This window comes from Vibrio owensii CAIM 1854 = LMG 25443 (genome assembly GCF_000817815.1).
Lineage (GTDB): Bacteria > Pseudomonadota > Gammaproteobacteria > Enterobacterales > Vibrionaceae > Vibrio > Vibrio owensii.
This window is the reverse complement of sequence record NZ_JPRD01000020.1, coordinates 114,742-172,412: the sequence shown is the minus strand read 5'-3', so window position 1 is coordinate 172,412 and position 57,671 is coordinate 114,742. Positions and strand designations below refer to the sequence as shown.

The window sequence follows — 57,671 nt, the reverse complement described above, 5'->3', positions numbered from 1 at the left end:
AAAACGTTAGAAAAGTTTTTCACTGCTGTTGTGAGCGTATTCTGAGTGGTAGGTTGAGTGAGGGCGTGTTGCAAAACCCACTGTCGAGGCTGCCCACGCTCATTGATAAAAACATCACCATGAAAGTACTCTGAGTACAAAGTGTCTAGCTCTTGAGGTGTAACTATTTTTGCCCCAAGGCCAACTCTAAATCCTTTGTAAGCCGAATGTTCGAGTAGGTCTAGTTGCCCAAAAAGCTGAAACAATAATTCATCTTTTACTTGCTCTTCAGTACAAGACAGCATTGGCTTTTGATACAAAAGCCCAAGTGCATCATCAAGCTTAGTCGCGGTTACCGATAAGCACGTCACCTCACCTCGAGATGTGTTTCTGGTGGTCACGTGATAGCTCAATCCCCAGGGAGAATCGAGGACTAAGCCAACCGTTCTATTTTTGAGTTCAGCAGGGATACGAGAAAAATAAAACTGAAAACCGTGGCTCAAGACGTAATCATAACTTAATGCTGAACTGGTTTCTGAAAGTAAAGAGTGAATAACATGAGCCGGAAGCGCAAAGACATAATAATCGGCGAGAACGGTACAGTCATTGTGTAGTCGCACACCATCCACTCGGGTCCGTGCTTTGTTTGGATAGATGGCCTTCGCTTTGTAGCCTAAGTAAAACTGAACACCCTGCTTTTGGAGATGGTGAGTCAACGGGTTAATAAGCGCGTCACTAATGGGTTTGCGCATTCCCAAGCTGTAGGCGTCTGGTGCCAAAGTATGCAACTCGCCTTCTTTATTGTTGAGTAAATCCAAAATCGCCAATGCTGGCGTATCATCAGTCGCTCCAATCCAACCTAGCAAGACTGAACGAAGGAAAGCGGCAAGGTGTGGCCTTGAGTCGTAGCAGAAGAAATCTCTAACGGAAACACCGAGTAACTCCTCTGTAGAATACGTTTGCTGCAATCGTTGCTTAAACCAAAACGTATCAGTTAGAGGAACTTGAGCATAATGCATTGAATAGGCGGACTTTGCGTCATCCCACAGTTTTTCTAAACGCGTAAAATAACCACGCTGAAACTGTATGGTTTTGCTACTTTGTGCCCAAGAAAATTGCACGATATTCTGAGGGTAAAGCGAGTCTAAACAAGAGCCAGCCCCTGAAGGAATTTCTTTAAGAAAATTAATGAGGTTGTGGTTTTTTGCGAAGAACTGCCGATGAGTAAGTTCATGAACCCTCCCCCCTTCATCTACCGTTCCGATACACTTTCCTCCGGTGTATAGCTCCTTGTCGTAAACAGAAACCTCAAAATCTCGTTTTATGCAGTTATGAGCCACAGTTAAGCCAGAAATTCCAGCACCGAAAATCGCCACTTTGGGACGCGAAGAGCCCGTGCAAGCACAGGCCTTCTCCCCCCTTTTATTCGAAGAGTAAAAAGTCATGTTCTCTCCTCGAACTATCGATGAAAGTTGACATGATTCGCGATCTCTAATCGATATAGATCGTAGTTCGGAAGTTGATTCAATACCGTACTGATGTCGAGCTCAAATGGACTATTCGCCAGGGAACGACACATAATCAGATCGTCACCCACAATCATCACTTTAGGTGTCGCACCTTCCCACACAAGCTGGGCTGAGAGGTTTAAGTCATTGATATTAATCCCACAGTCGTAAGTGCGAGAACGCAAAACACCATTTTCTACTTCGTACCCACCAACCAACACAATGGGATTCTGCACAGTAGGAAAGACAATCGCGTCATTTCCTCCAGCAGCTTGCTCGGTTGGGAAAGTAATCGCGTCTTCAGCGTGAACAAAAGAAGCAGCAAGAAGGGTCACGAAGCCAAGAACGTTTTTCATTATAATTTCTCCATTTTTATATTTATAGCGGGAATATTCCCAAATGAGAATTTATATCAAATCCGCACTTACGACCATTGGCTTAAGGATTTTAATTTTGTAAGAAATGCGCCATAGTCCAAAAATGCCGAACAAAAGATAAACCTGATAATTATCAGCATCTTGAATAAACAAAATGAATACTAAACAGAAAATTTTAGAAGCTAATACAACAAATATAGAAAGCCAGATATTGGAAAGGTTTTCGAAGGTTGGACAAAAACAAAAATAAACCCGATTAATTACATAAACTTTAAATAATAAAAGACACAAATAGTTTTTCAATGAGTTTACTTAGTAACACATTGAACATTAAAATTTTATAAAACAGGCTAATCTCTCACTTAAACTTACGACAAGGTAACTTGACCTAAACTTTCGAAGTAGTTTTTACGAAGAAGAAAAGAGGGTGCTAGAGGCGGATTTGTTCGATGTGGATTGACCCAGAAAGGGAAGCTGCAACCGTATTGCCACAGAAAGCATATGACCACCATACAAAGCGTGAAAACAAAAAGGCTTGGTATCAACCAAGCCTTTTGAATTTCACGATTACTTCGTCACGCGACATGCACTTTGGGATATCTCGTTGACGATCAAAATCGCTTCGTCACCTTTGGTGTGCAGAACTAACATTTGGTCATCAGACATATATTTTGCGCCAGATGCAGAGCGAACTTGTTTGAGTTCAATCTCTCTCTCGTCATCAACGGTGATCATCGCTTTTTCCTGATCAAAGCTAGCTGCAAACTGATGACCATCATCACACTGGTATTGATACTCTGGCGCGGTAGAGGCACAGCCACCAAGCGCAAGCAAACCACCTAATGTCAGTGCGATTTTTGCCTGCTTAGCGATCATTCTTCAGGTGCCCAAACGCGAATGTTCACGTCCAAATCCGCCGGCGCGTAAACCACAACAGGAAGCTTGCTGTTGTAACGGTAAAGGTCGCGTGTTGGCATTTGAATGAAAGTCTCTACCTTCTCCATGTCTTCAGGACAAGCCATTAGTGTAGAGATTCCGCCTGCTGGAGAAGCGTCAACTTGGTAGTAAGTGTAACCCCAACCTTCTAGCGAATGCTCACTCACACTGCCGCCCAGAGAAACGCGGTTACAGTCTGTTTCCATCATTTTACCTACCACAAGCTCAACGCGCTTATCTGCCTCGTTGCTTGCTGGGTCTACATAGAAAACGTGCTTCGTCATGTTCTCCATCTCTGGGAACATCTCTGCCGATGGGCGAGATACGTCATTTGCTGAGTTCATTGTCGAACATCCGCTCAGTGCCAATGCACCTGCGGCCAACCAAACTGCTTTCATCGTTTTTTCCTTTTTCATATGGATGGGCATATTGTAATGGGGAACGCCAACTTATTGTGAAAGTACGGTTTAAATTGAGGTCTACTCTCACAATTACGACGTCAATGCGGAATCAGGCTCGAATGCCCAACTCAGCCATCAAAGATTCAATGGATTGATTCAGCCATTGTGTCATTGGTTCATTTCTTCTCTTGGTGCTGTAAACATAGCCAAAATTGCCTTCTAATGTTGGTAACTCCTGCGCAAAATCGAGACCAACAAACCGCGCATCCAATTGCTCAATAAGGTATTTGGAACATGGGAAAAGAATGTCGCTTTCAGATACTAGGTTAAGAATCGTATTGATATGGCTCGTTCTAAGCTGAATCCTAGGCACTACAGACAAGGGGTGAAGTAAACGGGAGATATGCACTTCTTTTTCGTTCCAATGGGGAATGATGTGTACAGCAAACGATGCCGCCTTGAGATCATCCAGTTGAACCCGCCTTCCCTCCAATGGATGCCCGATGCGGCCAGCCAGAGCGAAATGGTCTTTGCCGCCCTTCTTCTGCACTAGGAATTTAGGTAAATCCATCGGGAAATAGTTAATGCCAAAGGCAATCTCTCCAGCATCAATTTTCTCGGGCGTCGCTTCTGTCCAATCCTCAATCACCAAGTTCATTAGTGGAGCTTCCTTGGCAAGAAACTGAGTCAAAGGGGCAGAAAACCACTGAGCGATAGAAGCATTTATCGCAATGCGCAGGTTGGCTTTTTCGGTGCTTGGGTCGAAGCGCTCTTCTGTATTGACCAACGCTTCGATGTCATGGATGAGGCCAGAGAGCTGAGTTTTAAGCTCTTCTGCTTTTGGGGTGAGCTCCATCACCGCTCCCTTTCTCACCAAAATATCATCATTGAATAGCTCACGAATCTTTCTTAAGTTTCGGCTCACGGCGGGTTGGCTCGTACAGAGCCGCTCTGCTGCGACGGTGGTATTTTGCGTTTCGAGAATGACCGACAATACCTTCAACAAGTTGTAATCAAATCCAATCACGCTCAGCACCTTTTCTGCATTTTGACCAACTCTATAACAATAATGGTATGAGCTAAATACCACCAATTCATTTCTGTCATAGCGCGGACAAAATTTATAGTGAGTGCATTCACCACACACTATTTGGATGATGTCAGCTATGAAAAAGAAACTTCTTATCACCTTGTTGGGTTTGTCTGCACTCGGCGCTCAACCTGCCCTTGCCGATACGGCCAATAGCGAACTCGCGAAAGATGCCTACATTTATGGATACTCGATTGATGAGGCGTACAAATTCTTCTACCACACTGCGGTAGAAAATGATTACCCACTCAATCGCTTTCAAAACATTCGCGGCTTGGCCGATGACACCTATACCGCGCACCCGACCATCAACAACGACACACTCCACTTGATGGGCTGGTTAGACGTTGCTGCTGAACCCGTTATCGTCAGCGTTCCAGATATGGATGAAGGACGCTATTGGATATTGCACACCATGGACATGGGTCACTACACCAACGCGGCATTCAGCTCACGAACGCGTGGCACAGAAGGTGGCCAATTCATGTTTGCGGCCAACGATTGGCAAGGTGAGGTTCCGGATTCCGTCGATGAGGTGATTCGTGTCGACAGTAACCTAGTGAAGCTGATGGGACGAATCATGGCGCTGGGTGGCGAAGACACGAAAATCGCACTCGATTATATGGATCAATGGACTATCCGCACCTTGTCTGAGTACCTAGGTCAAAACGGACCGAAACCCGTGCAGCGCACCTACCCAGATCCGAAACATTCGACTTGGCTGGAGCGTGTTAACTTCGTCCTTTGCGATGGCACGATGGGTGATGCTGATAAACAATGGTTAGAAAAATACCAACCTATCGGTGTCGAAGCTTGTAAAACCGACTTCACGCCTGAGCAATTGAAGCTTGCCAAAGCAGCAGAAAAACAAGGCATGCAGCGTATTATCGAGTTGGCACCGAAAGTCACGGATGCCCGTCAGATACTAGGCACGCGCGACACCCTTGGCGATACCCCACGCGAAGTCTTTGCTGAGGGCACGTACCTTGGCCAATGGGGCTTGCCACCTATTGAAGCGTCTTACCGCAAGACGGATTTTGATACCAAAGGGGAAAAGCTGGATGGCTCTAAGCATGACTACGTGATGCGCTTTAAAGCCCCAAATGTCAGTGAGTTTTGGTCGGTAACCATTTACGGTAGTGATAACCGTTTGATGGCGAAAAACGCCTTAAACCGACACAGTCGTGGGGATCGCAGCATGAAGCCTGATGCAGATGGTTACTACACCATTCACATGAGCTCTGACACGAAAAGCAATGCGGATGACCCGAATTACTTGCCAGTACCAGAAAAACCGTTTTACGCCATCATGCGCTTCTACGGTGCGGACGAAGCGATTCAAAGTGGCGAATATCAGATGCCGGAGATCGCCCCAGTCGAGTAAGCGCTGCGATTAATCCGTGAAGCAAAGATTGAAACGTTACTCTTTGGAGTAGCGTTTCATGTTTCTCGGTCACGTCATTACGTGCTACTTGCTCCAGACCAATGACAAGGTTATGGTTTGAAGCCATATTTGGTCGACGTTCAAGGAAGAGAGAATGACCACCTACCTTGCTGGCTTTACGCTCGGCATATCACTGATTCTTGCTATCGGAGCGCAAAACGCCTTTGTGCTGAAACAAGGCATCAAACAGCATCATGTGTTTCTGGTGTGCTTTATTTGTGCACTCTCCGATGCGATTTTGATTTCCCTTGGAGTGGCGGGCTTTGGCTACTTGGTGAAGCAATTTCCCTTGATTGAAACCATCGCGCGTTACGCTGGTGCTGCGTTCCTAACTTGGTATGGTCTCAGCAGTTTACGCTCGGCATTGACGCAAAAACACGTGATGAATCCTGAAGGTGATGCCTCCAAAAGTGCATGGCAAACCGCTCTGTTCTGCTTGGCATTCACTTGGTTAAACCCGCATGTTTACCTTGATACCGTTGTGCTATTAGGATCGATTTCCACCCAGTATGAACCACACAAATGGCAGTTTGCAGTGGGTGCGGTATCGGCTTCCTTCGTGTTCTTTTTCAGCCTTGGCTATGGCGCTAAATTGCTGATCCCCATCTTTAAGCACGCTCGCTCTTGGCAGGTTCTTGAGTTCATTATTGGCTTTGTCATACTGGCTCTGGCGATCAGCTTGCTGGTTTAGTGCGTATACTTTTCTCAATGCTCGAAAAAGGAACACGTCATGGCAAACCAGCGTAACCCCATTGAAATCAAAGCCCTCGACCACGTGGTATTGAGAACGGATAATCTCGATGCGATGCTCCGTTTCTATCGAGATCTATTGGGGTGTCCTATCGAGCGGGAGTTACCCGACTTAGGGCTTACACAGTTACGTGCTGGCACAGCCATCATTGATTTGGTAACGGTTGAGAGTGAACTCGGAAAGTTAGGCGGTAAATCGCCAAGCCAAGATGGCCGCAACCTCGACCATTTCTGCCTGCAAATTGCGCCTTTTGAAGAGTCTGAGTTGCTTGAATATCTTCATCAACATAACGTCCACGTTGAAGAGTTTGCCGAACGATATGGTGCTCAGGGCTTCGGTCGCTCTGTGTATTTAGAAGATCCAGAAGGCAATGTGGTCGAGCTTAAACCACAGAAATAACTCGTTGCTATTCCTAACTTTATTTCCTCATTTTATCGGTTAAAAGCGGCTTCCAATTAAACCGTTTCGGCGTAGATTACGTATGTGTGTTCCTAAGCTTAAATAGGCAACTTTGATTAGGAACACACCATGACACTCAGCGACGACGCACTATCCAGAATCATAGAAATGGCATGGGAAGACCGAACCCCGTTTGAAGCCATTGAGCATCAATTCGGCCTGAACGAAAATGGCGTTATCAGCCTGATGCGTCGCCACCTCAAACCCCGCAGTTTCAAGCTTTGGCGTCAACGTGTATCTGGACGCAACACCAAACACTTAAAACTGCGCTCACCAGACGTGAACAGAGGCTATTGCCCAACGCAGTACAAACAACGTTGAGCCTCTCGGCCAAGCCTTTAAACTCAAGTGTTCTGTTCCTAGACCATAAAGTAAGGCGCACTGTCTCGCATGAACTCCGCCATGGAGGCAAGGTAGTCCCATGTTTCGCGGTAGGTGTGGTTCATGCATTGCGTGAAGGCTTGGCACAATGACGGATCTTCTTCCAACCACTGGCTAACGTGTTGCGCCGTGTAGGAAACCTGCCTCACCTCATCATCTAAAATCTGCTGAATGGTCGGTCGCATCTCTTTCAAATACGGAATATCCGATTGGTCAATAAAACTCAGTTGAGAAACTAATAGACACCAAGAACGAAGTTCGACGGAGTGAGCTCGGAAAAGATGGATTTTAATGTCGTCGTAAAAGTTGCTCACATTGCTGAAATCACTCGACTTTTCTTCTTGGTATACCTCGGTTTGGTAACCCGTTAATGGGATCAAACTGGCGTACATGGCCGAGTGGTTTCTGTCGTTTTGGCAGTGATGCATGATTTGCTGCTTCATTTCCCCTTGCGCATAACGATTGGCAATCATTTTGAGTCGCTCTGCGCCCTCTTCTTCGTTGATGGCATTGTGCAGCAAGTAATACGCCATGGTTTGTTTGCTCTGGAATATTTCTCCAGTGAGCTTGCCCATCGCTTGAGGTGTAAGTGAGGAATCGGAATGTAGGTAGCTTGCAATAGAGGCTTTGTACTCTTTAGAGGGTACAAAGTTATTGTCTTCTAGCAAGTTATAAAGGCTGGTCTGTAAACAGTTCATGTCACCTTCCTTGATGGTGCTGCGTCGCAACACGTCATGCTGACTACTAAGAAAGTGAGGTATTTATCAATACGCTCCTTAGAATGAGGTAGATTCAAGCGGAAGAGTAGAGTTTAGGAATGATTTCGGCTCGGAGCGGCTGGCCAGCGGCGAGGTTAGGACAACTCTTAATGCTTTCGTATGAATATTTAACGACCTCATTGATTTATGAAGGATATATTTTGTTACAAAACAGTTAAACGATCATTTTATAAATGTTATGTATCGAAAATAGACAGAACGAAATGCGGGGTGGTTAACTATTGGTTTTTAAAGGAAAGTGGCTTTGTAGCGCAATTTTTCTTGCCTACAAGTTTTTGAAAAGTGCCGAAAAGTAGTGTTTTAACTCTACAAAAACCGGACGGAGATCACCGTCCGGTTTGATCTTATTGAGCCTAATTTGAAGAGGATGAAGCGATTGCAGATGCTAGGGGGGTCATCTGCAACGCCCAAATCTTCTCGTTGTTAGTGACGAATGAGCCTTACTTACCCACAAAGCCGTTGTACAACATGTATAGGTGCGCAGCACTCCAAGAGAAGTTGTTTGCGCCCTGCACTGCACCCGTTTCAGGGTTGTAGTTTTCCTGAATTGGCGTCGTTTCCGTTAGGCCTTGTGCGTTCTTGAATAGCTTATCCACCATCTGACGCGCTTCTACACCGTAACCATAGTTGTCCATACCACGTACACCGAAATAGAACTGATCGAGCCACACACGACCACGCCAGTAAATGTCTGGGCCATAAGCCGGGTTATCCATCGACGCCGTACCAAGTGGGATCATTGGTGAGTTAAACTTGCTGGTATCAAGCATGTTCTTCACTACTTTATCTGCGTGCTCTTGCGTTGCCGCGTTGTTGAATAGTGGAGACCAACCTTCTGGACCCATGCCGCGTTTCACCAACATTGGACCTGCACATTGGTTGCTCAAGCCGCCAGGTACCACTTCGATGTCGTAGTAGAAACCGGTTGATTCATCGAACATACAGCGGTTGATGTACTCTTTGGTGTCTTCCGCTTTATCTTTAAACTCAGCCGCTTTATCTGCTTTGCCCAGAACTTCTGCAATTTGCGATAGGAACAGGTTATCTGAGTACCAGTAAGACGCTTGGTCTACCGATTCTTGCATCAGCGAGTAACCAGACAACTTGTTCGCGTCGTTGGTGTTCTCGTTGAACTTCACTTCCCAGTCTTTCTTCGCTAGAGCCAGTTTATCCATGTTCTCTGGCGAATCATCACGGTAAGTCACCACTGAGCCGTCTTCACCCATAACCATGTCGTAGGTGTTGTCGAATCCGTTGGTATCGTGTGCATAGCGACCCATTTGGTCGATCACTTTAGCTTCGTCTTGTGTCGGCAGTTCAGACATACCTTGTAGGTTGTCGATGGTGTCGATAAAGCCAAATACACCCGCGTTATCACGACCAGATTCCCAACCCGCAGCTACTTTTGCAGGGATACTCATCGCAGTGTAATCACCTGACGTTAGCAACTGGTTGTATTTCTCGATGCCAGTCTCTTTGATCCACTTGTCGCCGTTCGCTTCGTCTTTGTACTGGAACTTCATGTCGTCTACAGACGCATCTGATCCCCAAGAACCATCATTCACATCATCTTCAAATACAGTGTGAATTGGGTCTTTTGCTGCACCGTATTCAGGGATACCGTTTTTGTTTGTATCACGAGCACGCAGCCACCAATCGTGGAATGCCACCAGTTTCGGATACATCTCTTCTAGCCACTGCTTCGCTTCTTCCGGACGGTTATGCTCGTCTTTCAGTGCGGTGTACACTTCCCATACAGCCCATGCAGCTAGAGATGGTTTGGTGTTACGTTCGTTCCAGTTCAAACCGTCTGTCGCCAGTGGGAACACTTTTTTGTATTCCGCAGACATGCCTTCCCAACGCTCTGCTGGCAAGTTGTAAGTGACTACGTCAAGCAAGTAACCTTCGTCCCAAGGGCGAACAGGATCGTCTGACTGCACTTGGTATTGGAATACAGTACGAATGTTTTCCATCGCCACATCTGGGTTGAAGTGAGCCATTGCGTACGCTTGTTTCCATGTATCCCACGGCCAAGTCATGTTGCCAGAGAAGTAAGGAGCCGTTACCGATGGCGTTACTGTGTCGTGGTCAATGGCACCTGCAGCACCACGCCAGTTTGCACTCAGTGTTTCCATCGCTTTTACTGCTACGAATTCATGTTCTTTTGAAGCAGCACCGTTGGTTAGACCATTTTCTAGGTATTCTTCCCAACGCATTGCTGAATCATGCATGTAGCCTTTTGGATCGGCCATCACGTCATCTAACTTAGCAAACTCAGATGCCTGCTCTTCTGTGTTTTGCACGTGCGTGTAAGCCGTGTATAGCGTGATTTCTTCGCCATTACCTAGCTCTGCGGTTTGGACAAAGCCTTTCTTATCATCGTCGATGGTAGACGTTTCTGGCTTGATAGAGCGTGTTACTTCAAACTTTGAATCGCCTGAAGTCAGCAGAGACCAAGAGTCGCGAACCGCGCCAAAAGACACTTCTACGCCGTTTTCTGTCGCGGCGATTTCACGTGAGTAAGTAGGGTATGCATCTTCAACACTGCGCACTGTGCTGTCGCTGTTTTTGTATAGTTCACCATCGTCAGCACGGTAATCTTGCATCAACTCACCGTCCCATTCGCCTTGAATAGCCAGCTTGTTCGGGTTCTTGATGGTGGTTTTAACAAGAGACGTACGGTCGGTCACAAAGCGCATTTCAAGTTCGGCAGTGATGCCGTTATCGCCTGTGTACTCTTGAATCAGTGCGCCTGGTTGCGAGTAAGCTTCTGTTAGCTCAAGCGGCATCGCTTCACCGTCAACCATCAGTGTTAGACGGTCGAAACGTGCAGCCATGAATGACACGTATTCTTCCGTTAGCAACGCCGTACCACCTAGCGCAATTTCACCACCTTTGGTATCTAACGTGTGACCATGCCAAGAACCGTTATCGAACATAGGAATGTAGCGAAGGTGACCACCATGTAGATCACGCAGTGCCACTGGCACACCTGCACGGTCAATGGTGTTGTGGAATTCAGTCGCTTTCAGTGGCGCTTCCACATTCGAGTCATTATCACTACTGTTGCATCCACTAAGTGTTAGAGCAACCCCGACAGCAATCGCACATAAAGAAGTCTTAAAGTGCATGTTATATCCCTCATTTATTGGCTTTTGGTCCTGATCAGGCGAAAAAAGGTCGAGACGTGCCCTGCCGAGTTTCGATGATGAAGATTCAGCCTTATTTATTTCACTTTTGGATTTGAGAAGAGATCGGTTAATTTGTCTCTTCTTCGTTTGACCTATTTAAATAACAGGTCATTAATTTTGGATAATAGTGGGTCTTTGATGCATTCATTATCAAACACACCCACTTAATATAAATTCTTTATTTTGTGATTAAATAGTCACTATTTTTCATTCGCCATCGAGATGGCTTTTAATAATTCACCGTCAATATTCGGAATCGTATCCGAAAGGAATATCTGATTGCCCGGCGTGTAGGTCATCAAGACGTTTCTCAGTCGCTTACTGCCTTCTCCGCTCTTGTTTTGCACATCAAACTCTATCAGTTTGTTGTACACCTCATTCGCCAGTTTCTCTTCCTGCTCTTCAGTGATAGCAATGCGTCCCATGCAAATCGGTGGTCGCACATCATGGCTAAACACTTCATCTCGAAAGCGCTTAGCAAACAAAGTATCGAGCTTGGAGCCTTCTTCGAAAATAAAGCGACCTTGGTCTTTAAAGCGGTATTGGTCATCACCTTTTAGCTCGATGTAATCCATCATTTCCAATGCGCGGAAATAAAGGGTGATCGAGGTATGGGTCAATTGGTATTTGCTCGCAATATCTTGCGGAGACCATTCCTTCCGACGTAATAAATACAAGAAATCAAACAGGTACGGATACTGGTGAAATATGTCACTGTTAATGTCGGTGATAAATTGCTCGTTTTCTTGTTGCAGCTGTTTACCACGCATGGACAATTCGACTAAGTCAGTATCTAAATGAGTGGCATACGAGAGTATTTTGTCCAACCCTAAAGACGTATTGTGTAACTGTCTCTTAATGGTTGATAGAGGAATCCCCATTCCAGCAGAGAGATCGGAATAACAAATCCCTTTCTCTTTAATTTTTTCTCGTAAAGCAGCAAGTAAATACGTTGCAGAATTATTCATCTAACAATGCCTGTTTTAATTTCTTCAGCATCCCTGATGATATATTCAAGAGAATCCTACTCTTGTGATGCTGGTTCCAATTATTCCCAGCACTCTTTATCAATTAAATCGGTTTCAACGATGAGACTTTTACTAGTTGTTAACTGATCAAGTTTTACTCATTGCGTTCACACTTTGACCATCTATTTTAAGCCTTATCAGTATGGCGACGAGTATAATTGTTTTGATGCGTAAAATTAAGTTCACAAAGATTTTTAGTAAAAGTTTTCTCTCAGAAGGTTATTTTATTAGGTAAGAAGTATCAAAAAGTTGTACTCAGAGATTTATTATCGTGAGGGATCACAGAAAAATAGTGACTCACTGGTAATTTATTGAATCGATGACCAGTAAAATCCTTGTTATAAGGAGCAAGAAAGTTGATTAAATTAACCGAGGTATTATTGAAGCGCCGTCATATTATATCCGTATTTTTCTAGCTTGCTCACATAATTTATTGGCTTGCCACCAAGGCTTATTTTTATATTCTTTTGCCACGTAAAAACTCTCTCCCGCCATCGGAGTTATCAGCTCAATGTGATCAGCTTGGCAATGTTCAATCAAGTCCTCAATGGGCTCATCCCATTTGTGCGTAAACAGCTCATACGTTGCCCAGTGCACAGGTAGCAACTTCTTCGCTTGCAGGTCTTTGAATGCGCGTACGGTGTGATGCGCTTGCATGTGTCCCCAGTTCTCAACCGGATAACCTTGGTTGCCTTTCACATCTGCCGCGACTTCCAAACAGGCGATATCAATCGGGCCGCAACGCTGAGCAATTTGTGCAAAGTGGCTATCGTATGCACTGTCGCCGCTGAAATAGAGGGTCTCTTGCTGCCCTTTTACCACCCAAGATGCCCATAAGGTCGAATTCTTATCCAGATAAGTGCGCCCTGAGTTGTGATTGGCTGGCGTACATATCAACTCAACATTGGCATAATAAACGCTCTCCCACCAATCAAATTCCACCACGTTATCAGGTTTAACGCCCCAACGAATCAGATGCTTACCGACACCGAGTGGCACGTAAAATGTTACGGATTTATCAGAATAGTAACGTATGGTCGAGGCTTCGAGGTGATCGTAATGATCATGAGAGATCACGATGACATCCGGAATCGGCAAGCTATCACGTACAGCTGTATTGGGGATATTGCGCTCAAACCATGCCTTAGCAATCAAAGGCGACGCATAGTCGAATACAGGGTCAGTCAGAATGCGCACGCCATCTGTCTCAATCATCAAAGTGGAATGCCCGAGCCAAGTGACTCGCATCGCTTGTTGTCGCTGCTCAAACCGCGTCGGCTCTATCGATGAATAAGGCAACTGGTTATCGGGACTGAGCGGCGAACGTCCACCCATGTAGGCCCAGCACACTTGCCAAAAAGACTGAGGGCTTGGCACATTTGGCATCTTGTCTTTGACGCGTCCATGTTCAAATTGAGGTGAGTGGTTAATGCGATGCGCCAACTGCGCGTAGTAAGTGTGAGGAGTAATCAGTGATTGCGTTGCGCGCTCACGAGCCAAGTACGTGTTTTTAAGTGTCGTTTCAGACATGTCCTATCTACGTCTTGTTCACTAAACTATGGTTTTAGTTAAGCCTGCTTGTATGTCTTTTTCATGACCAAAATAGGGCGTAAGATGAAGATTAGGTTTCAGAGAAGTATTTCTGTCCTTTATCGGTCTTGATAAGGAAGAGAGAAGGAGAAAAGTTATGGTGACCTGCAGCCAATACGATTTTATTGAAATCGCCTGTATGTTTAATCTGCCCGTGGAGATCACCCTCAGAAACGGTGAGAAACATCAAGGCAGCGCATTTGATACAGGCTACGATATCGAGCGACAAGAGTGCTTATTTTTGGATATCGATGGCGAGCACATTTCGTTCCCAACCGAACAATTGATTGCGATGAAGGCACTCAAAGACAATCCGCATTTCAGTGAAGTAACCTTCGGTTAACTGCTCGAAAGCCGATAGAAAAGTTAGACATAAAAAAGCGCCCTTAACTGGCTGAGTTAAGGGCGCTTTTGTTTGGCTTTTGAGTTTTACCTTGAGCGGATAAATATCAGCATCGGCATCATGATAACGAACATCACCCCGACCAACTGGAAGGTATGCACAAAGGCCACCATTTGCGATTGCTGATGGAGCATGTTCTGGTATTGCTCCAATGCCGCAGGATCAGTAATTGATAATCCCTGTTTCGCAGCCCAGTCATGCAGCACTGGGTTATAAGGGTTAAAGCCTTCTCCCAAAGCGTGCCATTGCTGTTGGCTGTCACGGTATTGGTACGTAGTCGCAATCGAAATACCAAACGAACTACCAATGGTGCGGAACAAGTTAAAAATACTCGCCCCTGCCACCGACTGCTCTTTCGGCAATGTCATGTACGCCAGTGTCGATAAGGTCGAGAAGGTCAAACCTAAACCCGTGCCCTGAATCATACTTGGCATCACGATCCAGAAGGTATCGATTTCCATGGAGTACAAGGTCATGAGGTAACTACCAATACCGATACAGGTTAGGCCAAAGACAATCTTCAACCTTGGATCGAATTGTGGGTTAATCACAATCACCAATATCAGCATACAGGCAGACGCCAAACCCCGTGGTGCCATTAACATGCCTGTGGTGGACACTGGGTAGTTTAATAAGCTTTCAAGCAACATTGGTTGTTGAGTGGTCAAGCCGAACATGGCCATCGACACCACCGCCATCATTAAGGACGAGACCATGAGGTTTTTGTCCTTGAGGAGCCACAGAGGCGCAATGGGGCTCTTGGTCTTCCAACTGCGGTAGATCCACATGATTAAGCCCATGATCGCCAGCAAGACTGCGGTTTGGATAATGCGGGAGTTGAACCAGTCTTCGTCGTTACCTTTGTCGAGCACAAACTGCAACGCACCGACCCCTAGGGCCATATAACCAATGATCCACCAGTCGAAGTTCGGTTTGGATTTGTTACTGATGTGGATGTAGCGATAAATCAGCGCAGTACACACCAAGCCAAATGGCAAGTTGACGTAGAAGATCCAACGCCAATTGATGTTGTCAGTAATCACACCGCCCACTACCGGGCCTAAAATCGGACCAAGCAAGATACCGATGGAGAAGATCGCCATCGCCTTGCCTTTTTGTTCAGAAGGGTAAATCTGAACCAGTGTCGATTGCGCCAGTGGAATAACCGAGGCACCAAACGCACCTTGGATAATACGGAACACCACCATCTCTTCGAGTGAGCCCGCTTGTCCACAGAAAGCACTGGCAATCACAAAGCCGATGACCGCCACCAGCATGACTTTGCGCTCACCAAATCTCGATACCCAGAAACTGGTCATCGGAATGAAGATCGCCTCAGCCATGCTGTAGCCAGTTAGCACCCAAGTGATTTGGTCTGCCGTTGCGCCCAACGCGCCCATCATGTGTGAAAGCGACACGTTAGCAACGGTCATGTCTATCAGCACCATGATGGCCGAAAGCATCACGGCGACGGTGGCTATTCCCCGTTTGTCGGCCGTAATCTCATTACTCATTGTGCGTTACTTTTCAGATCAACTGTCACTTCAGAACTTGCACCCACACGTAATTGTGGCGCGCCTTCAGGCACTTCAAGTGTCAAACGCACAGGGAAACGTTGTTTAATTTTTACCCAGTTACCGGTTGCGTTTTCTGGTGGCATCAAAGAGAAAGAAGTACCACTTGCAGGCGACAGTTCTTCCACTTTCGCATCCCACACTACGTCTGGGTACATGTCGATCACGACTTCAGCGTGCATGCCTGCTTTGATATGTGTTAGGTCAGTTTCTTTAAAGTTTGCGCGTACCCAGTAACTGTCTTTTACAATCACAGGGAACAGTGTTTGGCCAATGCCGACAACAGAACCAGTATGTGTGTTGATTTCACCCGCGATGCCATCGACAGGAGAAGTGATGTCGGTGTAGCTAAGGTTCAATTCAGCTTGTGCAAGTTGCGCTGCCGCTTGTTGAACAACCGCTGCTTCTGCGCCTTCTTCACCACGGTTTGCAATTGCTTTTTCTACCGTTGCACGTGCTTGTTCTAAGCTTGCTTGAGCGTTAGCGAGTTTGTTTTTCGCAGTATCCAAATCTTGATCAGACGCTAATTTGCGTTTCACTAGCGAGTTAGTACGTTTGTACTCCAACTGCGCTTCGGTCAGGTTAGAACGCGCCGCATCCAATCCCGCCACCGCTTCAGTCACTTGCTTGTCGGCCACATCGTGTTGTTGGACCGCCAATTGATAAGCCGCTTTGGCTTGTTTGACTGCTAGCAGATAAGGACGAGAATCAATCTTTAATAGCAGATCGCCTTTGTTCACCACTTGGAAGTCTTTGGCTTCTACTGAGATCACTTGGCCTTGAACCTGAGGAGCGACTGACAGGATTTTAGCTCTTACATAGGCATCTTCCGTACTCGGATGACTGTCAGAATATTGCCAAGACCAGTACATCGCACCGAAGCCGATAGCACAAACGAGAAGGAAAAGGATTTTGGTCAGTTTGGATTTCGAAGAGGATTTCTTCGCGATATCGTCGCTCATTTATATTGTCCAAGTGTTTAATTATGTGATCAGTGTAGGATTTTTCCGCTTTCGAACAACAAGATGATCTGAAAGGTTAAGATCCGATTTTGAGCGTTGATAATTTGTTCAAATGATGCGCAAAGATATTCACACTCTTTGATGCCCAAGTAACCTCGAGATGCTGGTTCAGCGAGAATGACTTGGTTTGAAGGCGAGGCAACAATTTAAAGGTCTAGTGGTTCTAAATCGAAAATTGTTAACAAAGCATGCGAACCAAGGCAACTCGCCCTTCGGGAGCGTGTCACTGAAACAATTTCTTCGTCAAACAACTTGGAAAGAGCTAGCTATTCCGCTTCGTTGCTTTCCTTGCTTACTTTCGGTAAAGAGGGAATCAGTGACAACGCTCTGAATCCTGCCTCTTGAAGTCACTTGGGCATCGTGTGCATAAAGTATAGAAGACGCTAATCATTCCGCGACTTAGACAATCACATTGACGAATATTCCAGACATAAAAAAGCCCCGTTAGTCTTAACTCTAACGGGGCTTTATGGTTATTTATTTTTAACTATCAATGTGCTGTAGCAAGCTGCGCAGTTACTCTTCGACGTTGTAGCCAAATCACAACACCAAACAGCAACATGGCCGGAATCCACATCCACTCTTTGCGATAACGCTCAACAGGCACACGAACGTCAACGATTTGTTGGTCGAACTGCAATCCTGCTGCCTCTGCTGGGCTAGCAAAGCTGACGATATCAATCAGGGTTTGTTCACCTTGCTGATAAGTAGCGATACCCAATGCGTCCAGCTTATCTTGTCCGGTTTCCCCTTCAGGAACCGACAACAACACCGAGAATTCACGCATCTTACCTACTGCATCTTCACCGCTGATGCGCATTCTCAGCACACCGCCCTCTTCTAGCGGCTCAAGCGTTTGTGCCAACTGGGCAGGATTGCTCGATTGGTACGGATCCACCACCATGTCGATCCAGAACCCTGGACGGAACAGAGTAAAGGCCACCAGCAAAAGCAAAACGCCTTCGTACCAACGGTTACGAGTCAGGAACCAACCTTGCGTCGCCGCTGCGAATATCAACATCGCGATAGTAGAGATAACAAAGATGGCAATGCCGTGCGCCCAATCGACATCAATCAACAACAAATCCGTATTGAAGATAAATAGGAACGGCAAAACTGCGGTTCTTAGACTGTAGTAAAACGCGGTTAAGCCCGTCTTGATTGGATCGCCTTTCGACACCGCCGCAGCCGCAAACGAAGCCAGACCCACTGGCGGCGTTACATCCGCCATGATGCCGAAGTAAAACACAAACAAGTGCACCGCAATTAACGGTACGATCAAACCGTGTTGTTGACCCAACGTGACGATAACAGGTGCTAGCAAGCTCGATACCACGATGTAGTTCGCCGTGGTTGGTAAGCCCATGCCTAGAATCAAGCTCAATACCGCCGTAAGAATCAGCATGAGTAGCAAGTTGCCCATCGACAACACCTCAACCAAATCAGCCAATACTAAGCCAACGCCCGTTTGCGATACCGCACCAACGATTACGCCTGCGGTGGCGGTCGCGATACCAATGCCGATCATATTACGCGCACCAGCAATCAAGCCTTCACGCAAATCAATACAACCGTCTTTGAAGTTGCCGTAATCGTGTTTGCCGTCTTTACGCATCCAAGTCAGCAGAGGACGTTGAGTCAGAACGATCACCACCAGAATCACGCTGCCCCAAAAAGCAGACAATCCCGGAGACAAACGCTCGATCATCAAACACCACACCAAGACCACCACAGGCAGTAGGTAGTGCAGACCAGACAGCAAGACTGCGCGCGTATTTGGTAACTGTTCTAGCGGAGCATCTGGATCTTCTTCCGGTAGCGGCTCATTACTTGCGGCGACTTTTAGCAGCGCCAAGTACACCACCGCGAGAATCAACGCCATCCCCGGTAGGACAACGTCGCCCAATACTGGCTTCAACCACCCTAAGCCGTAGTAGACCGCCATCGACAATCCAGAAATCAACGCCGCACCAAATGCAAAACCCGTGAGTCTCGCTAGCCAAGGTTTTGAACGTGCAGCATCAATTGGCTGCATGCCTAACTTGAGCGCTTCTAGATGAACAATATAAAGCAGAGCAATGTAAGAAATAGCAGCAGGTAAGAAGGCGTGCTTGATGATCTCAACATAAGGAATGCCAACGTATTCCACCATCAAAAATGCTGCGGCGCCCATAACAGGAGGCATGATTTGCCCATTCACCGATGACGCCACTTCCACTGCACCGGCTTTCTCTGGAGAGAAACCAACTTTACGCATCATAGGAATAGTGAACGTACCCGTGGTCACTACGTTGGCGATAGACGACCCCGAAATCAAACCCGTTAAGCCAGAGGCAACGACGGCCGCTTTTGCTGGGCCGCCACGTAAGTGCCCCAACATGCTAAATGCCAATTGAATGAAGTAGTGCCCCGCTCCAGCGCGTTCCAACAACGCACCAAACAGAACAAACAAGAATACAAAGCTGGTCGATACGCCAAGCGCAATACCAAACACACCTTCTGTGGTGATCCACTGGTGGTTCGCCAACGCATCCAACTGCACGCCGCGGTGGGACAATAAACCCGGCATGTATGGGCCTGCCAAGCTGTAGCCGATAAATACCAGCGCAATCACAGGTAATGCTGGGCCCAACACTCGACGCGCCGCCTCTAAAAGCAGAGGCAAACCAATCAAGGCGGTAATAAAGTCTTCAGTGGTTAAGCTGCCCGGACGTTGTGCTAGTGCTTCGTACATAACAAACAAGTACAGCGAAGAGGCACAAGCAATCAAACCCAACATGATGTCGAAGGCAGGAACACGGTCGCGCGGGGAGCGCTTAAAAGCAGGGAAGACAAGGAAGGCAAGCAACAAGGCAAAGCCAAGGTGAATGGCGCGCGTTTCGGTGTCGTTCATTACACCGAAGCCAACAATAAAGGGCAGCGGAGACGCTATCCAAAGTTGAAACAGAGACCAAAGTAACGCCAAACCCGCAATCAGTTTTTCCATGATTCCGGTTGGCAGGCGAGCACCCACATCTTGGGCAATCAGTTCTTCTGCCGACAGCTCACTCGGATGCGTGTCAGCATGGGACGTGGAGATCGTCTTATCCATAATTTTCTCACAAACAACAGAGAAGCAAGCGCTGCGAACCCATCACAGCGCTTGCTAAAAATCGAAGGTTCTAAGAGTTACTTACAACCAGCCGCGCTCTTTGTAGTAGCGCACCGCACCTTCATGCAGTGGTGCAGACAGACCCACTTCAATCATTTCTGATTCTTTCAGGTCTTTAAATGCTGGGTGCAAACGCTTGAAGCGGTCTAGGTTGTCGAACACAGATTTCGTCAGTTGGTACACCAACTCTGGATCAGTCTCTGCTGTGGTTGAGAGCACCGCTTTGCCGCCGATAGATTGCGTATCGTTCGGGTTGCCACGGTACATTCCGCCCGGAATGGTTGCTTTGGTGAAGTACGCACGCTCAGCAAGTAACTTGTCGATTTCAGGACCAGTCACTGGCACTAACACCGCATCCGTTGTGGTTGAGGCTTCTTGAATCGCGCCGTTTGGGTGGCCAACAAAGTAGCTCATTGCATCAATGTTGTTGTCACTCATTGCGGAAGCTTGTTCTGCAGGTTTTAGATCCGATACCAAGCTGAACACATCTTGTGACCAGCCTTTTGCTTGCATCACTTGCTCAAACGTATCGCGTTGACCAGAACCAGGGTTACCAATGTTGACGCGCTTGCCTTTCAAATCGTCGAAATTGGTGATGCCTGCGTCTTTACGCGCAAGAATGGTGAACACTTCACTTTGTAGTGAGAAAACGGCACGAATGTCCGTCATTGGTTGGTTATTTTGGAAAGGAGCCACACCTTCTAGGGCTTTGTATTGGTGATCTGACTGCATGATGCCGAAATTGTATTCGCCACTGCGCAAACCATTGACGTTTGCCACGCCACCACCGCTGGCTGGTGCATTACATTTAATGCTGTGGTCTGCCGCACCACGGTTTACAAAACGACAAATCGATTGGCCTGCTACGTAATAAACACCCGTTTGACCACCCGTGCCGATAGTAATAAATTTCTCTGCCGCACTTATTTTCTCACTGTATGAGAACAATGATACTGCCGAAGCAAATACTGCAATGAGTGTGGTTCCTTTCATTTTAAGTTCTTCCTGTCTATCGATTGAAAAATAAAGACATTTTTCTCAGCTAACGACAGCAAAACTGAAAAATACTCGCGTAAAATTTCCACGCTTTACGAGTAATTTTCCTTAGTCAGCCAGTCCTTAGCTTCATTTTGTAATATTTATTTTGACGTTCGATTAATAATTAACCGAATGCTTGTCATCGAATTTATCAGAACAATTTCAAAACCTAGCTATAGTAATTTTTCGCTTTTCTCAGCAATCGAGAATTAACAGAAAATTCATTTTTTAATCGATGCGTTTACAAATAGAAAAATCATAGAAATAGGAAGAGAAAGGAGAGATGGGTAGAAGAGAAAATGAAATAAAAAAAGAGGGGCAATCCCCGCAACTGCCCCTAAAAGTCATGCCAATAATATTGTTGTTCTTTTGCTACTGCTTTTTCTTAGAACTTGTAACCGCCGCTGATCATGAATACCCAAGGGTTGATTTCAACGTCAGTTTTTTGTTTCGCGCCACCTGCTTTGTAGGTCGCTTCTGTTTCAATGTTTGCGTACCACGCCGATGCGTTTAGGAACCATTTATCGTTGATCATGTAGTCCACACCAACGTTTGCAGCTAGGCCGAATGAATCATCCAATTTCAGATCAGAAAGGCCTGCGCCTTTACCTGTACCGTTAAAGCCTTCATCAAAGAAGATGGTGTAGTTTAGACCCGCACCCACGTATGGGCGGAATTTGCTTTGTGAGTCACCAAAGTAGTACTGAACCATCACTGTTGGTGGCAGGTGTTTTGTCTCACCGATGTCACCAAGGCCAAGTAGATCTGTTGAAATATCATGGCTAAACGGTGTTGCAGCAAGCACTTCTAAGCTGATGTTGTCGGTAAACATGTAACCGAACGTCAAGCCCAGCTGCGTGTTGGAATCCACTTTAAGCTCTTCTTGAGAACCTAGGATTTTGTCACTGCTGTCATTTGGTACAACGGATGCCGCACCAACACGTAAAATGAAGTCACCTTCACTGTGAGCGAAAACACTTGGAGACACTAACGCAGCAACCACTGCTAAACTGCAGATTGTTTTTTTCATTGTTATTTCCTTTTGTAGGGCTTTGTTTCTTTTTGTACTCAGCTGCGCTCTTCCCTTTCGGGCAGTTCCTTAATGAATCCAAAACCTTGAAGCACGCGAGTATCACTATTTTCTTGAGCTGCGCGCAATCTAGCATATAGAAACCCTACTATTTTGATGGAAATCAATTTGTGAAAAATATAGCTTTTCCGTATACAAAAACGCCAAATTGATCAACAAATTATGCAAATAGGACACAATCCTGTAATGCAAACTGTGCGTGTGAGAAGCGTGCGTCGCAGTTCTCATTCCGCTTCCTCTGTGAGCCTCTGTGCTCAACAAAACTTTTTTCTCGATATGCTCGGGTTATTTTCAAAAAATACCCACTTCAAATCGCCAATTTGACCGCTTAAATTGGCGATTTTCGGCTTTTGTAAGCCACTGAAATACAACAAGTTATATTTCTGGAAAATCAGTCACTTAGGGTGTTAGTCTGCTTCCAACCGAACAAGGAAAAGATAAAAAGCCATGATTAAGACCGATCTCACTTTCGAACAGGAAGACTTTTCTCATCACGATTTGCAAAACACCACCTTTGAAAACTGCCGCTTTTATCAGTGCAATTTCGATCACGCCGATCTGAGTGATGCAAAGTTCATTGACTGCCGTTTTATCCAGCCGAGCGACATAGAAGGCTGCAGTTTCCGTTATGCCAAGCTCAAAGACGCCAGCTTTAGCAACTGCATGTTGGCCATGTCTCAGTTCAATGGCACGGATTGCGTCGGCATCGAACTGCGCAAATGCGATTTGAAAGGCGCAAACTTTCAAAGTGCCAACTTCGCTAATCGCGTCAGCAATACAGTTTTCTTTTGTATCGCCTACATCACGGGCTGCAACTTGGCTTACACCAATTTTGAGCGCGCACTGCTAGAGAAATGCGACCTGTTTGAAAACCGATGGAACGGCGCCAATTTGATGGGCGCGAGCTTTAAAGGCTCTGACTTATCGAGAGGAGAATTCAGTCGAGAACAATGGGGCAGCTTTAATATAGAAGAGAGCGATCTTACCCACGTCGATTTAGAAGGTTTGGACATTCGCCGCGTCTCTTTATACGGTGTTAAGATCTGCGACTGGCAGCAAGAACAACTGCTCGCACCATTTGGACTGATCGTTATTTAGGAAGCATTATGAATCTGTTTAAAGACCTACCCAGTGATCTGAGTGAAGAAGTGTTCGAAGATTTACTCACGCATAAACAGCTGCGCATCGAGCGTATCGTTTCAAAAGGACAAACTACGCCAGAGGGCGAATGGTACGATCAAGAAGAACATGAGTGGGTGTTGGTGCTGCAAGGCGCAGGCGAACTGACTTATGAAGATGGCTCTGTAAAACGTTTAGAGGCGGGCGATCATATCAACATTCCGGCGCATACGAAGCATCGTGTCAGTTGGACAGATCCAGAACAAGAGACGATTTGGTTGGCGGTTTTCTACTGCTAGATTGTCAATCTTTGTTGTTATTCCGACGAGCAGGTAAAGAAAAACGGGGGAAAGAAACCCTAACTTTCCCCATGTGCGCAATAAAGGGTCTAGGTGAGGCGCAAAAGAAATTGAAGTCATGACTCCGAGCCAGTCTCCCAACCGTTACTCAGAAATGAACCTAGTCATCACTTCAATGTTCATAGATAAAAACGTGTTATTGGCGTGAGAGTGTGTTTTGCTTGCGGTTGTATTCGAATCGATGGCTTTGCTCAACGCTGTCTTTGACTTCTAGCCCTTCCATCGTCGTTGTGCCTATCTCCAGCCGAACTTGATCACTGTTCAAGTCCACTATCAGCTCATCATATTGGCTTTTTTCACCATTCTCGTCGTACTGCAAACGCACCTTATACGTGCCTTTGCTTGCATCATATTCAGCTTGATAACCTTGGTTGAATGCCTCAATCGCAATGCCTTCTGGATACACCACCATGTCAACACGCGTCGGCGCTTCGGTGAATTTGTAGGTTGAGATACCAAAACGGGTTTCGATGATGTCCGCTTCATAAAAGAAGTGTTCAATCTCATTTGATGAGCTGACCATCACCATTTCAGGTGTTAGGCGCATCAAGTGAAACTCAAAAATCAGAGAGGTTTTGTTGTCACCAACATTAGGGACTAGAGCTTCCAACTCCGCGAGGGTACTCACATTAAAATCACGCAAAATGTTTAATGAGAGTCTATCGAGCGTGTAAGTCACTTTGCGAGACAAGTTCTCGGCCTCAAAGCCCAGCAAGTCATCGCTGATGGTGTCGGTAATCGAACGATGCAGCAGATCGATACCGTCTACCTCATAGTTCGCTCTGTGATCTTTAAACTTAGGCACAGAGTCTGTCGTTATTCCTTCGCCACCACAGCCACTCAGTGCAAACATCACCGCAATACTCGCTATTGCTTTATGCATCTGTACACGCTCCTTTTCCAAGACGGCGGCAGTGTAACGATTGCGGCAACGAGTTGATGTAAGCGTATGTAAGACGGGCTTATTATTACAACCAAGTAAAAGTCATTTGAATTTTTATGGGATTATCATTTTATTCGACATCAATATACTAGCCCCATTCCAAATTAACCGATGACGAACGATAACAATGAGCTGGTTTTTCTTACTTTTAGGCGTGGGCGCAGAAGCCCTTTCACACGTTGCACTTAAAGCCACTGATGGCTTTAGCAAACCGCTGCCTGCAACCCTTGTACTAGTTGGCCACTTAGCTGCTTTTGTCTGTTTGGCGCAGGCGATGAAAGGCGGCATGCCAGTTGGCATTGTTCACGCCCTTTGGGCAGGTTTGGCAATTGTATCGGTGACGTTAATCTCGCAATTGGTTTACCGCCAACACATGGATACTAGCCTTTGGATCGGCATGGCACTTATCGCAGCGGGCGTGATGGTGATAAACTTCTCTCACGGACACGCACACTAAACCATAAGGCAGCGGATTGTCAGATAGCCAAAAGCCCTCTCTCGCACTGTTTGATTTTGATGGCACCATCACCGATGAGGATATGTTTAGCGCCTTCCTCCACTATTCTGTTTTTGGCCTGCGCAAGTGGGTCGGAAACGTTGTGATTCTGCCGTTCTATGCACTCTACAAGGCAGGCGTCATTCCTGCTAAGCGAATGCGCCCTATCGCCAGTTTCATCGCCTTTGCAGGAAGAAGAACGCGAGACGTTGAAGCGTTAGGAGCTCAGTTTGCAAGAGAGGTGATTACAAAACACATTCGCCCAGAAGCCCAAACGAAACTGGAATGGCACCAAGCGCGAGGCGACACCATTGTCGTTGTCTCAGCATCACTTAACGCCTACTTAAAACCATGGAGCCAAACGCACGGCTACCAATTACTTTGTAGTGAGTTACTCGGCGAAAGTGAACACATTAGTGGTCGTTACCAAAGTGGCGATTGCAGTTTGGAAAGAAAGGTCGAGCGTGTTCAACGTGCTTTTGACTTGAGTCAATACGAAACGATTTACGCTTACGGCGATACCCACGAGGACATTCCGATGCTCAAATTAGCCAGCCATGCGATGATGAATTGGCAACCTTGGCAAAGCGAAAACAGCCTGAATTAAAACATAAAACCCTTCTCAATTGAGAAGGGTTTTGCGTATTTGAAACGAGTGAAGCTTAACGCCAAACACCCCATTCACCTGTGGTTCCCGGCTCTTCACCAGTTGTCCACCACTGCGCAGTCCATTCACGACCATTGTGCGTCACGACATCGCCTTGGTTGTACACCGCATCTTTGCTCCAAAGGTTGGTCGGCTCAACTGGTGGCGTGGTATCACCTTTAATCAATGACAACGCGTAGCTAAAGTTAGCGTTCGGAGCCAACACTTGGTTTGCGTAGATGTTGTTGGTATCGAACATGTAGTGCTTCATTGCTTCGTGCCAAATCCCCACGTACCAATCGCCCGTTTGCTGAGAATTAAATTGGTCGGCTAACTCCGCTGCCCACGTTGTCGTGTTGTTTGCACTGATTGCTAGTGACAGATCGACGATCTCAGTGCCTGTTGCATTAAACGTGCGGAAGCGTACCGTGTCTCCCGCTTCTACCGGACCAAAGCCTTGTGGGACAAAGTAACCCAGAGCGGTCAGGTTGTTTGCAGGATCTGTTGGGTCAACTGGATCGGTAGGAGGCGTTGTACCATTGCCGTTTAAGGTAATGTCACTACAGTTGTAGAAGCCCTCCCCGGCCACATCAATACGTTGCCAACGAGTATAAAGAATCGCATCGCCTGAACGATCTGCTGGGAAGGTTACCTGCATGCGGTAGCGTTTTTCTGCATCCACATACACATCGCCAGCAGTGTCAATCAGCTCTAAATCGTCCCAAGTCAGTGGCTGAGTATCGTCATAAGTAGGTTTAGAAAGATAAAACTCCCAGTAAGACGGGTTATGTGGTGCTTTGCCAAAGAACACCAATTCAATTTGGTTGTTCGCATCTGGCGTTACATTCGTGCGCTGCCAATTTGGCGATGGGATATTCAAACCTTTCTTAGCTGCATCACCCGCTGAACAAAGTTCGCCATCACGCACAATGGCTTTCACGTGTGCCATGTCGCGGTAGTTCGGTACGTTTGCAGCAATCTCGCTGCGTTGTACGAAGGGGTAAGCACCCGATTCGTCATAAGCTGCTTGACACGCCTGGTTTGGAATTTCATTGGTCCAAAAACCGCCGTCTAAATAACAGGTGTTTTGGCGAGCGCTTGGAAACTCGACCCAGCCGTGAGCACTGACATTAAAAGAGCTTAAAGCCGCAAGTGCGCCCAAGCTTGCAAGGGGAAGGGTTACGTATGATTTCATCATTCATCCTTAAATTTTCTGACCCGCTGCTCGCGAACCGGGCAGCGACGTAGAAAAACTAGCAGGATGCGATTATTTAGAAGGTGAGAATAAATGCTGGAATTGTCAGATTGCAGACTGCTTTCCAGCATTTTATGTGGACTATGCTCATACTCGACTGACTCTTTCGAGTCACTTCAAATTGATGTGCTACAAAATCGAGGGAGAAGGATTAACGCTCATCTTTTGGCGTGTCCATCACCACCATGGTCGTAATGGCTTTAACGTGTTCACATTCCCCAAGAACATCGGCATGAAACGCTTTGTACGCCGCAAGATCTTGAGTTTCGACTCTTAATAGATACTCGTTAGAACCCGTAATGTTGTGGCACTCGACAACTTGGTCGACAAATCGAACGTGCTCTTCGAAGCCTAGTTGTGCGTGTTTGGAATGCGATGCCAAGCCTATCGAGACATACGCGACAAAACCGACGCCCATTTGCTGATTATCCAGCACCGCTCGATAACCCTTAATCACGCCCTTTCGCTCCAAATCTTGCACTCGGCGCAAGGTCGCGGATGGCGATAATCCAACTCGTTCAGACAGCTCCACATTGGAGATTCTTCCGTCTGATTTCAGCGCTTGCAATATTCTTTCGTCAAATCTATCCATGATGCTCTTTTGTTGTTTAGCGAGTGAGTATTCGTCAAATAAAAGCACAAAATTGATGGCGCTTCTACCTATCATTGTTCTCGACCGGTCAGAAAACGTAATCCCTTGCCCGCTTATGCACAGGCAAAACAGAAATGCAGGAACACATTATGGAATACCATCAACTTGGTGCGTTGGCACTGTTTGCGTTTGTCTCGACCTTCACTCCGGGACCGAACAACATCATGCTCATGACGTCTGGTGCTAACGTCGGCTTTAAGCGCACTATCCCACACATGTTAGGCATCACGCTGGGTTTCGCTGCGATGCTAATTTTGGTTGGCATTGGTCTTATGGGCTTGTTTCATGCGTATCCGATCACGCATAGCGTCCTTAAGATAATGAGCCTGACTTACTTGTTGTACCTCACGTACAAAATAGCAACCAGCAGCAAGACGGAAGTCAAAGATGATTACCGACCAATGAGCTTTTTAGGTGCAGTGGCGTTTCAATGGGTGAACCCTAAAGGCTGGTCAATGGCACTCACCGCCATCACCGTATACAGCAGTGGCGGATCTTGGCTAGAACTGGCTTTTATCGCCGGTATCTTCTGCTTAGCAAACCTGCCCTCTGTGACTTTTTGGACGGCGGCAGGCATGCAACTTCAACGTTGGTTGACCACGTCTAAACGCGTAAAAGGCTTCAACTATGGCATGGCGGCGCTTCTGCTTTTGTCGACTATCCCAATGATATAAATGACAAAACAATGAAAGATAAGTGTGACTTATGCCAAGTTTTAGCTAGTCCTTTGTTCGGTAAGTACAAATAATCGCCACTTCCACGGATGGATTGGGTCATAGTAGCAACAGCAGTGACTAAAACATGAAAACTTAATAAGCATCCGCCTGAGCTAATTTAGTGATTAGGCGCACTTCGTCACTGCTTTGTCATGGCGCTGTATTTTGCCGCGACAATCGATTCACTCTGACCGACGAGCACGATGCTGACAGGTCTGTCACACAAGGAGCGTTACACAATGCGTACTCGCAAGCTCATTCTTGCTACCGCTTTTGGCTTACTCGTTTCGGGTTGTAGCCAAACCTCGACCACCACAACCGCAGAGGTCATTCCGCCAGAATATCCGGTGGAATATTTCTTCCGCAATTCAGAAGTATCGAGCTACCAAATCTCCCCAGCTGGCGATTACATTTCGATGATGAAACCGTGGCAAGATCGTAAAAACGTCTTTGTTCATCCCGTGGGCAAAGCCGATCAAGTCAAGCGCATCACATCCATTGCCGATCGCGACATCGCTTACTACTACTGGGTTGGCGATGACACCATCATCTACTCTCGCGATACAGGTGGTGATGAGAACTTCTACCTCGTTACGGTGAACGTAAAAACGGGTGAAGAGAAAACCATCACACCAACGTCCGGTGTCGTGGCTTATGTTATCGACACCTTAGAAAGCCAGCCTGACGACATTCTTATCACGACTAACGAGCGTAACCGACAAGTGTTTGATGTTTATCGTCATAACTTGAAAACAGGTGAAAACACGCTGGTTGCTCAAAACCCAGGCAACGTGCGTTACTGGGGTACGGACCACGATGGTAACATTCGCGTGATTTCGACTTCAGACGGCGTAAACACCGCAGTCCTCTATCGTGACACTGTGGATGAAGAGTTCCGTCCATTGAAGAACCTCACCTTCAAAGAAGACTTCTCGCCAATCTCATTTACACCAGACAACAAGAACTTGTATGTTGCTTCTCGTATTACCCGCGATAAATCCGCGATCATTGAATACGATGTGAAAGCAAACAAAGAAGTGCGCGAGATCTTCTCTCATCCAGAAGTGGACGTTACGAATGCGAGCTACTCAAACGCACTTAACAAGCTCACGACGATCTCTTATGTAACGGACAAGCGTCAGTACCATTTCCTTGATAAAGGTTATGAAGAGACTTTTGAGCGTCTGCAAGAAAAGCTTCCGGGCGTTGAAATCTCGGTAAACAACACGACTCGCGACGAGAGAAAAATGATTGTCGTGACCTACAGCGACACCGACCGTCCAAATTACTATTACTACGATCGCGATTCAGACCAACTTGAGAAGTTAGCTGCAAACGCACCTTGGCATAAACCAGAAGACATGGCGGAGATGAAGCCAATCACTTATACCGCTCGTGATGGCTTAACCATTCATGGTTATCTAACACTGCCAAAAGGTCGTGAAGCGAAAGACTTACCACTATTGGTCTTGCCACACGGCGGTCCTTGGGCGCGTGACCATTGGGGCTTCCAACCAGAAGTTCAGCTGTTTGCCAACCGCGGTATCGCAGTACTGCAAATGAATTTCCGTGGCTCAACGGGTTATGGCCGTGAATTTTGGGAGAAGTCGTTCAAGCAATGGGGTCAGTCGATGCAAGACGACATCACGGACGGCGTAAAATGGGCGATTGACCAAGGTTATGCACGAGATGGCGAAGTGTGTATCTACGGCGCATCTTACGGTGGTTACGCGACATTGGCTGGTGTGACGTTTACGCCAGACCTGTACAAATGTGGCATCGACTACGTTGGCGTATCTAACTTGTTCACCTTCATGGATTCCATCCCACCATACTGGGCACCTTTCCTAGCCATGCTGCATGAGCAAGTAGGTAATCCGGAAGATCCAGAAGACGCGAAGATGATGAAAGCTTACTCACCGGTGTTCCACGTAGACCAAATCAAAGCACCACTGTTAGTTCTGCAAGGCGCGAAAGACCCACGAGTGGTGAAGAGTGAATCTGACCAAATCGTTAATGCACTGCGCGATCGCGGCGTTGAAGTGGAGTACATCGTTAAGGAGAACGAAGGTCACGGCTTCCGTTCACTAGAAAACCGTCTTGATGGTTACCAAGCGATGGATCGATTCCTGAAAACACATTTGTTGGAGCAAACGCAGTAAACAAGCGCCATTCTTCTCTCAAGGGCACTTCGGTGCCCTTTTTTTATTGTCCCGTCACTATCTTATAAAGCGGGACGACGAAGTGTTCATTTGAGCGAGGCGTACCGAAATTAAATCGCCGATTCTCAGATCAGAGTGTAAATTTAGATAAAGACACTATCTGCCTTATTGAGATGCTGTTAATCTTAGATGAGAAAGAGAATAGTTATCAAACGTAGTGAAATGTGAATTAAAATGAAAAAGAAACCACAACCAAAAAGCCTCGTTGTCATCAACACACAAGCCGTCACACCGAACATGCAGCGCATTACCCTGCAAGGTGACGCGCTAGGCAACTTCCCACAAGATTGCGAAGGCAGCTACATCAAGCTGTTGTTCAATGAAACCGGCGGCACCGATATTCAAGGCTTCTCAGAAGATAACCGCCCTGTCATGCGTACTTACACCATTCGTCGCTTCGACCCACAAGCATGCACGATTGAAGTCGATTTCGTACGTCACATCACCAAAGACTTACAATGTGGCTTTGCCGCACGTTGGGCAATGTCTGCCAAAGAAGGCGACACCATTAACATCGCAGGCCCTGGCAGCATTTCGAACTTAAATACAGAAGCTGATTGGTTCTTTATGGCGGCGGACATGACTGCACTGCCTGCGCTGTCTGCAAAGATTCGCACTCTGCCAGAGGACGCAACGGGCTATGCCGTGATCAGTGTGATCTCCGAAGCGGATATCCAAGCTCTCGAAGCACCAGCAGGTATGAAAATCCATTGGATCACCGAGCAATCACTCGAAGATAAAGTTCGCGCTCTAGAGTGGAAGACAGGTGAAGCCGCAGTGTGGTGTGCTTGTGAGTTCGACTCGATGCGTGCGCTACGCCAATACTTCCGTAACGAAAAAGAAGTGGAACGTGAAAACCTTTACCTCAGCAGTTACTGGAAACAGGGCGTATCAGAAGACGGCCACAAGGTCATCAAGCGCGAAGATGCTGAGTTAAACGAGCAGTAAATGTAACTTTATATTACTTTTACTATAGATAACGCTGAGTTTTTTGGTCAAAAAGCTCAGCGTTTATTTTTTATATCCTATAAATATCAATGAATTACAACCAAACTCATTTCTTCTCTCTAAAAACTCCACTTCAATCACTATAACAAATCCATATAGAGTCTATCTTTTAACCTCGTTAAGCTGTCGATAATCTACCCACCATAACGACGAGGCAAGCATGAACACCGATAAAGTAAAAGCCTTTGTAAATGCAGCTGAGCTTGGCTCCTTTTCTGCCGCAGCACGAAAACAAGGTAAAGCGCAATCTTGGATTAGCAATGCCATCAGTGATTTAGAGATCGATTTATCGGTCGAGTTATTCTCACGTGATGGTTATAAACCAAAGCTCACCGCAGAAGGCGAAAATTTGCTCGGTTATGCCAAAAGTATGCTCGCAGCAGAGAGCAAGTTTTTGCGCCACGCGGAGCACTTGGCTCAAGGCGTTGAGGATAAAGTCGTAGTCGCCATTGATGACTGGCTAGTAGATGACAAGATGCGACAAATCATCATTGGGTTTCAACAACAGTTTCCTCAAGTGGAATTGGTACTTCATAAGCGGCCAACTCAAGATTTGGTTGCCATGATAGAAGCGGATGAAGTCGATCTAGCACTGATTGTTGGGCGACATTTTTTTGATAGTACAATCCAATATCAAACCATTGATTACGTGAAAACCTGTTTAATTTGTGCACGAGATAATCCTCTGCAACATAAAGTCGTCGTGCCAAGTGATTTAGTAGGCACGACTCAAATAACACGCAGTAGCGTATTCAATTTGGACAACCGCTTCCTCGATCTAGAAGAAGTAAACAAGGTAAGAATTGATGACATTGAGACAAGCATAGAGCTTGTAAGCAGAGATGTCGGTTGGGCTATCGTCCCATTGGAATTGGCGATAAAAAACTCACATAAAGTGGTTGTCACCCAGACTAGTCTTGGTGAAAAAGGACTCTTGTTCCGAATGGACATGATCACATCAGAAATTCGAGCCAACGGTATTGCGACTGATTGGCTGAAAAAAACATTGATTACTGAATATGCATAAAGGCAGTTTTAGAAAATAGGAGGCAATATACGAATATAGATCTATCGTAAATCTGAAGTTTACTTTTTTATTCTGTTTATATCCAAACGTCAGTTGGCTTAAATAATATTAGGAAAGGCATTAACCTTAATGTCAGGAATCACTCTTCTCTTTAAATAAAAAATAATAAAGAGAATAATGGAATAGTAATTGAGTGTTCTTATTTTCATCAAAACGAAATTATAATGACTAGGTAGAAATATGAAGAAAACTCTTTTGCTTGCGAGTATCTTGCCACTTTTAGCTGCTTGTAATTCCTCAGACACAAATGGTGACAACGGCATTGATTCAGGAATAAAACCCATTCAGCCAATCGAACCCACGCCTCCGGTTCACCCTATAGAGCCGGGGGAGCCTGTTCATCCGATTGAACCTGAACATCCTGTGCATCCCATTGAGCCAGAAAGACCAGAAGAGCCAGTCCACCCTATTGAACCTGGAATATCAATGTATCAGACTGTCGCCAATCATTTTAATAAAACTTATGATGAGATTTATGATCTCTGTGAATCGGATTACTCCTTAGATAATAAACCTAATGATAAATACAATATTTATTGTAAATGGAATGACCTTCATAAAAAGTTTACTGTCACTTTTGACTCTGAGTCATATAAATCAGAAAGTAAAATACCATATTCAGCTAAAATAGAGTTCGATATAACGGACCACTTCCAGTCTATTGGTTATTTTGGTTATAGAATGAATGTGAGTTTTCCTAATAACGACAGTTACCTTAATGTCTCTGAATTTGTTATTCGTCAATACTACTCTTCACCCGGTGTAGAAGAAGTAGTAGCGGAGCAATTATTTGATCCTTTGGTTTTTCAAAGTAGTGCTCTGCTATCCATTGAGAATGATTTAAGCAATGACGAGCAAAATACTATGATTCCAAAGCAACGTTTCCAAGGCTTGCCTGAAAACTATTTCCAAATAGAAACAACTTTAGAAACCAATCCGAATGGTTCAGTGACTCAGATACATAAATTCCACCAATCGCAGCCGTTCCACAAGCTAGTTACTATTTTTGGAATGTAGCATCCTGCAAGTCCCCGCCTTTGCGAATCAATAACCCCTGATAAGCAAAGTGCTGGGGACACCTTTCTTAGCTCATGTTTTCAGCCAAGAAATCAATCAGTAAGCGCACTTTTGGCGACAGGTTTCGATTTTGTGGGTATAGAGCCCAAATACCTTCACGATCGTCTCGGTAATCGGTTAACACTTCCACCAGCTCGCCATTGTCTAGCGCCTCTTGCACGTAGTAGTCCGGCAGTTGTACCAAACCTAAACCACGTTTTGCCGCATCGACCAACGCAAAGCCACTGTTGCATTTGATTCGGCCAGAAACACGTAAAGACTTCTCACGCTTTTGCTCTTTAAAGTGCCAGTAATCTGCTGTACCAACCAAACATTGGTGATGGCTCAGCTCAGACAAGGTATGCGGTTCGCCTGAGCGATCTAAGTACGCTGGGCTAGCACACACGTAAAGCTGTCGAGATGACAAGCGCTTGGCAATCAAACTTGAGTCTTGCAAACGTCCGAGACGAATCGCCACATCGACGCCTTGCTCAATCAAATCTAACTTTTGGTTAGTCAGATTCAAATCCAGATTTACCTGCGGGTATTTCTCAATAAACTGGTGCAACAACGGCGCTAAGTTCATCTCACCGTAAGTCACAGGAGCGGTCACTTTGAGCAAGCCTTTCGGTTCTGCTTGCATTTGCGTTACCGCCAATTCTGCCAACTCCAAGCCTTCAACAAGGTGTTTACACTGCTGGTAATAGAGTTGCCCTGCCTCGGTTAGAGAGACTTTTCGTGTGGTACGGTGCAGCAACTTAACCGCTAAACGCTCTTCCAACGCTGACACGCGGCGGCTGATTTGCGCCACCGATGTTTTCAACTTGTTGGCTGCGCCCGTGAAGCTGTTGGTTTCTGCGACAGCGACAAACTCGCTCACGCCTTCCCAATTCGCCATGAATGTGGTTCCTGTGGAATTCTATGTATTGCGTATTCTCACACAAAGTTTCATGTGGAGAAAACCTGTTTAAAAAGGATAGCCGACTAAATGGACCGTCTGTTGTGGCCAAATGATGTTCAATGAGCACACCATAGTGTCGCTCGTACTAACCCATTTATTGGGCTGAACTTTCATGTGTAAGTTGTTGATCGGTTGATAGCCGCTGGACTGGTAAACATGAGTGCGGCCAAACAATACCGAGAACGCATCGCCTCGTTCCAAAGCATCCTGATGTACCGCCTTAAGCAGTAACTTTACCAACCCTTTTCCTCGTGAATCGGGCTGTACACACACTTCGGCAATGCCACTTATTGGGAAGGATTGGTCATCAATCATCACTTGTTTTTCATGAACCGCAACATGAGCCGCAAGGGTGTCTCCGTCCCAAATAAGGTAACGGTGGCGAGGCATTTCATTGAAGTATCGTTGAGTTCGGAAGATTTTGTCTTGCTCCTTGGTGAAGCAAGTGGAGAGCAAACTTCTTAGCTTTGCGTCGAGTTCTTGGGTGACTTCATCATCAAGTATGTATTCAAAGCGCATGATTTACCTCATTTATTTCTCATGGTTAAAGGTAAACCTTTGAAAAGCCACTTACTGAGAGACAGCGCAAATAAAAAAGCGCAGACTGAGCTGCGCTTTCCATTTTTAGATAAGGGTGCTATTCGCTTTTGAGAATATCGCGCTTCACTTCACCTTTAAGATCAATCAGCGTTTGCTGCTCAGTATCGATCAGGAAGTGATCACTTGCTTGTCCAGTCGCGAACTTCTCAAGAATCACAAACAGGCTACCAAAGCGTGAGCGGAACACTTCGCCAACCGAGTATTCACCTAAATCACCAAGCTCAGAATCGACCGTTCCGGCGAACTCAGATAACTCTCGACTTAACAGCTCATATTGCAGCAATTGCGCTTCTTCAATGTCACGGAACGCCAACTCATCGGCATTACGCAGACGGTAAAAATCCGTTGCTAGCTCTTCACCATTCCATTCAGCAAAATCCGTCAATGTAAAGCCGCCTTCTTGAGCAATGGTTTCTGCTTGCTGCGATGCGGCTTGCCAGTCTTTCTGGAACTGTTCGTAATCCACAACAGCGTTCCCGTTGCAGTTGACGATGTCATAGCCAAGCTCTTTAGCTAGCTGGCACACGGTAAATTCCGTCGAAAGCTGAGACATAATCAGCATGTCGTCTCCATCCATGTGCATGATCATTTCACGCATTTCTAATGGCCAATCACTCGGTAAGAAGCGCAAGCGCGTCAACTCTCGAATGTGCCAATCTGTCAGGGCGTAGTAACTGTCAGCTTCAAGAATCTCTTTGTTCCAGATGCTCGCCTTGACAGTTTCATCATCACCTGCTTGTTCAGTCAGATGCTCATGCTCGCGTGCATAGTGCTCAAACAATTCGTTGTAGCCTGCCACTTTGTCGATCACGACCGTTTCTACTTCAACTTGGTGATCAGGACGAATGTTCAGAAGTTTGTAAGCCGGAATATAACCCGCTAGAGAAGGCGCTTGAATGTTGAATAGCGTGTGTTGTACACCGTCAATCACATAGCTCTTCTTGCCGGTATCATTGAAGTGCATGTGGCCGCCAACGTGAATGCTCAAACCCGTCGCAGCCAGCGCTTTACTGGTGTCGTCGTTTGGTTCGCGAGAAAGCTGATGACTGCCTTCACCAAACAGGTCTTCGATGTCTTCTGACGCACCATTGTAGAAATCAGTCATTGGGAAATGGCTGAATGACACCAAGGTTTTATTCTGTTCTTTCGCCGCTTTCACTACATCGCTGATCCACTCGATAACGTGCTGCTTGTGGGTCAACATCATGTTGTAGCCTGCGCTACTAGATCCATCAAAATCATCACCATTAACTGAACCATCTGGCAAGGTGTCTTTTGGTTTGTAGACGTTCGCGTCGATGGCCAACAACCACAAGCCTTTCACTGGCTCGACCAAGTAGCTGGTATCTGGCACTATCGCACAGTTGGTGTAACCGTCTTGTTTGTACTCACCGCCCGTCCCTTGGTGACAAATCTCGAACATACGCTTGTCGTAAGTCGCTTCTTCCGAAGCAAGTTCGTACGAGTAGTTGTTGCGGGCTTCATCACTGCTGTAAGGCGTTTCGAAGTACAGGTACTCTTCTTGTGGGTAGAAACCGTGCGTACCAAGGATATCCATGATCTCCTTGTAGCCCCACTCTTTCACTTCTTCCGTACAGATAGTATCTAAGTTTCCATCTTCACCCGGAATCGTGCCCCATTCGCCTTCGTAATCAACACACTCATCTTTACCACGGCTGAAGATACGTTGTTTCTTACCGTCTTCACCAAGGTAATCCGATTTGCCCGCGGCGACGGTAAATGGCTTGCCCGGATCGTGGTTACCCGGCGCAGCGAAGAACTCAAGTCCGTATGTTTCACGATAGTGGTCGAAGATTTTAACCAAACTACGCATGTGCACAGGCTGGCCGTCATCACTGAAATCGCCCGGTAGCGCCACATACTTAATTCCGCGCTCTACCACGTCATCCAAAGCCGCGATCATTGCGAAGTAGTTTTCATTGAAAAGACGAGTCGATTCCATCTGCGATTGCATGGTTCGAATCGTCGCGTACTTACCGCTTGAGTTGGTATACAAACCTTGGAAAGAGCCGTCTTGGAAATCACCATACACATCGTGGAAGTGGATATCTGGCATAAAGGCCACTTGGACTGGCGCTTCAAGTTCTGGGGTGCCACTGCTAGAAGAGTCTGAATTACAGCCAACTAGCGTAGCGGCAATCAGACCGGAGAGTACGGTCAATGTACTGCGTTTCATTTTTCTCATCCCGATAAAAGAGTAATAATTTTGAAATCGGGCGAGGAGCTTAGGTAGAAAAAATGACAATTAGGTTGCGACTTTCTTACAACTTATCGTAAGCCGTTCTGATCTGTGACCTTCGTTCACACTCTTTTTAATCAATAACTTAAACCAATAAACAGCTTGGAGTAGACCAAATCAAACCCATTGATGCTCACTATACTTTTCGCCAAACATCAATGGTTAAGTCATTCAGAATGGTTATAGCTGAGGCAGTGGTTTCAGGTCTTGATACTCGGCATTCAGCTCAATACCAAAGTGCTCTTTCAGTGCTGATAGGTAGCTTTGCCCTTCTGCCAGTTCTTGCTCAACCACTTCATTATTCAAATGGTGTTTTAACGTGTGGTTCGCCAACGTGATGATTCCAAACTCGGTCGCTAACGTGGCAACACGACTGGACGTAAAGCGCGAATGAGATGACGTTGACGCATAGTGGTTCCCACACACAATGTCGCCATCAAAGACATGTTCAAAGTCCAAGCTGTACATATCAATCCACTGGTTTGCATCATCATAAGACTGAATTTGTAGCATGTAGCCAACACGCTCATCTTCAACAAAACGGAACGTTTGTAGGTCAGTATGAATAGGCTGATTAGTCACAAAAGGCAGCGGTGCGCGTGGCGTGTTTGAGCCAAAGCCTGCATCGACAATCCACTTTTCATCCCCAAACGTCACCAAAGTGAACTGATGCGTTCTGCCTGAAGGAGTGCCAGATAAGTGTACGCGGCCTAAAAGTGGTCTTGCTTCAAAGCCAACCTGTTGGAGCACTCTTAGCAGCAGACCGTTCAATTCAAAACAGTAACCGCCGCGCTCGTGGTAAACCAACTTGTCGATGATGTCTTGTTCAGACGTCGAAATGCCTTTACCCAATGCGATATCAAAGTTCTCAAATGGCAAACGACGATGCTGCGCGTTATGCAGCGCAAATAGAGTATCCACGCTAACGTCCAATTGCTGCGTTACGCCAATCTTGTTTAAGTAAGCCTTTAAATCTGTATTGTTCATTCTGATCCTTAATCGATGTTTCTTCGCAATGGCCGACACAATAAAACCTCAACCACGCTTGAGGTCAAACCCCAAAACGAATTTTCTCGTCCTTACTTTGTTTTTCTCCAACTTACCCTGCTTCGCTCGCATAAATCATTGCACCTTTTTGTTGATTATTACGTATGCGTAAAAATCATTTTCAATTTAACCGGATTATCATTTTTCGTGAAACACCTAAAATGGGCACCAACAAAACGACGCAGCGCAGTGAGCAAACCTCAACTACGCTTATGACGTCACTCCATATACTGAGAATATAAAGGAAACATCCAATGTCGCTTGAAATCAAACCTGGTCAAACTCACATTAAATCAAAAGCAATGGTTGCATGGGCTGCTGGCGAGCCACTTAAAATGGAAGAAGTTGATGTACAACTTCCAAAAGCGGGTGAAGTGCTAGTACGCATCGTAGCAACTGGTGTTTGTCACACTGATGCATTCACACTATCAGGTGACGATCCAGAAGGTATCTTCCCTTCAATCCTTGGTCACGAAGGTGGCGGTATCGTTGAAATGGTTGGCGAAGGCGTAACAAGCGTTGAAGTTGGCGACCACGTTATCCCACTTTACACAGCTGAATGTGGTGAGTGTAAGTTCTGTAAATCTGGCAAAACTAACCTATGTCAGGCAGTTCGTGAAACTCAAGGTAAAGGTCTAATGCCAGATGGCACAAGCCGTTTCTCTATCAACGGTGAGACTATTTTCCACTACATGGGTTGTTCTACTTTCTCTGAGTACACGGTTCTTCCAGAAATCTCACTAGCGAAAGTAAACAAAGAAGCACCACTTGAAGAAGTTTGTCTTCTAGGTTGTGGCGTAACCACTGGTATGGGTGCGGTACTAAACACAGCTAAAGTTGAAAAAGGCGACACAGTTGCTGTATTCGGTCTAGGCGGTATCGGTCTTTCTGCAATCATCGGTGCTCGTATGGCTGGTGCAAGCCGCATCATCGGTGTAGACATCAACGAAAGCAAATTCGACCTAGCGAAACAACTTGGTGCTACTGATTGCATCAACCCAATGAAATTCGACAAGCCAATCCAAGACGTTATCGTTGAGATGACAGACGGTGGTGTTGACTACTCATTCGAGTGTATCGGTAACGTAAACGTGATGCGTCAAGCACTTGAGTGTTGTCACAAAGGTTGGGGTGAGTCAGTAATCATTGGTGTTGCTGGTGCAGGTCAAGAGATCTCAACTCGTCCATTCCAACTAGTAACTGGTCGCGTATGGCGTGGTTCTGCTTTCGGTGGTGTTAAAGGCCGCTCTGAGCTTCCAGAAATCGTGAACCGTTACATGGCTGGTGAGTTCGGTCTACAAGAATTCATCACGCACACTATGGGTCTGCAAGACGTGAACGAAGCGTTCGAATTGATGCACAAAGGTGAATCTATCCGTACTGTTCTTCACATGGATAAATAATCCAAGATAGCAGCTCACAGAATGTGACTGATATTTGAAAATTTGAAATAGGCGCTCTTCTCACTGGACACACTCTCCTTTGAGAAGAGAGCCATCCGCTGTCTTTAACGGTCTTGTCCGCCGTTAAAAATCATTGTTTTATCGAGAGATTATTCATGACCATTGAAAGCCTAAGCCAAGCCAAAGTATTCGGTGGTTGGCATAAACAGTACACACACGAATCTCGCGCTTTGAACTGCAACATGCGCTTCGCGATCTTCTTGCCACCAAATGCAACCAAATCAAACCCAGTGCCTGTGGTTTACTGGTTGTCTGGCTTGACGTGTACCGATGAGAACTTCATGCAGAAAGCGGGCGCGTTTCGCATGGCGGCTGAGTTAGGTATTGCCATTGTGGCACCGGATACTAGCCCACGTGGTGATGACGTTGCAGACGACGAAAACTACGATTTGGGTAAAGGTGCTGGTTTCTACCTAAACGCTACTCAAGAGCCATGGTCGCGTCACTACCACATGTACGATTACATCACCCAAGAACTGCCAGCGATCATCGAAAGTAACTTCCCAGTCTCTGACGTGAAGTCGATTTCGGGTCACAGCATGGGTGGTCACGGTGCGATCACCATTGGTCTGAAAAATTCAGATCAGTACCGTTCAATTTCAGCATTCAGCCCAATCAGTAACCCAATGCAATGCCCTTGGGGCCAAAAAGCGTTTACCGCTTACCTAGGCACTGATATCGAAAGCTGGAAACAATACGACGCGAGCGAGTTGCTTAAGCAAGCAAAATCACCATTACCTATCCTAGTCGACCAAGGTGATGCTGATAACTTCCTTGCTGAGCAATTGAAGCCTGATGCGTTACTGGCGGCAGCAAAAGCCCACGATTCACAAGTTGAACTGCGCATGCAGCCGGGTTACGACCACAGCTACTTCTTTATCTCTAGCTTTATCGCTGATCACTTGAACTTCCACGCGAAGTACCTGTTTGCTTAACACCTGAATTAGGCTCGTTAAGCCAACGAGTGAGCACAGGAAACCAAACGGTTTAATAATCCTCTCTATACAAAGCCACCTATTTATTGGGTGGCTTTTTGTGTTTTAAAAACACTCACTTTCCCTTTACACAAGTCCCATTGCAATTTATCGAAATGACGTCTAACTTGTAATTGAACATCATTCAATTAACGCTAGCACTTTATGAAAAAACCAACGTCAGTCCTGCTAACCTCGACTTATTTCGGGTTGTTAGCGACCTCTCCTATTGCCGAGGCGATAAGCTTTTTCGATCCCATCGATGGGCAATTGGATATGGGTGAATACCTTGCTGAAAACGCCTATGGTTTTCTGCCCGTCCCGATTGTGATTACCGAACCTGCTGTCGGCTATGGCTTGGGGTTTACTGGCGTGTTTTTGCATGAATCCGATGAGCAGCGGGAGAAAAGGCGCAAACTGGCGGAAACATCACTCGATGGTGGCGCCCAACTGTTAACGCCTGCGATCACCGCAGTGGGCGGCTTCGCGACCGAGAATGGTACTTGGATGGGGTTTGCTGGTCATCGCCGAACTTGGGCGCAAGACACGGTTCGTTACCTTGGTGGCGTCGGTTATGGTGACTTCAACATGACCTTCTATCCACAGTCCACGCTGCCGGGGCTAGACGGCGTATTCAATGGACAAGGGCTAGATTTCGAGATTACTGGCGGCGGCATGCTCAACCATCTTCAATACCGCATTATTGATGCCCCGTTGTTTATCGGTGTGAAACAGCTCTATTTCGTTACCGATCAGAAAATCACGAACTCCCCTGTTGCTGATAAGCTGCTGCAAACCTTGACCAATACCTCTCCAACCACTTCTGGATTAGGCTTAACACTGGAATGGGACAGCCGAAATAACTTCTTTAGTCCAACACAAGGCTACAACTATAAGGCGGAATTCCTTTGGTACAACGATGCGTTTGGCAGTGATTACGAATATGAACAGCTGGACGTAGAGGGCATCAATTATTGGGAATTAGCCGATGATTGGTCGCTGGCTCTGCGCGGACAGTACAAGTCGCTTTATACTGACGAGCGCTTTTTACCGCCTGCGTCATACCCAGATATCGAGCTGCGTGGTGTGGCAAGAAACCGATACCAGGGCGATGAAGCTCTCTCGGTGGAAACTCAATTGACTTACCAATGGAATACTCGATGGTCGACCAACCTCTTCGGTGGCTTTGGTTACGCCTCAACAGAAGAATCGCTATTTGAAAACGATGCCGAATACGCTTACGGCGTGGGCTTTCGTTACCTCATAGCCCGTCGTTATGGCTTGCAAGCAGGTATGGACTTCGCTTTCAGTGATGAGGATAACGCGGTCTATTTCCAAGTGGGTTCAGGCATCTAAACCCACTTGCCTCTCGCCATAACAGCTGACAGCATCACGGTTATCTTCGTCATGATTGATATTTAGGGTTCGCGCCGTATTGGTTCGAACCTTCTTCACTATCTTGAATCAAGAAGTACAGTAGCACCAAAATACCAATGATTGGGACGAAGGCGATCAATGCCCACCAACCGGTTCGTCCTGAATCGTGCAAACGACGCACAGTGACGGCAATCGACGGGATCATGATAAACAGCGCATATATCACTCCGAAGAAGCCAAAATTCTCCATTTGCATCACGCTGCCAATGACTCGGTCGATGATGCCCATCACCAAATTGATCAGCACATTGACTAACGTAAAGTACCAATACTCTTGGCGTCTCGCTCTGCCACTAAAGTTGGTGTAATTGAGGATAACTTTATAGTACCAATCAAACATATCGACTCTCCTAATGAGATGAAAGTGTCGCGAAAGTTAGACAACATGAAGCAAACTGCACACAAAATAAGCTAAATGATATATTCATCCAATAGTTGTATTTTTAACTCTGTCATTAACCTTGACGTATATTCAACCAACGGTTACTTTTCACCCATAACGTATTATATAAATCCATCAAGTTGGCTCTATTATTAATAAATATATAACCGAAATTTCAGCGGATCGGTTCGTGAACGCGATCCAACCGGAATGAGGGCAATAAATTCAAAGGGCACAAGATGAGAAAAACAATGGCGCTCGCTTTGCTTTTGTTTGCACCGACACTTTTTGCAAACACGATACAGTTTAGCAGTCCTGAAAATTCCAATGTCGTTGTGGCACTAAAAGACCTAGAGTCACTGCCGCAAACTACCTACATCACTGAACTACCTTGGCTAGAAACCCCTGCCGAGTTTGACGGCGTTAAACTGAGTACACTGCTGCAACATACGTTTGGCAACATTCCTCAGCATGTCGAAGTTCGTGCGCTCAACGACTACCACTCTGACCTATCTCGCGAAGACATTCTTCGTTATCAGCCGATCGTGGCATACAAACAAAACCATAATTACATCAAAATCAGAAACAAAGGTCCGTACTGGCTGATTTACTCAATGAGTGAACACCCAGAGCTTGATAACGCGCAATACCACTCTCAAATGGTTTGGCAAATCAACAGGATAAGTGCGAAAGAAGATCAATAATGAAGGCGAAACCCAAAACCCCGAAGCAGGGGCCCTTTTCAACCAAGAGTAAATTGATGTTGCTCGTGTTTGCATCGACACTACTGATCGCAAACATCGTTTTATTAAAAGAAACCCGCGCGCTGACCAAAACCTACTCCGACCAACAAAACCAAGCGACTTGGTTCTTGTTCCATTTATCCAAAGAGCTGTCCGAATTGGTGGGTGAAGCTCGTCGTTTGAACGAAAGCGTAATGAACATCGACGGCACCGAGTTGCAATATGAACTGGCATGGAGTCGTTTTGATCTGCTGATCAACAACAAAGAAGCGGATTCTTTCCTATCTCGTCAAGAAGTGCGGGTTTACTTCGTATCCTTGTTCGACAAGTTCCAACAACTCGAACCAATCTTAGTTGAAGCCAAAACCGGTAGCAGTATTGCCGCCGCCCAGTTTTATCGCGCCACTCAGAACTTGTATATGGAGATGATTGATTACGTCACTCAAAACTTCCGAGTCGCGAGCCCACTCTACAGACAACAACAAGAACGTGCTTACAACTTGCTCCAAGCGCAGTACATCTTGTTGGGCATTTTTGTTCTCACCGTCGCGTTGATGACTTACTTCTACAAACGCGAGTCTAAGTTCCACAAAGAACTGGCCTTGAGCGACCCACTGACAAATCTTGCCAACCGGAGCGCGCTGTTCATCGATTTACATCGCAGAGAGGAAACCGATACCCCTTTCTCGCTGCTCCTGCTCGATCTGAACGGCTTTAAGAACATTAATGACACCTTGGGGCACCAAGCGGGTGATATCGCCTTAATCGAGGTTGCAGAGCGTCTGAGCAACATGGCAATGGATGACTTTAGTGTGTATCGCATGGGCGGTGATGAATTTGCCGTACTCATCAATGCCACTGAGCAAAGCAAGATCGCCGAAGCGACGCACCACATCAACGTGGTGTTTGAAAAGCCGATTCTTGCCTCTGATAAAGCAAGCTCTTTGTCCACCAGTTTAGGGGTGGCAAGCTATCCGCAAGACGCCGACAACATTGACTTCCTGATCAATTTAGCGGATAAGCGCATGTACAAAATGAAATTCCAACGTTAAACGGATAACCATGATGAAAAACTTCATGCGAGCAGTGCTGTTACTGCTAGTGATCGCGATAGGTGTACTGGCTTGGGTGTTTATCCCATCTCACGAGACGGTGGGTGCACAAACCCTCGAAGAAGCGCTCAACGACAACTACACGCTGGTTGGCCATCGCATTCATTCGACAGACCCAGATGCCGGCAACATGTTTGGTTACTTCGTGGTGTATAAAGGCGCAAGTACGAATGATTTGGAACCGTTTTTGGTGACTTCTGATCAGTTTATCCGCATGGAGCAAACCGGTGATAACACGCTAGCCCTCACCGTGAATGGTCGCATCTACCGCTACCATAACGACCTGTGGGTAGAGAACCCAGATGACAAGTTACAACATTGGTTTGTCAGCGCGACAGCAAAATACGTTCGCTAACTAAGTAGATGCATATATAGCTTCAGATACTTAACTTGAGATAAACAAAAGCCCCGCTCATTACGTAGCGGGGCTTTTTTATCTTCAAATCTGGCGAGGCAGAGATTAAAGCACTTTCTCTTTGATCACTTTCATTACGCCAGAGTCACGATTGCTTGGTGCTGAGAAGCGTGCGATTTTCTTCACCGCTTCGTGCGCGTTTTCCATCGCGTAAGAGTGCTCGCTCACTTGTAGCATCTCTAGGTCATTCAGGTAATCACCAAAGGTCATGGTTTCTTCCGGACCAAAGCCCATGGTTTCTTGAAGGTGTTTGATTGCCGCACCTTTAGACGCTTCTGCGTTCATCACGTCTAGCCAAATCTTCGCGCTCACCACAACTTGATGGCTGTGACCAAACTTCGCACTCATGGTTGGGAAAACCAACTCTTCAGAACCACCAAAGTGACAGATCGCAACCTTGATAAACTCATCGTCAACGGCCAGTAGATCTGGCACGTATTCACAGCGATGGTAGTACTTCTGGAACTCTTCCAACGCTTTAGGATCTTTGGTTTCAATGTAAGCCGAACGCTTACCACACAGCACCAGGTGCGTGCCTTCAACTTCACGAGCCGCTTGGATGATCGCATCAATTTCTGTTTTTGGAATGGTGCAGCTGTATAGCTCTTTATCTTGGTACATCACCAAGGTGCCGTTTTCCGCCACATAAATCATGCGGTCTTGGATCGGTGCAAACGTATCGCGTAGGCTGTAGTACTGACGACCAGATGCGGCCGAGAACAGAATGCCCTTCTCTTCAAGCTGCAAAAACAGGTCAAAGAACTCAGGGTCTAGACGACCGTATTGGTCAAGCAAAGTGCCATCCATATCGGTGGCAATAAATTTGATGCTAGCTTGTGACATGACTTTAACTCAAAAGTGAAGCAGCGCAGGTCACTCTGTGAATGAAAACAGGCTGCAAAAAAGAATCACGCTAAGGTACAGGATCTTGGATGAATCTCAAGCTGAAATAATAGTGCATCAATTGAGTTTCAGCTTGAGATATTAATGGGATTAAGCGGTAGCTGAGGTGCTCTGCTCTGGCATGGGCTGAGCCATTGGTTTAGTCAGCCCCAGACTGTGAATGGTGCCAATCAGAAAATCGAGTTCGCGATAAATCTCAGCAACGGCTTCAAACTCCCCCGCTGGCTCGTCCAATTTTGGCTCAAACAGTGCTTTCCAATGCGAAATGGCGATATAAAGCTTTCCGTTCACTTGAGAAAGCGACAAGCTAGAGAACTCACTCTCACGACGAAAAGTCAGCACACGCTCGATCAATTCATCCGTCAGCAATTGCTTTGCTGTATCTAAATCGTCGCTGTACACCTCATACTGTTGGTCAAACTCTGAGTGACCCATTCGTACTCGTTTACCTATCTGAATCTTGAAGAAACTGTCCCACAGCTTTTCACGAAGCGTTGGCCCGTCATCACGGTCACTCAAAACAAAGGTGCAAATGTCTTCATTCATCGGAACGTCGATTTCGCAAAATAGTCCCGCAAAAAATACGTGATGCTTACTCGAACTGTCGTTTCCTGAACTTATGAGCTTCGACGCCTCTATCTCAGACATCACTACCTTAGCTTCACCAATGGTGCCTGAACTCTCGAAACCATCACAACGGTCTAAATACAAGCCGCTGCGCTCGAAGGTCTCTTTGGATAACTTACGATTTGGATCCCAAGTGAGTGAGGGCTCAATGTGCGCTAACAAGCTTTGCATGATGTGCTGCTTGTAGGTGGTGCGAAACTGATTGTGCTTTTGATTGAAGTACGCCCAACCGCCGAGCATCAATGCCAAAAGAACAAACACTGTCGCAGAGGTGGCAAGGTCAAACACGACGGTGCCAAAGAACCCCAGCACCGCCAAACCTAGAAACTTGCGTCGACGCAGCGCTTCTAAGCGTAAGGCTTCTAGCGGTTCGAGCTTGTGTCGTAAATCATTTTCAAACAGCGTTTTAAGTTGATCGGTCGTCATCGCTTCCCTTTCATTTTTAGAGTTGAGTCCATTACCAACAATGGCAAGATGAATCGCTGCTACCGCTACAAGCGTCACTCGGAACGCAATCCAAAGAGCTGCATCCCATGTCTGTTACACAAGATGAGTCATTGTTCTTACGCCTTTTTCGGTTACGGGAAGAATCCCCATTTTGCAGACGTTGATGCGCATGTCGACAGCGTTCGAATTGGTTTTGAACGCTGCTATAGCTAGAAAACACTCCCTTGCGTTGAATAATTTTGCTGATGGCAGCAGAACAAGAATCCGTGCCGTAATACACCGCATGAGCGCAACGGAATCCTTTGTGTGGGGATAAATAGCGCTGATAAAATCGTATCAATGCCAACACCAGTTTAGACATGCTTTTCCTTTTGCATCTAATGAGTCATTCTAAAATAACGCTATAGTTATCAATCAAAACAGTACATCACTCAAATTAATCATTTCAAACGCAATCCTAATTTCTGCGCTCTAGGCGATGAAAATCATTGAGATAGGGAGTGATGGCAAGCCGACACAGCTAGCCTAGAAGCGCCTTCGAATAGCAATCACAGCCAAAACAGGTACAATCCGTGCTCGATTTTTATTTCGCGCGGACTCACTCTCATGCACTCGCCTGAACAATGCTTTACTCGATTTACTGCGGATATTTCTGGCTACGACTTGCCAGCGCAGTTTACGTTTCCGTTCTACTACACGCCTCACCCATTGTGTGTGTTGGCTGCCGAGCAATTGCAGCAGCACCTAATGACACAAACTGATTTCGAACACGATTTCGGTCTTGAGGATGAGCAAAACGGACGCGGTAAAATGTTCGGTGTTTTGCTAGTACGTAACCCGCAAGGTGAGCTTGGCTACTTCAGCGCTTTCTCTGGCAAGATTGCCGATCAAAACTTGCTTCCAGGTTTTGTTCCACCAGTATTCGACATGCTGACAGAAGAAGGCTTCTTCCGAGGTGAGACAGATGCCATCAATGCTGCGAACGCGGAATACAAAGCCTTTGCTGCCAACCCAGAACTGGCACAACTAAAAGCAGAAATCAAAGCAGACCGTGAAGCGTATCAGCAAGAAGAGAATGCCCATCGCCAAGTGATGATTACCGGTCGTGCAGAACGCAAACAACAGCGCAAACAAGGCGAACAAACACTGAATCCAGAAGAATTGAAAACACTACTGGATGATTTGGGTAAGCAGAGTGTGGCTGAGAAGAATGTGCTCAAGTACCTCAAACAAGCTTGGGACGAAAAGCTCGCAATCAAAGAAGCGCGCTTAACCGAATTAGAGCAAAAACTGGCGGAACTTAAAGAGCAACGCAAAGACTTGTCTAATGCTCTGCAGCACAAACTGCATAAGCAATACCGCTTCTTGGACAACCACAGCGCCGAGCGCGACTTGGTGGACATTTTTGCTCCGACCACCAATCCAGTGCCACCAGCAGGTGCAGGTGAGTGTGCGGCGCCGAAACTGCTTCAGTTCGCATACAAACATGGTTATCAGCCACTTGCATTGGCGGAGTTTTGGTGGGGCGTATCGCCGAAGTCGGAAGTGCGCCAGCACAAGAAGTTCTACCCATCTTGCAACAGTAAATGCCAACCGATTTTGGGCCACATGCTGCAGGGCTTGGATGTGGAACCAAACCCATTAGCAGAGAACTGGGCAGAAGATAAAGAGCTGGAAATTTTGTTCCAAGACGAAGCCATGGTGATCGTCAACAAACCATCGGGTATGCTTTCCGTTCCGGGGAAAACCATCGAGGATTCGGCGTACACACGCCTGCAAGCCATGTTCCCAGATGTCGAAGGGCCGTTCGTGATTCACCGCTTAGATATGGCGACGTCGGGAATTCTCGTATTTGCCTTAACCAAACGCGCCAATAAGAGCCTGCAAAAGCAGTTCATCACTCGCGGCGTACAGAAGCGCTACATGGCATTGCTAGAAGGTGTATTAACCGAGCCTGAAGGTGAGATCTCGCTACCGATGCGTGGCGATCCAGATGACCGTCCACGTCAGCTAGTGTGCTTTGAGCACGGTAAACCTGCAGAAACTTACTGGCAGCTGATTGAAGTGAAAGACGAACGCAGCAAGGTGTATATGTACCCGAAAACAGGGCGAACCCATCAGTTACGTGTACACAGCGCCCACCACATGGGATTGAACATGGCAATGGTTGGTGACGGCTTGTATGGCGAAAAAGCCAACCGCCTGCATTTGCACGCTGAGATGTTGGAGTTAGACCATCCGTACAGCAAAGAGCGCATGTGTTTCCAAGCAGAGTGTGAGTTTTAAAGCGACTTATCCATGCAGAATAGATAGCAAAAAGGCACTGAATTTCAGTGCCTTTTTTACGTTTTAGAGCGAGAAAGGATAAGGTTAACTTACCTTAAACTTGGTCCACACTTGTGAGCGCCAGCGTCTTGCCATGATGATGCCGCGTACCCATTCATCCAAAGCAATCGCCATCCACGCACCAATCACGCCGTGGCCCAAGTGAATACCCAAGATGTAAGAGAACACTACACCCAAGCCCCACATGCTGAGAATACCCATCTGTACTGGGAACTTGATATCACCAGCGCCTTTCAGTGCCGAGATGAAGATCAAGTTAAACACGCGGCCAGCTTCTAACACGATGGAACCCATCACCAATGCGCCCGCCAATGCCAAAATTTCTGGCTGATCGGTAAACACGCTCAAAATCTCTTCGTGGAACAGGTAAATCAAACACGTTGCCGCCGTTGACGCAGCAAAGCCGACCAAGAAGTAGATCTGCACGCGTTTCAGAATACTGCTTACCCAACCTTTACCAATGTAGTAACCCGTTTGGATTTGAGCCGCTTGACCAATCGCTAGCGCAAACGCGAAAGAGAAACGCGCGATGTTTTGCGCATAGGTAAATGCCGCTAGCGAAGAGGTACCCATTTGCACCACAAAGTAGACGATACAGATCTGCGCCATGTTGTAAGACAGCACTTCACCCGCGTTCATGCCACCGATCTTTAGGATCTTCTTGAACACGTCTTTCGGCACTTGTTTGAGCTTAGACATTGGCAGTTCGATGCTGCTGCGTTTCAAAATCACGCCCAACAATAACGTGCCGATTACTTGGCTCACGACTGTCGCCACTGCAACACCTTCAACGCCATACACAGGCAAACCAAACGGCTGATACAGCGCAATGTAGTTACCAATGATGTTGAACACACCAGAAATTAGGTTCACCACCATTGGCGAGCGTGAATAACCGTGGCTGCGCAGAATTGTGGTGAAGACGATACCAATCGTCACGTTGAACGTCATCGCACCGCTGATCAGCAAGTATTCACGCGCGTACTGCTCAACTTGAGCCTCTAGCCCGTAATACGGCAAAAAGAACACCGCGCCAATCACGGCCAGCACACTCAAGAAAGCACCTACAATCACAGACAAAGCGATACTGGCAACACCGACATCAACGGAGTCTTTTTCACGCCCAGCGCCATTGTATTGCGCGGTCAAGATACCCGTGCCGCTGCTGACAAAGGTAGAAACGATGATCAGGAAAAACGTTAATTGTGTGATTACCCCAACCGCAGACACAGCTTTGTCTGAGTAACCACTCAACATGAATACGTCACTGGTTCCTAAAGCCGTCCGTAGCAAAATTTCGACAAGTATCGGCCAAGCCAATGCCACAATGGACATACGTTGGTTGATATTCTGGCTTTTAGGCATGTGTTTTGGACCTTTCCTACAACTAAAACTGCCCCACAGATAACTGTGAGGCAGTTCAAAAAATTAGATTTCTTAGAATTTGGCTATTTTGATAATTGTGCACTTAATCACCAAAATGCAGGCGCGAATTCTAGACGGAGTTTGGTCACAAATACAACAAGATTTCGTCGAGTTTTGGAAAATATTTTCTAATGGGTTTGGCGACTTATCTCAACTTGATTGACGGAACTTAGACACCGTTGATTGGCGGACAATCAGATCGATCGGCGGTAGACGCACTTCATGCCTTTCACCACTCAATAAATTGAGAATGGACTCGGCACAAATGGCTCCAACTTCTTCAATCGGCTGGCGCAGTGTGGTAAGCGCGGGCGTAAAATATTGTGAGGTAGGTAAGTCATCAAAGCCGATCACAGACACATCCTCTGGCACACGAACGCCGTGGTCATGCAGAGCCTTGATCGCCCCGTAAGCCGTTTGGTCATTGGCAGCAAACAACGCAGAGAAATGCACTTTAGACTCGAGCAATTCCACCGTTTTTTGATAGCCAGACTCACTGCTGAAATCACCTTGTTTGACTAATTTTGGCATGACTTTAATGCCTGCCTCTTGTAGAGCGTTCTTGTAACCAACAAAGCGAGCAACCGCATCTGGTTGATTCAAAAGCCCTTTGATATGAGCGATATTCACGTGGCCTTGTTGCATCAAATGCAGTGTCGCCATGTATCCGCCCAATACATTATCTATATTTATGGATTTAACCTTATCTCCAATGACATTGTATCCAACCGCGACAACAGGAATTCGCTGGGCATATTCCAAAATCTGCTCTTCCGTCAAACTGCCCGTCACGATGATCACCCCATCCACATTACTTTTCGCTAAGTACTCCAAAGCGTGTGATTCAAGTGTGCGCTGCCAGTGCCCGGTAGCTATCACCAATGAGTAGCCCTGCGCATTAAGCACCTTCTCCATATCGTTCAAGATTCGACTGGTGTGTGGACTCTCTGGATGTTGAATAAGCACGCCAATGGTCATCGAACGCGTATTAGTGCCCTGACCCATTTGATAATTTGGTTTATACCCCAGTGACTTGATCGCTTTTTCTATGTTTTGGCTTTTATCATCAGAGACAAAGGTCGTGCGATTGAGGAAACGTGATACGGTGCTCGGTGACACACCCGCCAACTTGGCCACATCATAGATGGATGCCGCTCTTTTCTTCTTTTTCATTGTAGGAATTTTCCCAGCAAGCTAATAACAAAAATATAAGTTGCAGCGGGGGACGCGACAACATTTTGATATGGGAAATGAGAGCTAGATAAGTCGCCAGTACGCAAGCGCGCACTGGCTTTCATATCGGGGATTTAGAATGTCGCGAGCGAGTTTTCACTCAGTGCATCAAATAGGTGAATCGCATCCAAATCCAAGTACAGAGTCAGCGTATCCACATCCACTTCTGCCGCTTGTGTTTCAACCATAAGCGGCTGACCTGCGATTTCTGTTTTCAGTAGGATACTCGCGCCCAATAGCTCCTTGTCTTTGATTTTGACTGGGAACGGCAACACGCGGTCGTGGTCGACTTGTTCGGCACGCAAATGAATGTCGGTAGGACGAACACCAAAGTGCAGCGCTAAATTCTTCGATGCGTGTGCTTTGAAACGCTCAGGCAGAGGAATACGAACATTACCCAGTTCGACTTCCCAATTGCCCTCTTCACCAATCAGCTTTGCATCCAACATGTTCATCGATGGGTTACCAATGAACTGCGCCACAAACTTGTTGGCCGGACGTTGGAACACTTCTGTCGGTGTGCCGACTTGAGCCACGTAACCGTCTTTAAGAATCACGATGCGGTCTGCCAATGTCATCGCTTCAATCTGATCATGAGTTACGTAAATCGTGGTGGTTTTCAGCTCGCGATGCAGCTGCTTGATCTCTTCACGCATCACGCCACGCAGTTTGGCATCCAGATTCGATAGCGGCTCATCAAACAAGAACACCTTAGGCGTACGAACCATGGCGCGTCCCATGGCAACACGTTGGCGTTGACCACCAGACAGCTCTTTTGGTTTGCGATCCAACAGTGCATCTAGCTCAAGCATCTTCGCCGCTTTACGTACTTCAACATCGATTTGGTCTTTTGGCATGCCTTTTAACTTAAGAGCAAAAGCGATGTTCTCGTATACCGTCATATGTGGGTAAAGCGCGTAGCTTTGGAATACCATGGCAAGGTCGCGGTCTTTGGCATCGATTTTGTTCATCAGCTTATCGCCAACGTAAATCTCACCGCCAGTGATGCTTTCTAAGCCCGCTAGCATGCGCAGGGTAGTCGACTTACCGCAGCCCGATGGACCAAGGAAAACCACAAACTCACCATCTTGCACTGTGAAGTCGAAGTGTTTCACTACCTCGACATCATCGTAGGATTTCTTGATGTTTTTGAATTCGACTTTTGCCATTACTGGTTCTCCTCTGCTCGATCCAGCAGCATATTACGGTAAGCAATTGCGCTCGCTTTTAAGGTGCGCTTTTGCGTTTGGTAATCCACGTGAACAATGCCAAAGCGCTGCTTATAACCGTAAGCCCACTCGAAGTTATCCATTAGGCTCCAAGCGAAGTAACCATCCACATTCACACCCGCTTTAATCGCAGCATCCAACGCTACTAGATGCTGCTGGAAGTAACGCACGCGCTGCTCATCATTCACTTCGCCATCAATGCAATGGTCATCGCCTGCTGCGCCGTTTTCAGTGATGTAAAGTGGTGGCAGGTTCGGGTAACGGTCATTTAAACGCAGGAGCAAATCTGTCAGTGCTTGAGGGTGAATCTCCCAACCAATGAATGTGTGCTCTTGTTCTGGTTGAGGTACCGTTTCAATATCGCCATGTTCGTTGTAGCGCACGACACAACGGGTGTAGAAGTTAATGCCGATAAAGTTCAAATCGGTCTGGATGATGTCGAGATCGCCTTCCAGAATCATTGGCATGTTGTGCGATTGACGCTCCAAGACAAGCTGCGGATATTCCCCTTTTAATACCGGGTCCATAAACCAGTGGTAACCTTCCGCATCGCTGTACTCTGCCGCACCGATGTCTGCATCGCTATACGGGTAAGCGGGTGTCGCGTTGAACACACAACCGTGCATCGCATTTGGTGCGTTCTTGCGCATGTGTGGAATCGCCAGACCATGTGCCAGCATCAAGTGGTGCGCAGACAAGAAGCCTTCACGCTCGCCTTTAAGGCCAGGAGCATGTTCACCCCAACGGTAGCCTAGATAAGCAGAGCAGAACGGTTCGTTCAATGTCGCGTATGAATCAATCTTATCACCGAAGTAAGCACTAACTACCTTCGCGTATTCCTCAAACTTGTAAGCCGTTTCTCGGTTTAGCCAACCGCCTTTGTCTTCTAGGTATTGCGGTAGATCCCAGTGGTAAAGCGTAACGAAAACCTTCAAACCGCGAGCGTGACATTCATCGATGATTTGCTCGTAAAACTTCAAACCTTCTTCATTCACTTTGCCATCTTCAGGAATGATGCGCGGCCACGCCATTGATAGACGGTAAGCGCCCACACCTAAGCCTTGAATCATCTCGATGTCTTGCTTCCACAAATGGAAGTGATCACATGCCACGTCGCCATTATCTGCGTTATCAACTGCGCCTGGCTTATTGCAAAACGTGTCCCAAATCGAAGGCGTACGACCACCTAGCTGAGCACCGCCCTCAATCTGATAAGAAGAGGTTGCGACACCAAATAAGAACTCTGGGCTACGTAATTTTGAATCTTGTGGTAGTTGGAATTTATTCATTGTTATAAAACCTTTTGTTTCGCTTAGCCCTTGACGGCACCAGAGGTCAAGCCGCTGATCATCTGTTTTGAGGCAAATAAGTAAGTAATCACTAACGGTAAAATGGAGATGGTGGTTCCGAGCATCACCGCTCCCCACGGCGTATTCGGAATGCCCTGCACGCTTCGCAGTGCCTGCGTAATCACGTAGTTTTCTGGCGTTGTCAGTACCACAAGTGGCTGCATAAACATGTTCCAGAAGAAGACAAACTGCACGATAGCTAGGGTTGCGAGCGCCGGTTTCATCAGTGGCAATACCACGCTCCAGTAAGTTCTAAATTCACCCGCGCCATCGAGCTTCGCTGCTTCTAACAGCTCTTTCGGAATCGATGCCACTACGTGCTGACGCATCAAGAAGATGCCAAATGGTGTGGTCGTGAACGGTAACCAAACGGCAAGGTGGTTATCGAGCAAGCCGAGGAATTTCACGATCATGAAGTACGGGATCAAGCTCAGTACAGGTGGAATCATCATCGAGCCAACCAGCATGCCAAACAGCAAGTTTTTGCCCTTGAACTTGTACACCGCAAACGCGTAACCGCCCATGCTACAAAACAGCAGTGAAATCGTGGTGCCTAGGAAAGCAATGTAAATTGAGTTAAACATCGCCTGCCAAAACGGCATGATTTCCAGTAGCTTTGCGTAGTTCACCGCGAGGCTGTCACCAATCGCAAAGCTGATGCCTGTGCCGAAGATTTCAGTACGGTCACGCGTCGATAGCAACGCCGACCAAATGAACGGGAATACGGTCATGATGGCAGACACCACCAACACAGTGCCGAGCATCACCATCAATATCTTGGTAAAGATCTCGATGCTGCGGTCGCTTGGACGCCAACGCTGCGCCGCAGATAAGGTAGTAGTGTTCATCTTATTGCTCCCCTAGACCTTTCTTACCGAAGAAGAAGAATTGAATTGCTGTACAGCCTGCAATCAAGGTAAACAGCAGCCATGAAATCGCTGACGCTGTGCCCATCTCTAACCATTCCCAACCCACTTTGTAGAGGTACATAGAGATGGTTAAACCAGACTGACCTGTACCACCCGTACCGCGCGTTAGGACGAAAGGTTCTTCGAACAGCTGCAAGTTACCGATGATGGTCATGGTGACCGCAAAGAAGATGAATGGACGAATCATTGGCAGCGAAATGCTCCAGAAACGACGCCATGCGTTTGCACCGTCCATGCGTGCCGCTTCTAAGATGTCTTTAGGAATCGTCATCAAGCCCGTGGTGTAAAGCACGATGTTGAAACCGGTGTATTTCCAAAACACCATGATGGCGATAGAAGGCTTCACCATGGTGGCATCATCTAACCAACGGATTGGTTGGAAATCGTTAACCCAAGAAAATGCCCAACCAAAAAGCGTGCTGTCTGCCAGAGCCATTAAGCTTTGGTTGATGATCCCTGAGTTTGGTGAGTACATGTTGAAGAAGATAAGCGACGCTGCCACCGTAGATGTGATGAACGGTAGGAAGTAAGCCGACGTTAACCAGTGGCGGAAACGGTCACCCAAAGACACCAAAATGTACGCCACAGGTAGAGCAACCAAGTGCTGCGCGACGCCCGATGTAATCGCTAGCCAAAGCGTGTTCTTCAGTGAGCGCCACAGCCACGGGTCAGTCAGAGCGATGTGGTAGTTCTCTAGCCCGACGTAATCCATCGCACCCAAGCCTTCGACTGGGTTCCACTCATGGAAAGAAAGAAAAATAGAAAACAGTAACGGGAAGATCCCGAAAACAGAAAAAATAATCAAAAACGGCAGTAGGAATCCATACGGTGTAAGCGCTTTCAAACTTAGACGAGAAAAAATGCTCTCACGCTCTGATGTTTCCATAACCTTGCTCGCTGCATGATTCATAGTAACGACCTCTAATCAGGAGGGCACGTCGCCCTCCTTGCTTACCAAATGGCGAATTGCTTACAAATTACGGGTGCGGCGCTTAATCATGCGTTCCGCTTCTTTCAATGCCGTTTCAATGTCTTTGCCTTCATCCAACACTTCCATCAGTGCGTTTTCTAGGATGATAGAGCGAGCAACGTGGTCGCCTTTTGCTGGTGCCACTGGCTTGATGTTTTGTGCCACTTCAGCAAACAGTAGGCGCGCTTGCTGACCACCTAGGAATTCGATTTTCTCTTCGAACATTGGGTCGTCGTAAGTCGTGGTGTTTGCAGGGAATGCTGCGATGGTTTCGAAGTGTTTAAGCTGAATATCACGCTTCGTTGTCATGTATTCGATCAGCTTCCAAGCCTCGTCTTGATGCTTAGATTGGGTTGGTATCGATAGGAATGAACCGCCCCAGCTACCGTAAATACCATCAGGAAGGTTAGATACGCCCCAGCTGCCTGCAGTTTCAGGCGCAATCCAGTTGTTTAGGTGACCAAGTAGCCAAGCACCAGAAAGCTGAGTGGCGAATGTGCCGTTACGGAAGCCTTCGTACCATTCGTTTGACCACGCAAGGATGCGACCATCCAAACCTTTGTCACGGATTTCTTTCGCCACTTCAAACGCGTGAACAAAGCGCTCAGAGGTCACGACTGGATTGTCGTCTTTGTCGAAGTAAAGACCTTCACCTTCAGGTACTGTGGTGAAGATGATCGCTTGTGCCACATCCGCAGCCGACGCGATCAATTGAACGTTTTGTTGTTTCAATTTTTCACCTGCTGCAATGTAAGAATCCCAATCTTTGATCGCTTCGTTGATATCAATGCCCGCTTTTTCGAAAATGTCTGTGCGGTAGTACATGACACCCGGACCTAGGTCGACTGGCATACCATACACATCACCGTCAGCACCTTTACCTTGTGCCCATGCATAAGGCGCAAAGCTTTCTGCGTATTTGTCTGCGCCGTATTTTTCAGACAGATTGACTAAGCCGCCCGAAGCAACGAATGGACCAATTTTTTCTACATCAACAACAATCACATCCCCTGCGCCAGAGCCCGTCGCCAAGTTAGTAGTCAGCTTCGTATGGTGGTCACCGTGGTT

The 57,671-nt window shown here is 46.6% G+C and carries 53 protein-coding genes (2 of these 53 only partly in view); 21 read left to right on the top strand and 32 right to left on the bottom strand.

What is annotated here, in order from left to right; genetic code table 11:
* From H735_RS13160 to H735_RS13140, 5 genes are all read right to left on the bottom strand, one after another.
* Positions 1-1,424: the 5' portion of an NAD(P)-binding protein gene (locus H735_RS13160; protein WP_020195126.1), read on the bottom strand. 139 nt of this gene lie to the left of the window's left edge; only the first 1,424 of its 1,563 coding nucleotides appear in the window; the start codon lies at positions 1,422-1,424; the stop codon falls past the left edge of the window.
* A 14-nt stretch (positions 1,425-1,438) separates the two neighbouring features.
* Entirely contained in the window at positions 1,439-1,843 is a 405-nt protein-coding gene (locus H735_RS13155; RefSeq protein WP_020195125.1) for a hypothetical protein, read from the bottom strand.
* A gap of 588 nt (positions 1,844-2,431) precedes the next feature.
* Positions 2,432-2,740, bottom strand: a complete 309-nt coding sequence (locus H735_RS13150) for an MliC family protein (RefSeq protein ID WP_020195124.1) — start codon at positions 2,738-2,740, stop codon at positions 2,432-2,434.
* The gene (locus H735_RS13145) at positions 2,737-3,198 is read right to left on the bottom strand and encodes an ecotin family protein (RefSeq protein WP_020195123.1); all 462 of its coding nucleotides are present in this window, start codon (positions 3,196-3,198) and stop codon (positions 2,737-2,739) included. Before H735_RS13145 ends, H735_RS13150 begins: the two co-directional genes overlap by 4 nt.
* A gap of 112 nt (positions 3,199-3,310) precedes the next feature.
* Complete coding sequence (locus H735_RS13140; RefSeq protein WP_020195122.1) at positions 3,311-4,228, bottom strand: LysR family transcriptional regulator; 918 nt, start codon at positions 4,226-4,228, stop codon at positions 3,311-3,313.
* A gap of 139 nt (positions 4,229-4,367) precedes the next feature.
* On the opposite strand from H735_RS13140, the gene H735_RS13135 reads away from it, so the two are divergent.
* From H735_RS13135 to H735_RS13120, 4 genes are all read left to right on the top strand, one after another.
* Positions 4,368-5,675 (top strand): DUF1254 domain-containing protein, encoded by a 1,308-nt coding sequence (locus H735_RS13135; RefSeq protein WP_020195121.1) that lies wholly within the window; start codon positions 4,368-4,370, stop codon positions 5,673-5,675.
* 154 nt (positions 5,676-5,829) lie between these two features.
* Positions 5,830-6,426, top strand: a complete 597-nt coding sequence (locus H735_RS13130) for a LysE/ArgO family amino acid transporter (protein WP_020195120.1) — start codon at positions 5,830-5,832, stop codon at positions 6,424-6,426.
* A 39-nt stretch (positions 6,427-6,465) separates the two neighbouring features.
* Positions 6,466-6,885 carry a VOC family protein gene (locus H735_RS13125; RefSeq protein ID WP_005428272.1) on the top strand — a complete coding sequence of 140 codons (420 nt, stop codon included), beginning with the start codon at positions 6,466-6,468 and terminating at the stop codon, positions 6,883-6,885.
* Positions 6,886-7,014: 129 nt separating this feature from the next.
* Positions 7,015-7,266: a TIGR03643 family protein gene (locus tag H735_RS13120; RefSeq protein WP_005428362.1), complete on the top strand. Its 252-nt coding sequence runs from the start codon at positions 7,015-7,017 to the stop codon at positions 7,264-7,266.
* A gap of 38 nt (positions 7,267-7,304) precedes the next feature.
* Here H735_RS13120 and H735_RS13115 read toward each other — a convergent pair whose 3' ends face one another.
* From H735_RS13115 to H735_RS13100, 4 genes are all read right to left on the bottom strand, one after another.
* On the bottom strand, positions 7,305-8,024 hold the full coding sequence (locus H735_RS13115) for a hypothetical protein (protein ID WP_020195119.1): 720 nt from the start codon (positions 8,022-8,024) through the stop codon (positions 7,305-7,307).
* 521 nt (positions 8,025-8,545) lie between these two features.
* Positions 8,546-11,236, bottom strand: coding sequence for an alpha-glucosidase (gene ygjK, locus H735_RS13110; RefSeq protein ID WP_020195118.1), 2,691 nt, complete (start codon positions 11,234-11,236; stop codon positions 8,546-8,548).
* 260 nt (positions 11,237-11,496) lie between these two features.
* A complete protein-coding gene (locus tag H735_RS13105; protein WP_027726613.1) occupies positions 11,497-12,264 on the bottom strand; it encodes a transcriptional regulator in 768 nt (255 codons plus the stop codon).
* 456 nt (positions 12,265-12,720) lie between these two features.
* A complete protein-coding gene (locus H735_RS13100) occupies positions 12,721-13,854 on the bottom strand; it encodes an MBL fold metallo-hydrolase (RefSeq protein WP_020195116.1) in 1,134 nt (377 codons plus the stop codon).
* A gap of 157 nt (positions 13,855-14,011) precedes the next feature.
* Here H735_RS13100 and H735_RS13095 point away from each other — a divergent pair, with 157 nt between their 5' ends.
* Positions 14,012-14,257, top strand: coding sequence for a Rho-binding antiterminator (locus tag H735_RS13095; protein WP_020195115.1), 246 nt, complete (start codon positions 14,012-14,014; stop codon positions 14,255-14,257).
* Between the two features lie 86 nt (positions 14,258-14,343).
* On the opposite strand, the gene H735_RS13090 is transcribed toward H735_RS13095, so the two are convergent.
* From H735_RS13090 to ompW, 5 genes are all read right to left on the bottom strand, one after another.
* Complete coding sequence (locus H735_RS13090; RefSeq protein WP_020195114.1) at positions 14,344-15,831, bottom strand: MDR family MFS transporter; 1,488 nt, start codon at positions 15,829-15,831, stop codon at positions 14,344-14,346.
* Positions 15,828-16,853, bottom strand: coding sequence for an HlyD family secretion protein (locus H735_RS13085; protein ID WP_009706795.1), 1,026 nt, complete (start codon positions 16,851-16,853; stop codon positions 15,828-15,830). The genes H735_RS13090 and H735_RS13085 overlap by 4 nt, the downstream gene beginning before the upstream one ends.
* A 550-nt stretch (positions 16,854-17,403) precedes the next feature.
* Positions 17,404-20,004, bottom strand: coding sequence for a TRAP transporter permease (locus tag H735_RS13080; RefSeq protein ID WP_020195113.1), 2,601 nt, complete (start codon positions 20,002-20,004; stop codon positions 17,404-17,406).
* A gap of 81 nt (positions 20,005-20,085) precedes the next feature.
* A complete protein-coding gene (locus H735_RS13075) occupies positions 20,086-21,057 on the bottom strand; it encodes a TAXI family TRAP transporter solute-binding subunit (protein ID WP_020195112.1) in 972 nt (323 codons plus the stop codon).
* Between the two features lie 430 nt (positions 21,058-21,487).
* Positions 21,488-22,132 carry an outer membrane protein OmpW gene (gene ompW, locus H735_RS13070; RefSeq protein WP_005434835.1) on the bottom strand — a complete coding sequence of 215 codons (645 nt, stop codon included), beginning with the start codon at positions 22,130-22,132 and terminating at the stop codon, positions 21,488-21,490.
* A 507-nt stretch (positions 22,133-22,639) separates the two neighbouring features.
* On the opposite strand from ompW, the gene H735_RS13065 reads away from it, so the two are divergent.
* On the top strand, positions 22,640-23,290 hold the full coding sequence (locus H735_RS13065) for a Qnr family pentapeptide repeat protein (RefSeq protein WP_020195111.1): 651 nt from the start codon (positions 22,640-22,642) through the stop codon (positions 23,288-23,290).
* Positions 23,291-23,298: 8 nt separating this feature from the next.
* Positions 23,299-23,610 carry a cupin domain-containing protein gene (locus tag H735_RS13060; RefSeq protein WP_020195110.1) on the top strand — a complete coding sequence of 104 codons (312 nt, stop codon included), beginning with the start codon at positions 23,299-23,301 and terminating at the stop codon, positions 23,608-23,610.
* A gap of 196 nt (positions 23,611-23,806) precedes the next feature.
* Here H735_RS13060 and H735_RS13055 read toward each other — a convergent pair whose 3' ends face one another.
* Complete coding sequence (locus H735_RS13055) at positions 23,807-24,553, bottom strand: hypothetical protein (RefSeq protein WP_020195109.1); 747 nt, start codon at positions 24,551-24,553, stop codon at positions 23,807-23,809.
* A 187-nt stretch (positions 24,554-24,740) separates the two neighbouring features.
* On the opposite strand from H735_RS13055, the gene H735_RS13050 reads away from it, so the two are divergent.
* On the top strand, positions 24,741-25,070 hold the full coding sequence (locus H735_RS13050) for a DMT family transporter (RefSeq protein ID WP_005434828.1): 330 nt from the start codon (positions 24,741-24,743) through the stop codon (positions 25,068-25,070).
* Between the two features lie 16 nt (positions 25,071-25,086).
* Complete coding sequence (locus tag H735_RS13045) at positions 25,087-25,716, top strand: HAD family hydrolase (protein ID WP_020195108.1); 630 nt, start codon at positions 25,087-25,089, stop codon at positions 25,714-25,716.
* 55 nt (positions 25,717-25,771) lie between these two features.
* Here H735_RS13045 and H735_RS13040 read toward each other — a convergent pair whose 3' ends face one another.
* Both H735_RS13040 and H735_RS13035 read right to left on the bottom strand, forming a co-directional pair.
* Entirely contained in the window at positions 25,772-26,950 is a 1,179-nt protein-coding gene (locus H735_RS13040; RefSeq protein ID WP_020195107.1) for a lytic polysaccharide monooxygenase, read from the bottom strand.
* A gap of 211 nt (positions 26,951-27,161) precedes the next feature.
* Complete coding sequence (locus H735_RS13035; RefSeq protein WP_027726611.1) at positions 27,162-27,602, bottom strand: Lrp/AsnC family transcriptional regulator; 441 nt, start codon at positions 27,600-27,602, stop codon at positions 27,162-27,164.
* Positions 27,603-27,751: 149 nt separating this feature from the next.
* Here H735_RS13035 and H735_RS13030 point away from each other — a divergent pair, with 149 nt between their 5' ends.
* From H735_RS13030 to H735_RS13010, 5 genes are all read left to right on the top strand, one after another.
* Positions 27,752-28,336 (top strand): LysE family translocator, encoded by a 585-nt coding sequence (locus H735_RS13030; protein WP_020195105.1) that lies wholly within the window; start codon positions 27,752-27,754, stop codon positions 28,334-28,336.
* A gap of 281 nt (positions 28,337-28,617) precedes the next feature.
* Complete coding sequence (locus H735_RS13025) at positions 28,618-30,540, top strand: S9 family peptidase (RefSeq protein WP_020195104.1); 1,923 nt, start codon at positions 28,618-28,620, stop codon at positions 30,538-30,540.
* Between the two features lie 234 nt (positions 30,541-30,774).
* Positions 30,775-31,548: a siderophore-interacting protein gene (locus tag H735_RS13020; RefSeq protein ID WP_020195103.1), complete on the top strand. Its 774-nt coding sequence runs from the start codon at positions 30,775-30,777 to the stop codon at positions 31,546-31,548.
* A 220-nt stretch (positions 31,549-31,768) separates the two neighbouring features.
* Complete coding sequence (locus H735_RS13015; RefSeq protein WP_020195102.1) at positions 31,769-32,635, top strand: LysR family transcriptional regulator; 867 nt, start codon at positions 31,769-31,771, stop codon at positions 32,633-32,635.
* A gap of 240 nt (positions 32,636-32,875) precedes the next feature.
* Entirely contained in the window at positions 32,876-33,712 is an 837-nt protein-coding gene (locus H735_RS13010; protein WP_020195101.1) for a hypothetical protein, read from the top strand.
* Positions 33,713-33,779: 67 nt separating this feature from the next.
* On the opposite strand, the gene H735_RS13005 is transcribed toward H735_RS13010, so the two are convergent.
* The 4 genes from H735_RS13005 to H735_RS12990 form a co-directional block, all read right to left on the bottom strand.
* Positions 33,780-34,649, bottom strand: coding sequence for a LysR family transcriptional regulator (locus H735_RS13005; protein ID WP_005434817.1), 870 nt, complete (start codon positions 34,647-34,649; stop codon positions 33,780-33,782).
* A 69-nt stretch (positions 34,650-34,718) separates the two neighbouring features.
* Complete coding sequence (locus H735_RS13000; RefSeq protein WP_020195100.1) at positions 34,719-35,231, bottom strand: GNAT family N-acetyltransferase; 513 nt, start codon at positions 35,229-35,231, stop codon at positions 34,719-34,721.
* A 118-nt stretch (positions 35,232-35,349) separates the two neighbouring features.
* Complete coding sequence (locus H735_RS12995) at positions 35,350-37,509, bottom strand: metallophosphoesterase (protein WP_020195099.1); 2,160 nt, start codon at positions 37,507-37,509, stop codon at positions 35,350-35,352.
* 243 nt (positions 37,510-37,752) lie between these two features.
* On the bottom strand, positions 37,753-38,559 hold the full coding sequence (locus tag H735_RS12990) for an arylamine N-acetyltransferase family protein (RefSeq protein ID WP_020195098.1): 807 nt from the start codon (positions 38,557-38,559) through the stop codon (positions 37,753-37,755).
* 314 nt (positions 38,560-38,873) lie between these two features.
* On the opposite strand from H735_RS12990, the gene H735_RS12985 reads away from it, so the two are divergent.
* The 3 genes from H735_RS12985 to H735_RS12975 all read left to right on the top strand — a co-directional run bounded on the left by H735_RS12985 (position 38,874) and on the right by H735_RS12975 (position 42,412).
* The gene (locus H735_RS12985; protein ID WP_005434809.1) at positions 38,874-40,022 is read left to right on the top strand and encodes an S-(hydroxymethyl)glutathione dehydrogenase/class III alcohol dehydrogenase; all 1,149 of its coding nucleotides are present in this window, start codon (positions 38,874-38,876) and stop codon (positions 40,020-40,022) included.
* A 155-nt stretch (positions 40,023-40,177) separates the two neighbouring features.
* A complete protein-coding gene (fghA, locus tag H735_RS12980) occupies positions 40,178-41,017 on the top strand; it encodes an S-formylglutathione hydrolase (protein ID WP_020195097.1) in 840 nt (279 codons plus the stop codon).
* 204 nt (positions 41,018-41,221) lie between these two features.
* Positions 41,222-42,412: a BamA/TamA family outer membrane protein gene (locus tag H735_RS12975; RefSeq protein ID WP_020195096.1), complete on the top strand. Its 1,191-nt coding sequence runs from the start codon at positions 41,222-41,224 to the stop codon at positions 42,410-42,412.
* 49 nt (positions 42,413-42,461) lie between these two features.
* Here H735_RS12975 and H735_RS12970 read toward each other — a convergent pair whose 3' ends face one another.
* Positions 42,462-42,833, bottom strand: a complete 372-nt coding sequence (locus tag H735_RS12970; RefSeq protein WP_005434803.1) for a DUF805 domain-containing protein — start codon at positions 42,831-42,833, stop codon at positions 42,462-42,464.
* A gap of 281 nt (positions 42,834-43,114) precedes the next feature.
* On the opposite strand from H735_RS12970, the gene H735_RS12965 reads away from it, so the two are divergent.
* The 3 genes from H735_RS12965 to H735_RS12955 are packed head-to-tail and all read left to right on the top strand — an operon-like array spanning position 43,115 to position 45,085.
* A complete protein-coding gene (locus H735_RS12965) occupies positions 43,115-43,579 on the top strand; it encodes a putative pterin-binding protein (protein ID WP_027726610.1) in 465 nt (154 codons plus the stop codon).
* The gene (locus H735_RS12960; protein ID WP_020195094.1) at positions 43,579-44,670 is read left to right on the top strand and encodes a GGDEF domain-containing protein; all 1,092 of its coding nucleotides are present in this window, start codon (positions 43,579-43,581) and stop codon (positions 44,668-44,670) included. Before H735_RS12965 ends, H735_RS12960 begins: the two co-directional genes overlap by 1 nt.
* Before the next feature lie 10 nt (positions 44,671-44,680).
* The gene (locus H735_RS12955; protein ID WP_027726609.1) at positions 44,681-45,085 is read left to right on the top strand and encodes a hypothetical protein; all 405 of its coding nucleotides are present in this window, start codon (positions 44,681-44,683) and stop codon (positions 45,083-45,085) included.
* A 105-nt stretch (positions 45,086-45,190) separates the two neighbouring features.
* On the opposite strand, the gene H735_RS12950 is transcribed toward H735_RS12955, so the two are convergent.
* The 3 genes from H735_RS12950 to yidD all read right to left on the bottom strand — a co-directional run bounded on the left by H735_RS12950 (position 45,191) and on the right by yidD (position 47,483).
* The gene (locus H735_RS12950; protein ID WP_020195092.1) at positions 45,191-45,988 is read right to left on the bottom strand and encodes a Cof-type HAD-IIB family hydrolase; all 798 of its coding nucleotides are present in this window, start codon (positions 45,986-45,988) and stop codon (positions 45,191-45,193) included.
* Positions 45,989-46,138: 150 nt separating this feature from the next.
* Positions 46,139-47,101: a DUF3137 domain-containing protein gene (locus H735_RS12945; protein WP_027726608.1), complete on the bottom strand. Its 963-nt coding sequence runs from the start codon at positions 47,099-47,101 to the stop codon at positions 46,139-46,141.
* A gap of 31 nt (positions 47,102-47,132) precedes the next feature.
* Complete coding sequence (yidD, locus tag H735_RS32090) at positions 47,133-47,483, bottom strand: membrane protein insertion efficiency factor YidD (protein WP_080641565.1); 351 nt, start codon at positions 47,481-47,483, stop codon at positions 47,133-47,135.
* Positions 47,484-47,728: 245 nt separating this feature from the next.
* Here yidD and H735_RS12935 point away from each other — a divergent pair, with 245 nt between their 5' ends.
* On the top strand, positions 47,729-49,408 hold the full coding sequence (locus H735_RS12935; protein WP_020195089.1) for a pseudouridine synthase: 1,680 nt from the start codon (positions 47,729-47,731) through the stop codon (positions 49,406-49,408).
* Positions 49,409-49,492: 84 nt separating this feature from the next.
* Here the strand turns inward: H735_RS12935 and H735_RS12930 are convergent, their stop codons facing one another.
* From H735_RS12930 to H735_RS12900, 7 genes are all read right to left on the bottom strand, one after another.
* A complete protein-coding gene (locus tag H735_RS12930; protein WP_020195088.1) occupies positions 49,493-50,833 on the bottom strand; it encodes an MATE family efflux transporter in 1,341 nt (446 codons plus the stop codon).
* A gap of 210 nt (positions 50,834-51,043) precedes the next feature.
* The gene (locus H735_RS12925) at positions 51,044-52,066 is read right to left on the bottom strand and encodes a LacI family DNA-binding transcriptional regulator (protein ID WP_005434788.1); all 1,023 of its coding nucleotides are present in this window, start codon (positions 52,064-52,066) and stop codon (positions 51,044-51,046) included.
* A 134-nt stretch (positions 52,067-52,200) separates the two neighbouring features.
* Complete coding sequence (locus H735_RS12920; RefSeq protein WP_020195087.1) at positions 52,201-53,295, bottom strand: ABC transporter ATP-binding protein; 1,095 nt, start codon at positions 53,293-53,295, stop codon at positions 52,201-52,203.
* Positions 53,295-54,644, bottom strand: coding sequence for a GH1 family beta-glucosidase (locus H735_RS12915; protein WP_020195086.1), 1,350 nt, complete (start codon positions 54,642-54,644; stop codon positions 53,295-53,297). Before H735_RS12915 ends, H735_RS12920 begins: the two co-directional genes overlap by 1 nt.
* A 23-nt stretch (positions 54,645-54,667) precedes the next feature.
* Positions 54,668-55,552 carry a carbohydrate ABC transporter permease gene (locus tag H735_RS12910; protein WP_020195085.1) on the bottom strand — a complete coding sequence of 295 codons (885 nt, stop codon included), beginning with the start codon at positions 55,550-55,552 and terminating at the stop codon, positions 54,668-54,670.
* A gap of 1 nt (position 55,553) precedes the next feature.
* A complete protein-coding gene (locus tag H735_RS12905) occupies positions 55,554-56,543 on the bottom strand; it encodes a carbohydrate ABC transporter permease (RefSeq protein ID WP_020195084.1) in 990 nt (329 codons plus the stop codon).
* 60 nt (positions 56,544-56,603) lie between these two features.
* Positions 56,604-57,671, bottom strand: the 3' portion of a protein-coding gene (locus H735_RS12900; protein ID WP_020195083.1) for an ABC transporter substrate-binding protein. Its footprint extends 180 nt past the window's final position; 1,068 of the gene's 1,248 nt are visible here — the last part of the coding sequence; its start codon lies beyond the right edge, outside the window; its stop codon occupies positions 56,604-56,606.

Coding starts and splice junctions, on each gene's coding strand:
- H735_RS13130 (WP_020195120.1), top strand. CDS start 5,830: ATGACCACCTACCTTGCTGGCTTTACGCTCGGCATATCACTGATTCTT.
- H735_RS12965 (WP_027726610.1), top strand. CDS start 43,115: ATGAGAAAAACAATGGCGCTCGCTTTGCTTTTGTTTGCACCGACACTT.
- H735_RS13015 (WP_020195102.1), top strand. CDS start 31,769: ATGAACACCGATAAAGTAAAAGCCTTTGTAAATGCAGCTGAGCTTGGC.
- H735_RS13025 (WP_020195104.1), top strand. CDS start 28,618: ATGCGTACTCGCAAGCTCATTCTTGCTACCGCTTTTGGCTTACTCGTT.
- H735_RS13035 (WP_027726611.1), bottom strand. CDS start 27,602: ATGGATAGATTTGACGAAAGAATATTGCAAGCGCTGAAATCAGACGGA.
- H735_RS12970 (WP_005434803.1), bottom strand. CDS start 42,833: ATGTTTGATTGGTACTATAAAGTTATCCTCAATTACACCAACTTTAGT.
- H735_RS12930 (WP_020195088.1), bottom strand. CDS start 50,833: ATGCCTAAAAGCCAGAATATCAACCAACGTATGTCCATTGTGGCATTG.
- ygjK (WP_020195118.1), bottom strand. CDS start 11,236: ATGCACTTTAAGACTTCTTTATGTGCGATTGCTGTCGGGGTTGCTCTA.
- H735_RS12945 (WP_027726608.1), bottom strand. CDS start 47,101: ATGACGACCGATCAACTTAAAACGCTGTTTGAAAATGATTTACGACAC.
- yidD (WP_080641565.1), bottom strand. CDS start 47,483: ATGTCTAAACTGGTGTTGGCATTGATACGATTTTATCAGCGCTATTTA.
- H735_RS13040 (WP_020195107.1), bottom strand. CDS start 26,950: ATGAAATCATACGTAACCCTTCCCCTTGCAAGCTTGGGCGCACTTGCG.
- H735_RS12990 (WP_020195098.1), bottom strand. CDS start 38,559: ATGAACAATACAGATTTAAAGGCTTACTTAAACAAGATTGGCGTAACG.
- H735_RS13120 (WP_005428362.1), top strand. CDS start 7,015: ATGACACTCAGCGACGACGCACTATCCAGAATCATAGAAATGGCATGG.
- H735_RS13065 (WP_020195111.1), top strand. CDS start 22,640: ATGATTAAGACCGATCTCACTTTCGAACAGGAAGACTTTTCTCATCAC.
- H735_RS13005 (WP_005434817.1), bottom strand. CDS start 34,649: ATGGCGAATTGGGAAGGCGTGAGCGAGTTTGTCGCTGTCGCAGAAACC.
- H735_RS13010 (WP_020195101.1), top strand. CDS start 32,876: ATGAAGAAAACTCTTTTGCTTGCGAGTATCTTGCCACTTTTAGCTGCT.
- H735_RS13095 (WP_020195115.1), top strand. CDS start 14,012: ATGGTGACCTGCAGCCAATACGATTTTATTGAAATCGCCTGTATGTTT.
- H735_RS12975 (WP_020195096.1), top strand. CDS start 41,222: ATGAAAAAACCAACGTCAGTCCTGCTAACCTCGACTTATTTCGGGTTG.
- H735_RS13100 (WP_020195116.1), bottom strand. CDS start 13,854: ATGTCTGAAACGACACTTAAAAACACGTACTTGGCTCGTGAGCGCGCA.
- H735_RS12925 (WP_005434788.1), bottom strand. CDS start 52,066: ATGAAAAAGAAGAAAAGAGCGGCATCCATCTATGATGTGGCCAAGTTG.
- H735_RS12960 (WP_020195094.1), top strand. CDS start 43,579: ATGAAGGCGAAACCCAAAACCCCGAAGCAGGGGCCCTTTTCAACCAAG.
- H735_RS12920 (WP_020195087.1), bottom strand. CDS start 53,295: ATGGCAAAAGTCGAATTCAAAAACATCAAGAAATCCTACGATGATGTC.
- H735_RS13145 (WP_020195123.1), bottom strand. CDS start 3,198: ATGAAAGCAGTTTGGTTGGCCGCAGGTGCATTGGCACTGAGCGGATGT.
- H735_RS12915 (WP_020195086.1), bottom strand. CDS start 54,644: ATGAATAAATTCCAACTACCACAAGATTCAAAATTACGTAGCCCAGAG.
- H735_RS13090 (WP_020195114.1), bottom strand. CDS start 15,831: ATGAGTAATGAGATTACGGCCGACAAACGGGGAATAGCCACCGTCGCC.
- H735_RS13055 (WP_020195109.1), bottom strand. CDS start 24,553: ATGCATAAAGCAATAGCGAGTATTGCGGTGATGTTTGCACTGAGTGGC.
- ompW (WP_005434835.1), bottom strand. CDS start 22,132: ATGAAAAAAACAATCTGCAGTTTAGCAGTGGTTGCTGCGTTAGTGTCT.
- H735_RS13000 (WP_020195100.1), bottom strand. CDS start 35,231: ATGCGCTTTGAATACATACTTGATGATGAAGTCACCCAAGAACTCGAC.
- H735_RS13155 (WP_020195125.1), bottom strand. CDS start 1,843: ATGAAAAACGTTCTTGGCTTCGTGACCCTTCTTGCTGCTTCTTTTGTT.
- fghA (WP_020195097.1), top strand. CDS start 40,178: ATGACCATTGAAAGCCTAAGCCAAGCCAAAGTATTCGGTGGTTGGCAT.
- H735_RS12950 (WP_020195092.1), bottom strand. CDS start 45,988: ATGTCACAAGCTAGCATCAAATTTATTGCCACCGATATGGATGGCACT.
- H735_RS12985 (WP_005434809.1), top strand. CDS start 38,874: ATGTCGCTTGAAATCAAACCTGGTCAAACTCACATTAAATCAAAAGCA.
- H735_RS13020 (WP_020195103.1), top strand. CDS start 30,775: ATGAAAAAGAAACCACAACCAAAAAGCCTCGTTGTCATCAACACACAA.
- H735_RS13085 (WP_009706795.1), bottom strand. CDS start 16,853: ATGAGCGACGATATCGCGAAGAAATCCTCTTCGAAATCCAAACTGACC.
- H735_RS12910 (WP_020195085.1), bottom strand. CDS start 55,552: ATGAACACTACTACCTTATCTGCGGCGCAGCGTTGGCGTCCAAGCGAC.
- H735_RS13135 (WP_020195121.1), top strand. CDS start 4,368: ATGAAAAAGAAACTTCTTATCACCTTGTTGGGTTTGTCTGCACTCGGC.
- H735_RS13030 (WP_020195105.1), top strand. CDS start 27,752: ATGGAATACCATCAACTTGGTGCGTTGGCACTGTTTGCGTTTGTCTCG.
- H735_RS13150 (WP_020195124.1), bottom strand. CDS start 2,740: ATGATCGCTAAGCAGGCAAAAATCGCACTGACATTAGGTGGTTTGCTT.
- H735_RS13080 (WP_020195113.1), bottom strand. CDS start 20,004: ATGGATAAGACGATCTCCACGTCCCATGCTGACACGCATCCGAGTGAG.
- H735_RS13105 (WP_027726613.1), bottom strand. CDS start 12,264: ATGAATAATTCTGCAACGTATTTACTTGCTGCTTTACGAGAAAAAATT.
- H735_RS12905 (WP_020195084.1), bottom strand. CDS start 56,543: ATGAATCATGCAGCGAGCAAGGTTATGGAAACATCAGAGCGTGAGAGC.
- H735_RS12995 (WP_020195099.1), bottom strand. CDS start 37,509: ATGAAACGCAGTACATTGACCGTACTCTCCGGTCTGATTGCCGCTACG.
- H735_RS13115 (WP_020195119.1), bottom strand. CDS start 8,024: ATGAACTGTTTACAGACCAGCCTTTATAACTTGCTAGAAGACAATAAC.
- H735_RS13075 (WP_020195112.1), bottom strand. CDS start 21,057: ATGAAAGGAACCACACTCATTGCAGTATTTGCTTCGGCAGTATCATTG.
- H735_RS12935 (WP_020195089.1), top strand. CDS start 47,729: ATGCACTCGCCTGAACAATGCTTTACTCGATTTACTGCGGATATTTCT.
- H735_RS13050 (WP_005434828.1), top strand. CDS start 24,741: ATGAGCTGGTTTTTCTTACTTTTAGGCGTGGGCGCAGAAGCCCTTTCA.
- H735_RS12955 (WP_027726609.1), top strand. CDS start 44,681: ATGATGAAAAACTTCATGCGAGCAGTGCTGTTACTGCTAGTGATCGCG.
- H735_RS13125 (WP_005428272.1), top strand. CDS start 6,466: ATGGCAAACCAGCGTAACCCCATTGAAATCAAAGCCCTCGACCACGTG.
- H735_RS13060 (WP_020195110.1), top strand. CDS start 23,299: ATGAATCTGTTTAAAGACCTACCCAGTGATCTGAGTGAAGAAGTGTTC.